The organism is Desulfobulbus alkaliphilus, assembly GCF_016918545.1.
GTDB classification, from domain to species: domain Bacteria; phylum Desulfobacterota; class Desulfobulbia; order Desulfobulbales; family Desulfobulbaceae; genus Desulfobulbus; species Desulfobulbus alkaliphilus.
The window spans coordinates 1-57671 of the sequence record NZ_JAFFQC010000013.1 but is presented as its reverse complement, the minus strand read 5'-3'; the positions used below and the strand labels follow the sequence as shown (position 1 = coordinate 57671).

50 protein-coding genes, 1 tRNA gene and 1 pseudogene (1 of these 52 running past the window's edge) are annotated in these 57671 nt (G+C 55.4%); 39 read left to right on the top strand and 13 right to left on the bottom strand.

The window, feature by feature from the left end:
* Window positions 1-1666, bottom strand: the 5' end (the start) of a protein-coding gene (gene hrpA / locus JWG43_RS08700) for an ATP-dependent RNA helicase HrpA (protein ID WP_205242525.1). The gene continues 2078 nt to the left of window position 1, outside the view; only the first 1666 of its 3744 coding nucleotides appear in the window; the start codon lies at window positions 1664-1666; its stop codon lies off the left edge, out of view.
* Between the two features lie 358 nt (window positions 1667-2024).
* Here hrpA and galU point away from each other — a divergent pair, with 358 nt between their 5' ends.
* Window positions 2025-2909, top strand: a complete 885-nt coding sequence (gene galU, locus JWG43_RS08695) for a UTP--glucose-1-phosphate uridylyltransferase GalU (RefSeq protein ID WP_205242524.1) — start codon at window positions 2025-2027, stop codon at window positions 2907-2909.
* A 276-nt stretch (window positions 2910-3185) separates the two neighbouring features.
* The gene (gene priA / locus JWG43_RS08690; RefSeq protein ID WP_205242523.1) at window positions 3186-5732 is read left to right on the top strand and encodes a replication restart helicase PriA; all 2547 of its coding nucleotides are present in this window, start codon (window positions 3186-3188) and stop codon (window positions 5730-5732) included.
* A 438-nt stretch (window positions 5733-6170) separates the two neighbouring features.
* Here priA and JWG43_RS08685 read toward each other — a convergent pair whose 3' ends face one another.
* The gene (locus tag JWG43_RS08685) at window positions 6171-6608 is read right to left on the bottom strand and encodes a hypothetical protein (protein WP_205242522.1); all 438 of its coding nucleotides are present in this window, start codon (window positions 6606-6608) and stop codon (window positions 6171-6173) included.
* A 313-nt stretch (window positions 6609-6921) separates the two neighbouring features.
* Here JWG43_RS08685 and JWG43_RS08680 point away from each other — a divergent pair, with 313 nt between their 5' ends.
* Complete coding sequence (locus tag JWG43_RS08680) at window positions 6922-8796, top strand: two-component system sensor histidine kinase NtrB (RefSeq protein WP_205242521.1); 1875 nt, start codon at window positions 6922-6924, stop codon at window positions 8794-8796.
* A gap of 170 nt (window positions 8797-8966) precedes the next feature.
* Here JWG43_RS08680 and JWG43_RS08675 read toward each other — a convergent pair whose 3' ends face one another.
* Window positions 8967-9152, bottom strand: a complete 186-nt coding sequence (locus JWG43_RS08675) for a hypothetical protein (protein WP_205242520.1) — start codon at window positions 9150-9152, stop codon at window positions 8967-8969.
* Between the two features lie 189 nt (window positions 9153-9341).
* Between JWG43_RS08675 and JWG43_RS08670 the strand changes: the two genes are divergently transcribed.
* From JWG43_RS08670 to JWG43_RS08635, 8 genes are all read left to right on the top strand, one after another.
* Window positions 9342-9896 carry a YqgE/AlgH family protein gene (locus JWG43_RS08670; RefSeq protein WP_205242519.1) on the top strand — a complete coding sequence of 185 codons (555 nt, stop codon included), beginning with the start codon at window positions 9342-9344 and terminating at the stop codon, window positions 9894-9896.
* Window positions 9897-10374: 478 nt separating this feature from the next.
* Complete coding sequence (locus JWG43_RS08665) at window positions 10375-10800, top strand: YkgJ family cysteine cluster protein (RefSeq protein ID WP_205242518.1); 426 nt, start codon at window positions 10375-10377, stop codon at window positions 10798-10800.
* Window positions 10797-11264 (top strand): 23S rRNA (pseudouridine(1915)-N(3))-methyltransferase RlmH, encoded by a 468-nt coding sequence (locus JWG43_RS08660; protein ID WP_205242517.1) that lies wholly within the window; start codon window positions 10797-10799, stop codon window positions 11262-11264. Before JWG43_RS08665 ends, JWG43_RS08660 begins: the two co-directional genes overlap by 4 nt.
* 416 nt (window positions 11265-11680) lie before the next feature.
* Entirely contained in the window at window positions 11681-12196 is a 516-nt protein-coding gene (gene tsaE / locus JWG43_RS08655; RefSeq protein WP_205242516.1) for a tRNA (adenosine(37)-N6)-threonylcarbamoyltransferase complex ATPase subunit type 1 TsaE, read from the top strand.
* A gap of 247 nt (window positions 12197-12443) precedes the next feature.
* Complete coding sequence (locus JWG43_RS08650; protein WP_205242515.1) at window positions 12444-14210, top strand: YcaO-like family protein; 1767 nt, start codon at window positions 12444-12446, stop codon at window positions 14208-14210.
* Window positions 14207-15268 carry a lipopolysaccharide heptosyltransferase II gene (gene waaF / locus JWG43_RS08645; protein WP_205242514.1) on the top strand — a complete coding sequence of 354 codons (1062 nt, stop codon included), beginning with the start codon at window positions 14207-14209 and terminating at the stop codon, window positions 15266-15268. Before JWG43_RS08650 ends, waaF begins: the two co-directional genes overlap by 4 nt.
* Window positions 15269-15898, top strand: a complete 630-nt coding sequence (gmhB, locus tag JWG43_RS08640; RefSeq protein WP_205242513.1) for a D-glycero-beta-D-manno-heptose 1,7-bisphosphate 7-phosphatase — start codon at window positions 15269-15271, stop codon at window positions 15896-15898. It begins immediately after the preceding gene.
* A 58-nt stretch (window positions 15899-15956) separates the two neighbouring features.
* Window positions 15957-16853 (top strand): glycerophosphodiester phosphodiesterase family protein, encoded by an 897-nt coding sequence (locus JWG43_RS08635; protein WP_205242512.1) that lies wholly within the window; start codon window positions 15957-15959, stop codon window positions 16851-16853.
* 131 nt (window positions 16854-16984) lie between these two features.
* Here the strand turns inward: JWG43_RS08635 and JWG43_RS08630 are convergent, their stop codons facing one another.
* Window positions 16985-18133, bottom strand: a complete 1149-nt coding sequence (locus JWG43_RS08630; protein WP_205242511.1) for a citrate/2-methylcitrate synthase — start codon at window positions 18131-18133, stop codon at window positions 16985-16987.
* A gap of 287 nt (window positions 18134-18420) precedes the next feature.
* Between JWG43_RS08630 and JWG43_RS08625 the strand changes: the two genes are divergently transcribed.
* On the top strand, window positions 18421-19500 hold the full coding sequence (locus tag JWG43_RS08625; protein WP_205242510.1) for an AI-2E family transporter: 1080 nt from the start codon (window positions 18421-18423) through the stop codon (window positions 19498-19500).
* A gap of 209 nt (window positions 19501-19709) precedes the next feature.
* On the opposite strand, the gene JWG43_RS08620 is transcribed toward JWG43_RS08625, so the two are convergent.
* Genes JWG43_RS08620 through JWG43_RS08610 form a run of 3 tightly spaced genes read right to left on the bottom strand, consistent with a single transcriptional unit; the run spans window position 19710 to window position 24248 of the window.
* Complete coding sequence (locus JWG43_RS08620) at window positions 19710-21086, bottom strand: efflux transporter outer membrane subunit (protein WP_205242509.1); 1377 nt, start codon at window positions 21084-21086, stop codon at window positions 19710-19712.
* Between the two features lie 4 nt (window positions 21087-21090).
* A complete protein-coding gene (locus tag JWG43_RS08615; RefSeq protein ID WP_205242508.1) occupies window positions 21091-23040 on the bottom strand; it encodes a MacB family efflux pump subunit in 1950 nt (649 codons plus the stop codon).
* A complete protein-coding gene (locus JWG43_RS08610; protein WP_205242507.1) occupies window positions 23040-24248 on the bottom strand; it encodes an efflux RND transporter periplasmic adaptor subunit in 1209 nt (402 codons plus the stop codon). Before JWG43_RS08610 ends, JWG43_RS08615 begins: the two co-directional genes overlap by 1 nt.
* Window positions 24249-24909: 661 nt before the next feature.
* Between JWG43_RS08610 and JWG43_RS08605 the strand changes: the two genes are divergently transcribed.
* The 4 genes from JWG43_RS08605 (at window position 24910) to JWG43_RS08590 (ending at window position 28892) form a co-directional block, all read left to right on the top strand.
* A complete protein-coding gene (locus JWG43_RS08605) occupies window positions 24910-26370 on the top strand; it encodes an ATP-binding protein (protein WP_205242506.1) in 1461 nt (486 codons plus the stop codon).
* A 4-nt stretch (window positions 26371-26374) separates the two neighbouring features.
* The gene (locus JWG43_RS08600; protein WP_205242505.1) at window positions 26375-27046 is read left to right on the top strand and encodes a response regulator; all 672 of its coding nucleotides are present in this window, start codon (window positions 26375-26377) and stop codon (window positions 27044-27046) included.
* Between the two features lie 137 nt (window positions 27047-27183).
* A complete protein-coding gene (locus tag JWG43_RS08595) occupies window positions 27184-27846 on the top strand; it encodes an alpha/beta hydrolase (RefSeq protein ID WP_205242504.1) in 663 nt (220 codons plus the stop codon).
* Window positions 27847-27953: 107 nt separating this feature from the next.
* The gene (locus JWG43_RS08590; protein WP_205242503.1) at window positions 27954-28892 is read left to right on the top strand and encodes an alpha/beta fold hydrolase; all 939 of its coding nucleotides are present in this window, start codon (window positions 27954-27956) and stop codon (window positions 28890-28892) included.
* 251 nt (window positions 28893-29143) lie between these two features.
* Here JWG43_RS08590 and JWG43_RS08585 read toward each other — a convergent pair whose 3' ends face one another.
* Window positions 29144-30328: a hypothetical protein gene (locus JWG43_RS08585; protein WP_205242502.1), complete on the bottom strand. Its 1185-nt coding sequence runs from the start codon at window positions 30326-30328 to the stop codon at window positions 29144-29146.
* Window positions 30329-30727: 399 nt separating this feature from the next.
* On the opposite strand from JWG43_RS08585, the gene ychF reads away from it, so the two are divergent.
* Both ychF and JWG43_RS08575 read left to right on the top strand, forming a co-directional pair.
* Window positions 30728-31798 carry a redox-regulated ATPase YchF gene (gene ychF / locus JWG43_RS08580; protein ID WP_205242501.1) on the top strand — a complete coding sequence of 357 codons (1071 nt, stop codon included), beginning with the start codon at window positions 30728-30730 and terminating at the stop codon, window positions 31796-31798.
* 386 nt (window positions 31799-32184) lie between these two features.
* Window positions 32185-32261, top strand: a tRNA-Pro gene (locus JWG43_RS08575).
* Between the two features lie 180 nt (window positions 32262-32441).
* Here the strand turns inward: JWG43_RS08575 and JWG43_RS08570 are convergent.
* The gene (locus tag JWG43_RS08570) at window positions 32442-32900 is read right to left on the bottom strand and encodes a hypothetical protein (protein ID WP_205242500.1); all 459 of its coding nucleotides are present in this window, start codon (window positions 32898-32900) and stop codon (window positions 32442-32444) included.
* A gap of 257 nt (window positions 32901-33157) precedes the next feature.
* Between JWG43_RS08570 and JWG43_RS08565 the strand changes: the two genes are divergently transcribed.
* From JWG43_RS08565 to JWG43_RS08515, 12 genes and pseudogenes are all read left to right on the top strand, one after another.
* Window positions 33158-35149, top strand: a complete 1992-nt coding sequence (locus tag JWG43_RS08565; RefSeq protein WP_205242499.1) for a DUF2075 domain-containing protein — start codon at window positions 33158-33160, stop codon at window positions 35147-35149.
* 1366 nt (window positions 35150-36515) lie between these two features.
* On the top strand, window positions 36516-37160 hold the full coding sequence (locus JWG43_RS08560; protein ID WP_205242498.1) for a Na+/H+ antiporter subunit E: 645 nt from the start codon (window positions 36516-36518) through the stop codon (window positions 37158-37160).
* A complete protein-coding gene (locus JWG43_RS08555; RefSeq protein WP_205242497.1) occupies window positions 37157-37444 on the top strand; it encodes an MrpF/PhaF family protein in 288 nt (95 codons plus the stop codon). Before JWG43_RS08560 ends, JWG43_RS08555 begins: the two co-directional genes overlap by 4 nt.
* A complete protein-coding gene (gene mnhG, locus JWG43_RS08550) occupies window positions 37431-37736 on the top strand; it encodes a monovalent cation/H(+) antiporter subunit G (RefSeq protein WP_205242496.1) in 306 nt (101 codons plus the stop codon). The genes JWG43_RS08555 and mnhG overlap by 14 nt, the downstream gene beginning before the upstream one ends.
* Window positions 37737-37739: 3 nt before the next feature.
* Window positions 37740-38678: a hydrogenase subunit MbhD domain-containing protein gene (locus JWG43_RS08545; protein ID WP_205242495.1), complete on the top strand. Its 939-nt coding sequence runs from the start codon at window positions 37740-37742 to the stop codon at window positions 38676-38678.
* 20 nt (window positions 38679-38698) lie between these two features.
* Window positions 38699-38995, top strand: a complete 297-nt coding sequence (locus tag JWG43_RS08540; RefSeq protein WP_205242494.1) for a sodium:proton antiporter — start codon at window positions 38699-38701, stop codon at window positions 38993-38995.
* Between the two features lie 14 nt (window positions 38996-39009).
* Window positions 39010-40473, top strand: coding sequence for a complex I subunit 5 family protein (locus JWG43_RS08535; protein WP_205242493.1), 1464 nt, complete (start codon window positions 39010-39012; stop codon window positions 40471-40473).
* Between the two features lie 5 nt (window positions 40474-40478).
* Window positions 40479-42194, top strand: a complete 1716-nt coding sequence (locus JWG43_RS08530; RefSeq protein WP_205242492.1) for a complex I subunit 5 family protein — start codon at window positions 40479-40481, stop codon at window positions 42192-42194.
* Window positions 42195-42237: 43 nt separating this feature from the next.
* Window positions 42238-42330 (top strand): annotated as a pseudogene (locus JWG43_RS20220) (type II toxin-antitoxin system HicA family toxin); the annotation flags it as partial.
* Window positions 42330-42635: a type II toxin-antitoxin system HicB family antitoxin gene (locus tag JWG43_RS08525; protein WP_371925167.1), complete on the top strand. Its 306-nt coding sequence runs from the start codon at window positions 42330-42332 to the stop codon at window positions 42633-42635. The pseudogene JWG43_RS20220 and the gene JWG43_RS08525, both read left to right, overlap by 1 nt.
* A gap of 98 nt (window positions 42636-42733) precedes the next feature.
* Complete coding sequence (locus tag JWG43_RS08520; protein ID WP_205242490.1) at window positions 42734-43003, top strand: hypothetical protein; 270 nt, start codon at window positions 42734-42736, stop codon at window positions 43001-43003.
* Window positions 43004-43117: 114 nt separating this feature from the next.
* Window positions 43118-44080, top strand: coding sequence for an aldo/keto reductase (locus tag JWG43_RS08515; RefSeq protein WP_205242489.1), 963 nt, complete (start codon window positions 43118-43120; stop codon window positions 44078-44080).
* 75 nt (window positions 44081-44155) lie between these two features.
* Here JWG43_RS08515 and JWG43_RS08510 read toward each other — a convergent pair whose 3' ends face one another.
* The gene (locus tag JWG43_RS08510) at window positions 44156-44428 is read right to left on the bottom strand and encodes a hypothetical protein (protein ID WP_205242488.1); all 273 of its coding nucleotides are present in this window, start codon (window positions 44426-44428) and stop codon (window positions 44156-44158) included.
* A 372-nt stretch (window positions 44429-44800) separates the two neighbouring features.
* Here JWG43_RS08510 and JWG43_RS08505 point away from each other — a divergent pair, with 372 nt between their 5' ends.
* Entirely contained in the window at window positions 44801-45829 is a 1029-nt protein-coding gene (locus JWG43_RS08505) for a tetratricopeptide repeat protein (protein ID WP_205242487.1), read from the top strand.
* Window positions 45830-46319: 490 nt separating this feature from the next.
* The gene (locus tag JWG43_RS08500; RefSeq protein ID WP_205242486.1) at window positions 46320-47522 is read left to right on the top strand and encodes a PQQ-dependent sugar dehydrogenase; all 1203 of its coding nucleotides are present in this window, start codon (window positions 46320-46322) and stop codon (window positions 47520-47522) included.
* A gap of 323 nt (window positions 47523-47845) precedes the next feature.
* On the opposite strand, the gene JWG43_RS08495 is transcribed toward JWG43_RS08500, so the two are convergent.
* Together JWG43_RS08495 and JWG43_RS08490 are read right to left on the bottom strand one after the other, a co-directional pair.
* Window positions 47846-49903, bottom strand: a complete 2058-nt coding sequence (locus JWG43_RS08495; protein WP_205242485.1) for a molybdopterin-containing oxidoreductase family protein — start codon at window positions 49901-49903, stop codon at window positions 47846-47848.
* Between the two features lie 9 nt (window positions 49904-49912).
* Window positions 49913-50851 carry a class I SAM-dependent methyltransferase gene (locus JWG43_RS08490; RefSeq protein ID WP_205242484.1) on the bottom strand — a complete coding sequence of 313 codons (939 nt, stop codon included), beginning with the start codon at window positions 50849-50851 and terminating at the stop codon, window positions 49913-49915.
* Between the two features lie 566 nt (window positions 50852-51417).
* On the opposite strand from JWG43_RS08490, the gene JWG43_RS08485 reads away from it, so the two are divergent.
* A complete protein-coding gene (locus JWG43_RS08485) occupies window positions 51418-51783 on the top strand; it encodes a CGGC domain-containing protein (RefSeq protein WP_205242483.1) in 366 nt (121 codons plus the stop codon).
* Between the two features lie 256 nt (window positions 51784-52039).
* Here JWG43_RS08485 and JWG43_RS08480 read toward each other — a convergent pair whose 3' ends face one another.
* Window positions 52040-52492 carry a DsrE family protein gene (locus JWG43_RS08480; protein WP_205242482.1) on the bottom strand — a complete coding sequence of 151 codons (453 nt, stop codon included), beginning with the start codon at window positions 52490-52492 and terminating at the stop codon, window positions 52040-52042.
* A 387-nt stretch (window positions 52493-52879) separates the two neighbouring features.
* Here JWG43_RS08480 and JWG43_RS08475 point away from each other — a divergent pair, with 387 nt between their 5' ends.
* The 6 genes from JWG43_RS08475 to JWG43_RS08450 form a co-directional block, all read left to right on the top strand.
* Window positions 52880-53326 (top strand): 4Fe-4S binding protein, encoded by a 447-nt coding sequence (locus JWG43_RS08475; RefSeq protein WP_205242481.1) that lies wholly within the window; start codon window positions 52880-52882, stop codon window positions 53324-53326.
* Window positions 53323-55062 (top strand): aldehyde ferredoxin oxidoreductase N-terminal domain-containing protein, encoded by a 1740-nt coding sequence (locus tag JWG43_RS08470; protein WP_205242480.1) that lies wholly within the window; start codon window positions 53323-53325, stop codon window positions 55060-55062. Before JWG43_RS08475 ends, JWG43_RS08470 begins: the two co-directional genes overlap by 4 nt.
* Window positions 55063-55402: 340 nt before the next feature.
* Window positions 55403-55774, top strand: coding sequence for a flavin reductase family protein (locus JWG43_RS08465; RefSeq protein ID WP_205242479.1), 372 nt, complete (start codon window positions 55403-55405; stop codon window positions 55772-55774).
* A 62-nt stretch (window positions 55775-55836) separates the two neighbouring features.
* Window positions 55837-55989, top strand: coding sequence for a hypothetical protein (locus JWG43_RS08460; protein WP_205242478.1), 153 nt, complete (start codon window positions 55837-55839; stop codon window positions 55987-55989).
* A 301-nt stretch (window positions 55990-56290) separates the two neighbouring features.
* Window positions 56291-57115: an outer membrane protein gene (locus tag JWG43_RS08455; RefSeq protein ID WP_205242477.1), complete on the top strand. Its 825-nt coding sequence runs from the start codon at window positions 56291-56293 to the stop codon at window positions 57113-57115.
* 119 nt (window positions 57116-57234) lie between these two features.
* On the top strand, window positions 57235-57671 hold a 437-nt coding region (locus JWG43_RS08450; protein WP_205242476.1), incomplete at its 3' end, for an IS110 family transposase.

Genomic DNA, 57671 nt, shown 5'->3' with positions numbered 1-57671 from the left:
CGCTGGCCAGAGCAGTGTGGATGGCGGCATAATCGGTCTGCTGTTCCTGTCCGGGAACGATCTTATTGGTTTTCAGCAGGCGACTGATCTGGTCGTGGACATCAATCCAGTCGCGCGTCCGCTGCCAGGAGAGAAAATGGGCTTTGCAGAATCGGGAAAGCCTTGATTTGGAGAGGTTTTCCCCCTCGGCGTGCAAGCTGTTCCAGATGTTGAGCAGGGTGGAAAAGTCGGATCGTTGATCGACGAACCAGCGATGGGTCTCATCAGCCTTGTTTTCCTTTCCGGGTGGTCGAATCCGTGGATCCTGGATAGAAAGGGCGGCGGCCAGGATGGTGACTTCCCGAACCGCATCCGTCAGCGTGCCTTCGATGATCATTCGGGAAAGACGGGGATCCAGGGGGAGTCGGGCCATGAGGCGGCCTCGGGCGGTAAGACGATGGTCGTCGTTCAGGGCACCCAGTTCCTTGAGGGTACGATAGCCGTCGCGGATGGCATTGGAGGAGGGAGGATCGATAAAGGGAAAGCGACCGGGGTCCCCAAGGTTGAGGTCGATCATCTGCAGGATGACCTCGGCCAGGTTGGCTCGTTGTATCTCCGGGGGGGTAAAGGATTCCCGGGAAAGAAAATCCTCTTCACTGTAGAGGCGGATGCATGTCCCCGGGCCGGTGCGTCCGCAGCGGCCCCGGCGCTGTTCGCAGCTGGCCCTGGCCACTCTGCTCACTCTGAGGCTGGTGGTGCCGGAGCGGGGATTGTATCGGGAGATCCGCGCCAGGCCAGTGTCAACCACATAGCGTATGCCCGGTACGGTAATCGAGGTCTCGGCAACATTGGTGGCAACAATGATCTTGCGTTTGTGGGCCGGGCGGAAGATTTTTCGTTGCTCTGCCGCTGGCAGGCGACCGAAGAGCGGCAGCAGCAGATGGCTCTGTTCATACGCCTGGCGCAGACCTTCGATGGTGTCGTTGATATCACGTTCGGTGGGCATAAAGACCAGAATGTCACCGCCGGCGGGCAACATGGCCAATTCCGCTACCGCGGCAATGGCCTGGTCAACATAGGTGGTGCCGTCATCCTCATCGCCTTCTTTCGCTTCGCGGTACTGGGTGGTGATCGGATAGGTCCGTCCTGACACCTGAATCACCGGTGCCTGGTCGAAATAGCGGCTGAATTTTTCAGCGTCGATGGTGGCCGAAGAAACAATCAGCTTGAGATCGGGCCGGGAGGGCAGCAGGTTTTTCAGGTATCCAAGGAGAAAGTCGATATTGAGGCTGCGCTCGTGGGCCTCGTCGACAATGATGGTGTCGTAGCCGCTGAGTGTGCGATCCCGGCGGGTTTCGGCAAGCAGTATGCCGTCGGTCATGAATTTGATCAGGGTCTGCTCCGAGGTGCGGTCATGAAAACGGATCTTATACCCAACCAGGTTTGGGGCCCTGAGTTCTTCACCAACCCGTTCCGCCACCGAGAGGGCTGCGATTCGGCGTGGCTGGGTGCAGCCGATGAGGCCGGAGCTGCCTCGGCCGGCTTCAAGGCACATTTTCGGCAGTTGGGTGGTCTTGCCGGAGCCGGTGTCACCGATGATGATCAGAACCTGATGCTCCCTGATGGCTGCGACAATGTCGTCCCGGCGGTCATTGACAGGGAGCGTCAGGGGATAGGAAAGATACATGAAATACGAGGGAATTTTTTGAGGATGCGACGGACTGCGGAGTATAGTAGATTATGCCTTTGTTGTTTGAGGTCTTTTTTTATCTCGGATCCGTGACGGCTGGGCGGCAGTTTGGGTTGTATTGTGCTGTAATCAGAGTATAATTGTAAAAAATTTTCCAAAACGCCTGCACCCGCCGCCTTTGGCGGCGTCTGTCCGCACGCCATCTTCATTGCCCGAACCCGGCCGATACCTGCACCTTAATCGAACGGTCACGAACAACAAAGCTGTCGCAGCGGCGAACGTTCACGAATTCAGGTTTTATACCTGAATTTTTCCTGGAGTACATCTGAAAATACAGCCGAGCAAAGAGGAGACCATGAAAGCAATCAAAAAGGCGGTGATCCCGGTAGCGGGACTGGGGACGAGATTCCTTCCCGCAACCAAGGCCATCCCCAAGGAAATGCTGACCATAGTTGACCGTCCCACGATTCAATATATCGTTGAGGAGGCAGTAGCCTCCGGAATCGAAGAAATTATCTTTATTACCAGTACCGGTAAGTCGGCCATTGAAAATCATTTTGATTACGATTTTCAATTGGACACCGTACTCAAAGACAAGAAGAAGGTGCAGCTGCGAGAGGAACTTGCCAACATTTCCAATCTGATCGACATCATTGCAGTGCGGCAGAAAGAACCCCTGGGATTGGGACATGCCATTCTGATGGCGCGCAATGTGGTCGGCGATGAACCCTTCATGGTGCTGTTGGGTGACGACCTGGTGAAAAGCCAGGTGCCGTGTTGCAAACAGATGATCGATATGTATAATCAACTGGGCGAGTCCATCGTGGCCATTCAGCGGGTGGATATGGATCAGACCCATCAGTACGGTATAGTCGAGGGCACGGAGACCGATCATCGTCGGACCTTCAAGGTCAATCGCATGGTCGAAAAGCCGGCACCAGGGACCTGTCAATCCAACATGGCTATCATCGGTCGGTATCTGCTGATGCCGGACATTTTCGAGCTTCTTGCCAAAACCACTCCGGGCCATGGTGGTGAAATCCAGCTCACCGATGCCCTGCTCGCCCTTGCCAACCGTCGGGACATGTACGCCTATGAATTCGAAGGGAAACGGTTTGATGCCGGTGATAAACTGGGGTATTTAAAAGCGATTGTCGACTTCGCCCTTGAACACCAGACTCTGGGCCCACCGTTTCGCGAGTACCTGGAGAGTGCCTGCAAAGATGTCATCGCACCCTGAACGACTGCTCGTGCCCGATAGATGGTTGAACCCTGAACCCGTGACGGCTGGACTCCTGTTTTGGATATATATTATTGTAATAAGGTTATAATTGCAGCGGAATCCTTGGCAACAACTTTCACCAGCCGCCCTTCGGGGTATCCGTCCGCACGCCATCTTCATTGCCCGTAACCGTCCGATAAAGTGTACTTTAATCGAACGGTCACGAACAACGAAGCTGACGCACGAACGAACGCTCACGGATTCAGGTGAACAATAGGTTCGGGTACGACCCTCATGCACTTGCACCCGCTGAACGCTGACGACCTGTATTACGAAGTCGCGGTCGATGCCCCCCTTGACACCACACTGACCTACGGGCAGCCGCAGGGGAGGGAGCGGGTTATTGCCGTCGGTTGCTGCGTTCTTGTTCCCCTTGGTGCCCGGAAGATAACCGGGTATGTGCTTGGCCGGGTCAAGCCGCCGGCATCCGGGTCCTCGGATTTCGTGATCAAACCCATTGCTGCTGTCCTCACTGAAGAGCCTTTTTTTCCGGCATCACTCCTTCCTTTTTACCGCTGGATTGCCCGTTATTATCATCATCCGATCGGCGAAGTGGTCAGAACAGCCCTGCCCCTGGCTCCTGGCCGCAAAAGCGGGCGAAGGGTTGTACTGACCGAACAGGGAAGGGTCGACTTGACTTCAGCATTCATCGCCGATGCCGGGAAGCATTTTACCCATTGGCTTGATCCCCTGGTGGACAATGGATGCCTGGAAGCCGTGATGACGGGTCGACTCTGGCGTCAGGCAGGGGACAGAAATTTTCTGCGTAAACTTGAACAACAGCAACTGATCACCATTGAGCCCGTTCTGCTGACAAAGGGAGGGCGGGTGAAAACCCGGACTGTGCTGCTGCCGGGGCCGGAGTTGCGACCCTTGCTCCAGGACCAGGGCTCAGAAAGCGACGCGACCCTGGTCACGGATCTGTGCCGGGCAGCGGAACCTCCTTTGAAGAAATCGGAAATACGGGCGCTTGGTCTTTTTGTCGAGCTTTTTCTGGCCAGCAGGGGACAAGCCGTTGCCCGGACAGCAATGACCCGAAAGTATCCCGGCTGTGGGCCGCCTCTCAAACAGCTCGTACAGCGGAATATCCTCGCAACGACAATGGAACGGGTCCACCGTGACCCGTTTGCGGTCACGCCGGAAATCCAACCCGTCCCGGAGCAGCTGACTGACGAGCAGGAACAGGTGCTCTCTCAATTCCTCCCGGCCATCACCGCCGCTTCCTTTGCCCCCTTTCTCCTTTTCGGGGTCACCGGCTGCGGAAAAACCGAGGTCTATCTGCGGGCGGTAGAGCATGCGCTCAATCAGGGACGAACCGCTCTGGTGCTGGTGCCGGAAATCGCCCTGGCTGCACAGCTTGAAGCACACTTTCATTCCCGTTTCGGCTCCCGGCTGGCCGTCCTCCACAGTGGTCTCAGTGATGGTGAACGTCTTGATCAATGGCAGGCGGTGCTGGAAGCAAAAGCTGCCGTTGTCCTCGGGGCACGCTCCGCTGTTTTTGCGCCCCTCGACAACCTCGGAGTGATCATTGTCGACGAGGAACATGAACCGGCCTATAAACAGGAAGACGGACTGCGGTATCATGGCCGCGATCTGGCGGTACTGCGGGGGCGAATGGCGGGATGCCCGGTCCTGCTCGGATCAGCGACTCCCTCGGTGGTCAGCTATCATCATTGTCTGCACAACAAATATTCGCTGCTGACCATGGCAAAACGGGTTGCAGAGCAACCCCTGCCGGTGGTGGAGATTATCGATCTGGCCAATACCAAACGTTCACGGCCTGATCTGGTTTTTTCCGATCAACTCATTGCCGCGATCCACGAGACCCTGGCCCAGAAGCGGCAGAGCCTTCTGTTCGTCAACCGGCGTGGTTTTTCATCCTTCATGCTCTGTCGCGAATGCGGGCATATTCTTCAGTGCAGGCATTGCCAGGTTTCTCTGACCCTGCACCGGAGCAGGAACAGGCTCCTGTGTCATTATTGCGGCTACAGCCTGCCTCTGCAGACCCTGTGTCCCAGCTGCGGGTCAATGAAAATAACAGGTCTCGGCATTGGCTCCGAACGGATCGAAGAGGAGGTCCGGCAATTGTTTCCCGAGGCCAGGACGGCCCGTCTCGACAGTGACACCTCGTCCAACCGTAAACAGTATCTGGCGCTGCTTGCCGCGGTCCGATCGCGGCAGATCGATATTCTCGTCGGCACGCAGATGATCGCCAAAGGCCTCCATTTTCCCCATATTACTCTGGTGGGGGTTGTCTGGGCAGATTCCGGCCTGGGCATGCCCGATTACAAAGCGGCGGAGCGTACTTTTTCCCTGCTGTCCCAGGTGACTGGCCGGGCAGGACGCGGGGACGATCCGGGAAGAGTGATCATTCAGACGCATCAACCCCATCATTACGCAATTCAGCAGTCCCGCGACCACAACTACGACGCATTCTATCAGCAAGAGATTGCGGTACGTTCACCTTTGGGATATCCGCCCTTTTCCCGGCTGATCAATATCCGCTTCAGTGGCGTTGACGAGGAGCAGGTGCAAAAAGCGGCCGCCAACGTTGCGGCTTTTCTTCGTGAAACCGGTGAAGGCGGGGCAGTGGAGATTTTGGGACCGTCACCGTCGCCATTGGTCAAACTCAGGGATCTGACCCGTTGGCAGTTGCTGCTGAAAAGTCGGTTTCCCGCCGCCATGCATGCCCTGTGCGCAGCGCTCCAGGCGGAAAAAAGCAGACTGTGTTCCTCGGCGGTGACCATGGGGGTTGATGTGGATCCGGAAAACATGATGTAAACCTGCACGCTGCGTTCTCAGGACGGTGACGTACAGATTTCTGTGGTGCGCTGGGAGTTGTTGAAGCAAAACCCTGGATCCGTGAGCGTTCGATTAAAGGAGACTTTATCGGAAGGTTATGGGCAATGAAGATGGCGTGCGGACGGACGCACCGAAGGGCGGCTGGTTGGTGAAGGTTATTATCAAGGATTCCACTGCAATACTCATATGATGACAGCAAGATACATCCAAAAAAGAGTCCAGCCGTCACGGATTCAGGAAAACGCCCTGGTGGCAAGGAGGGGGTGACCACCGGGGACGCCATGAGAAAACGCCCCGGCGGCAAGGAGAGAGTTACCACCGGGACGGCAGGAGGGAACGCCCCGGCGGCAAGGAGGGAGGGGCCGCCGGGGCGACAGGAGGGCATGGGTGTTCAGGTGTTGATGGGCACAGAGGAAATTATCTGTTCATGCGACCGCCTCGAGGGCCTTTGCCGTAGCAGGGCATAGTCCCTTTGGTCCCTTTGCCGCCCTGTCCCATCATCAGCATATGTAGCGGTAATCCGGTTTCCTGTGCTTTCAGGCGCAATGTTTCGCGCAGTTCAAACAGTTCGCCGGCGATTTGTGATGCCTGGGCGGTATCCGGGGTGCCTGCATTCATCAGGGCCCGCATAACAGCGTTCTTCTCTGCCAGTTGTTTTCTGGTTTCCATGGTTTCATCGAGAAATCTGTCCCTGGCTTTCTGGGCAACCGGATCCATCTGCATCAGGCAGGGATGTTGACCCCGTTGGCCCTGAAAACCAGGCTGGGCGATTGCCGACTGGGTAATGGCCAAGGCTAAGCCACTGGTGAGAATGGCAGCTAAAACTATTTTTTTTCTGCTGGTTGATTTTTCCATCGTATCTTTTCTCCTCTGGTTCGTATTATGGATGCCTGTTGTTGTCTTGAGTTTAGCTATTTTCGTGCCAGGAAATTTTTTTGTTCTAACATTATGATATTAATGATAATTTTTTGCTTGCCTTCTGGTATTTGATTTATACGGACCACAATACATATGCGGCATGTTTCTTTTCTACCCAGGCAACAAGCCTGCAAATGGGTAAAAAGTATCCATTTGTCCCGCCGGGTACATTTCCAATCTCCTGTTCTCAGGGCGGTGGCGAAATTGTCTCTAACTTCATCCTGGCGAGATTTTTGCAAATTGAGTCGTCATGATACTTAGATTACGGAATTTGACCCGGCCGGCGTATATCTCCACCTCCCCCTGGCTGCTGGCGGCGGCGGCGGGATTGCTGATTATGATTGTGGTCACCTTTGCCTTTCATAATTTCAGACTGGAACAGCGCTTGATGACCAGTGCTCTGCTGCAGAAGGCCGCCACGCTGATGCGGGTTTTGGATTCCGGATCCAGAGCCTCTTATATTAACGATTTACGTAAAGATTACTGGAATAACGACCCGTGGAATCTGCATGTGCAGCGGGTCATCGATCATCTTGCCGAGGATCCCGATTTACGCTTTCTTGCCCTGGTTGATGCCCAGGGGAAGGTTATCGCGCACAGTGATCACAGCCGGATCGGTACTTTGCTGCCGCTGCCGGAGGTGGAGGGGCTGGGTGACCGAACCGATCAGCAACCCCGAATGGTCTACGCTATTCAGGTCACTAAAGAGTACGGACGGGTGTTTGAGGCGGTACGCCCCTTTACCACGGCCTTTCCCACCCTGATTCCGACTCCCATGCGGCAGCAGCGGGAAGGGCAGCGGGGAATTTTTCTGCAAAACCAGGACGAACGACGTCCCATGGTCCGGTTTTTTCCCCGGGGCAATGAGGTTGGTGAAGGGCACCTGGTATTGGTTGGCCTGGACATGAAGGAGTACGATCGGACTCTCGGTCGCCTGCGGTTGCAGATCCTCATGCTTTCCCTGGCCATGCTCCTTGTCGGCCTGGGGGGATGGTTTTCTTTGTCTGCTGTCCAGGGGTACCGTATTTCCCAGAAGACCCTGGTTGAAATACAGGCCTTTACCTCACTGCTGATTGCCAAATTGCCGGTGGGAGTCGTCGCCACCGACGCCTCCGGCAGAATCACCACCTGGAACCAGGCCGTTGTCGAACTCACCGGTATGGCCCGGGACACGGTGGTGGGCAGAAAGCCGCAGGAGGTGTTGCCGGAGATACTGGCCGCCTTTTTCCTGGATGTCGGCACAGTCGTGACGGATCATGAAAATCACTTCAGGGAGCAGACCATCAAGGTCATTTTCGGTGGTCGCCGGTGTGAAATACTTTGCCACCCCTTATTGATTACGGACAGCGAGCAGCAGTATATGGGCAAGGTCCTGCTGCTTTCCGATGTGACGGCAATCAAATCCCTGGAACAGCGGATGCGGGAAAATGAGCGGTTGGCAGCGGTCGGTCGGATGGCGGGTGGGGTCGCCCACGAGGTGCGTAATCCCTTGAGTTCCATCAAGGGATTGGCCCTTCTGCTCAAAAACAGATTCCCCTCGGGCAGCAAGGAGCAGGATACGGCGGACCTGTTGATCCAGGAGACCGAACGGATGAATAGAACCATCACCGAAATGCTCAGTTTCACCCGGCCGACAGCCCTTCATCTCGAACAGGTCGACCTCCCAGTCTTGCTGCAGCGAAGCTTGCAGTTGATCAAAGCCGAAGCTGCTGACAGTCGTATTACAACGGTTATGGAGGTCGAGGATGGGATCGTACCTATTCGTGGTGATGTCGACCGGTTGCAGCAGGTCATGATGAACGTGCTGCTCAATGCCATGCAGGCCATGGAAGAGGGAGGGACATTGACCGTGGCTCTAGCCAATCTGGAGCAAGGTGAAGGCGTTGAACTGCGGATCACCGACACGGGCTCGGGTATTGCTCCTGAACTGTTGTCCCAGGTCTTTTATCCCTATTTCACCACCAAGCCGAGCGGCACCGGCATCGGCCTGGCCATTTCCCAGAAAATCATCCTTGATCACGGTGGCTCAATCGATATGGAGAGTGAACCTGGCAAGGGGACAACGGTGATTATCCGCCTGCCGACGCATGGGCCGGGTCAGGGTGCCGGTATCCTGGATCCGTGAGCGAACGTCCCGAAGGGCGGCTGGTGAAAGGTATTGTCAAGGGTTCCGCTGCGATTATATTATGATCACAGTAAGATGTATCCAAAACCAGCGTCCGGCCGTCACGGATTCAGGGGAATGAAAATGGACTCCGATACCTGAAACAAGGTGGTGACCAAAACAGACTACGGTTATTCGTTGCTGAAATGGGTGTCAAGAAATTCGCATTCCAGCGGTGTGAGATCGAAACGTAATTCTGCCTCCCGCAGGATATTGATCCTTTTTTTTCCCGGATGCTCGGCAAGAGTTTCCGCCATCCAGGTCAGGGCTTTTTTCAGATTTGCCGATGTGCTGATCAGGGGTGATTGTCCACTCATATCTGTTTCTGTTTTCCTTGCATAGCGGTTGCCAGTTGCTGTGAATATGTTTACACTGTACCCGAAAGGCTACAGTGAGACAACTCCCTTCCCTTTCTCTGAACAGCAGTGGACCGCTCTGCCTTCGATCGTACCAGGAGTTGATGAGGTCCTCTTTCGATTAAACGAGCGAACGGATAAACAGAGACTATGGAAAGCCTTGCTGGACAATTTCTTATTTCCACTCCCCAGATGCCCGACCCTCGATTTCAGGAGCAGGTGATCTATATCTGTGCCCATAATGAAGAAGGGGCCATGGGGCTGGTGATTAACAATCCCAACCCTGAAATTACCCTGCTAGATATCCTCCATGGATCCAATCTCACTATTCCCGAAGGACCACTGCCGCCGGTATACATGGGCGGACCCGTGGAGATGGACGCAGGTTTCATTCTCTACTCGGATACCAAACATGATCAGCGCTACGCCGTTGAAGTCAAGCCCGGTGTTTTTCTGAGTCGGGACTCAAGACTGCTTGAGGATATATCGTTGGGGCAGGGTCCCAAGGAATATCTGTTCATACTCGGCTACGCTGGTTGGGGAGCTGGGCAACTGGAAGGCGAATTGATCGATAACAGCTGGTTGACAGTCCCCGCGGACATAGAAGTGCTTTTCCATACACCGGATGCCCTGAAATGGAAACGGGCGGCACAGAAATTCGGCATTGATATTTCAATATTCGGTGACACTATCGGCTACGCCTGAGAGCTGTTCAGTGCCTGCGTATAACCTGGATCCGTCCGGTCAGCTTCAATGTTGGTGACCAATAGGATAAACCTGGATCCGTGAGCATGCCTCCGTGCGTCAGCTTTATTGTCTGTGACCGTTCGATTAATGGGCACTTTATCGGACGGGTACGGGCAATAAAGCTGACGTGCGGACGGACCCCCGAAAAACGGCAGGTGACGGTTTGTTAAAAAAAAACCGCCCCACATATGAGCCGGCTCCAGCAGAAGAGATCCAAAACAGGAGCCCAGCTGTCACGGATTCAAGGTTCCATCCAACGTCGTCCTGGTTCAAGGCCGACGTTTTTTCTTGTTTTTTAAACTGCTGGATCCGTAAGCGCTTCTTCGTGCCTCAATTTTGGCGTTTGTGATCGTTCGATGCAAGGACACTTGAACGGACGGACTCAGGACAATGTATTGCAGACAAATGTATGCCGTCACGGATTCAGGAAAGCGATATGAGCGGAAACAGGTATCAGTTGAGCGATATTTTTCAATGTGTCCGTTGCGGTTTCTGTTGCCATGGTGAGACCACGGTCTCTCTGGACGAAAAGGACCAGGCGCGGATGATTCGGGTCCTGGGTCTCAGTCCGGAGGAGACCCGTCGCCGGTACTGGCGGATCACTGGTTCAGTGGTACAGATGAAGATTCAGGACGGGCATTGCATCTTTTATGACGGCGAGGCCGGATGCACTGTCCATGCCGGCAGACCCTGGCGGTGCCGGCAGTGGCCGCTGCATCCGAGTATGCTCCACGATGCAGCCAACTATCAGGCCATTACCGCTTCTTGTCCGGGTTTCAACAAAGATATAGGCTATGACTTGTTTTGCCGTATTCTCCAGGCCTGCCTGGAGAGTACCGAAGGCGGTGACCAGGGAATATGAAATTTCTCATTCCTCTGCTCGGCAAGACCAGGGAAGGATATCTCGAAGCTGGAATCCGTGATTATGCCGGCCGCCTGGGGCGATTCGCCACGGTCGAACTGCCGATCCTCAAGGAACGGCATGGCCGTAAGGACCCGGAAGAGGTCATGAAACAGATTGAGGCGGATCTTCTTCTGCAACGAACCGACAGCGCCGGTGTACGCGTCGCTCTTGACCCTTCCGGAGCCCTGCCCAATTCAGAAGAACTTGCTGTGTTGCTCTCCGGCTGGGAGGAGAGGGGCGTGGGGACGGTCAGTTTCCTCATTGGTGGCCATCTGGGCCTGCACTCTTCCCTGCTGGCGCGGGCCGATACGATTCTGTCGCTGTCCAGGCTGACTTTTACCCATGAAATGACCAGGCTGATTCTGCTGGAACAACTTTATCGGGCCTGTACCATCAAAGCCGGTCATAAGTATCATAAGTGACAGTCACTTGGATCCGAGAGCGGACGGACCAACCAAAAGGGCGGCTGGTGAAGGGTATTGTCAAGGATTCCGCTGCATTTATAATTTGATGACAGCAAGATATATCCAAAACAAGCCTCCAGCCGTCACGGATTCAGGAGTCAGGTATGGCAGGTGACTCCAGACAATACAAGAGCGTAATAGACGACCCGGTTATGGTGTATATTTCCGAAAAAACGAGGGCGCAACTGAGAGTCAGAGGAAAGGAACCGTTTCTGGATGGGCGCTGCCTGTGGTCTGTTCGAGACCGCTTTATGACGATTGAAGCTTGCCTGAGGACTGATTCCACCGTACAATAGAACTGCGGTAATGCGGTGATTCGTTACTTTTTCTCCAATATTCGCAAAGACATGGAGCTGATGACGAAGAGCAATTCCATGATAGTTCCTCTCCAGATCAACCAGGGCCCTGGACAGGGTGAGGTCGCATCTCTGGTCTGTGCGGTGGAAGAGGATCTCACCCGGATCGCCACCGCCCTTGCCGGAGTTCTGGTGCCCGGCGATGTTCTTTTTCTGTATGGTGCATTGGGCGCCGGCAAAACAACCTTGGTCCGTTTTCTTGCTCATGCCCTCGGCGTTGGAGCGGAGCAGTATGTTTCCAGTCCCACTTTTGCCCTTCTCCATGAGTACCATGGCCGTCTGCCGGTGTATCACATGGATTGCTACCGGCTCAATGACGAAGTGGATGTTGAGGAAGCCGGTTTGCTGGACTTTCTCGAACTGGAGGGCGTGACCATCATCGAATGGCCGGAACGGCTCGGCTCCCTCGCCCCGATAAATCGCTTGGATATCCGGATCATGATCGATCCGCAGGGGAGAAGAGAGGTTACCCTTGCACCCTGTGGGCCTTTTTGGCGATCAAGAATGGCCCAGGTTATCCCCATGCTTCATTGAAGCCTGGATCGGTGAGCGCACCTCCGCACAACCCGAAGGGCGGCTGGTGGAGGTTATTATCAAGGATTCCACTGCAATTATAACTTGATTACACAGGATATATCCAAAACAAGCATCCAGGCGTCACGGATTGAGGTGAAGGTTTTTTCGGGCACTCAATGACCTTACCCGTTTTGGAGCTTTGTCCCTGTTCGGGGCGGGCTGAACAACTGTTTCGATCTTAACAGCATTTAAAACGATGGATGGAATGGAAAAAAAAATGATCACCCTGCAGGCCTGCCGCAAAAAATACACCTTTGATCAGGACAAAGCCTGCACCCCCAACGAAACCGTAGCCCGATTTCAACAGCGACTGCAGGCTTGCCGTCTCGATATTCTCAAGGACATTCGCCGTATCGATAACGGCCGTCTCGGTATCCCCGTCTATTTCAGCCTGTGTGGGGCTGATGCCCGGCGAATTATCGGCAATAAGAAGCAGATGGGCAAGGGGTCGACTCCGGATCAGGCCCGTGCCAGCGCTTGTATGGAGTTGGGCGAACGTTTCAGCTTCTTCAGTTTTCTCAACGACAAGGATAATTTTCTCGTCGGTGATTATGAGCGCATGGAAGCACAAGGGTATCCGGTGCTGCCCATTGAGACCTTACTACATTCAGTGCACGATGTTGATCTGTCTCCAGAATTGTTGCGTCGCCTGCTTGCCGATCTGCCACTGCGCTGGACCTGGGCCCAGCGTCTTGGCGACAATGCTCCGGTGCTGATCCCCTTTTCCTGGTTTTATGCCATCAATGAGTTCAATGGTCCGTCCGCGGGGAATACCTATGAAGAGGCGGTCCTGCAGGGAATATGCGAGATCGTCGAGCGTCATGTCTGTGCTCTGGTCACCCGGGATCGTCTTGCCACGGCAAAAATCGATCCGGCATCGATTACCGATCCAGTGGCCTGCGAACTGCTCGACAAGTTCAGAAACAATGGCATCGAGGTCCATCTCAGCGACTTCTCTCTGGATACGGGCATTCCCACTGTCGGTGCCCTGGCCTGGGACCCCGCCACCTTTCCGCACACAAGCGAGATCGTCTACACCGCCGGTACCACACCCGACGCCAACAAGGCACTGATCCGGGCCCTGACCGAGGTTGCCCAGCTGGCCGGTGATTTCAACACCGGTTCTAATTATGTGGCAAGCGGTCTGCCCAAGCCCCTCAGTCTGGACGAAGTCGATCATCTGCTCCGCAGCACTTCCACCGTCACCCTGGGGGAAATGGCTGATCTTGCCGATGAAGATATCTTTCAGGAGGTCAACAACTGTGTTGCCGCGCTGCAGCGCAATGGGATGGAGGTTTTGATCATCAACACCACCCATCCGCAACTGGAGATCCCGGCCCTGTACACCATTATCCCCGGTGCCCATTTCCGGGAACGGGCCATGGGCGGCAATGCGGCCCTGTTTGCCGCCAAGCTGGCCGCTGACCTGCTCGAGGGTGATCAGCTCGATCTCTGGCTGACGGCTATGCAGCGCCTTTTGCCATCGGCCTATTTTCTCCATTTTTACCGGGGCCGCCATCTTTACGATCAGGGAGCCGTCACTGAAGCTCTGGCCTGTTTCGAAGAGGCTCTGCGATGCAGCCCGCAACAGGAAGATCTGCCCTATCTGTATTCCTATCTGGGCTGCTGTCTGCGCGATCTCGGCCGATATGAAGAGGCTATTGCCGCACTGCGTCAGGGGCTGGCCCTGGATGAAGAGCGACCCGACATCTTCAATACCCTGGGTGTCTGCTGCTACAAAACCGGACGACACGCAGAAGCGGTGGATCATTTCCGTCGCGCTGTTCTCTTGAACCCGGTCTCAGCCATTGATTACGCCAATCTGGCCCTTAATCTGGAATGTCTTGGCGAGACGGAAGAGGCTATGGTCAACTATGAGATCGCCTTGTCTCAGGATCCGGCCATCACCTTTGCCGTCGAACGGCTTGCCGGTTTATTGAGCGTCGAAACAACGAACAGTCCTTCATCATGAGTCCCTTCCCCCAGAATCCTCAGAAAATTCTGGTTCGATCCACCAACTGGATCGGCGATGCGGTGATGACCACCCCGGCGGTACGAACGATTCGTGAAAATTTTCCGGAGAGTGAGATCACCATGCTGGTCCATCCCTGGGTGAGTGATATCTTTCGCTACAGCCCCCGGGTCGACCGGTTGTTTCTCTATGAAAAAAAAGGGATGCACAGTGGACCCAAGGGGATGTTGCGGCTTGCCAACGCACTTCGGGAGGAGCAGTTCGATTGTGCGTTGCTGTTGCAGAACGCCTTTGAAGCTGCCCTGATCGCCAAAGTCGCGGGTATTCCGGTGCGCGGCGGTTACACCACCGATGCCCGGGGCCTTCTGCTTACCCATGGAGTCCGCCGGGAACAAGAGCTGATCGGCAGGCATCAGGTCCATTATTATCAGCGTATGCTGCTGGGGCTGGGATTGAAGCCGGCACCTACTGCCCTGGAACTGTTCATTCCCGGCTACCAGATCGAGGCCGCCCGTGCGATGCTTGAGGAACGCATCGGCCAGGTTGCGCGCTCAGTGCCACTGATCGGTTTCAATCCCGGAGCCGCCTTTGGACCAGCCAAGCGCTGGCCGGCTGAGAAATTTGCCCAACTGGCTGAGCTGATCGGACGTCACTCCGAAGCGAGAATACTTATCTTCGGCAGTGCGGCCGACAGTGGTACAGCTGCGGCAATCATGGATCGCGCCGGTAAGATGGCTGACCGTCTGGTTGACTTCACCGGGGCCACCAGCCTGATCGAAGCCATGGCTTTGATTGGTGAATGCGATGTCTTTGTCAGCAATGATTCCGGTCTGATGCACGTGGCCGCTGCCCTGCACACCCCGCTGGTCGCTGTTTTCGGATCCACTGATCATATCGCCACCGGTCCGTTCTCCGAGAATGCCATCGTTGTCCGCAAACCACTGTCCTGCAGTCCCTGCAAAAAAACAAAATGCCCGGAGAAACATTTCCGGTGCATGCAGATGATCACCGCGGCGGAAGTGTATGCGGCCGTGATCCAGGCCTTGCAGGAGAAATAAATGGCGTTCCAGGAGAGCAGTCCGGTGTGCAGCAATGCCAAACCTGGTCGTGCGGCGGTTTTCCTTGATCGGGATGGGACCATCAACGAGCAGATGGGCTATATCAACCATATTTCCCGCTTTCATCTTCTGCCCGGGGTCGGCCGGGCCATTCGTGCTCTCAACGAGTGCGGGTTGCCGGTGGTTGTGGTCACCAATCAATCCGGCCTGGCCCGCGGCTATTTTCCGGCCTCCCTGCTCGATGAAGTGCATCGGGAAATGCATCGTCTCCTTGCCCTCGAAGGGGCCCGTGTCGACGGTATCTATATCTGCCCTCATCACCCCGAGGCCAAGGAGGAGCGATATCGGCAGCACTGCAACTGCCGAAAACCCAAAACCGGCCTGATCGAACAGGCCGCAACGGAGCTGGGTCTGGATCCAGCCTCTTCCTATATAGTGGGCGACCGATGGTCTGATTTGCGCTGTGGTGCCGCTGTCGGTGCCGCTACTGTTCTTGTCCTCACCGGGTATGGTCAGGGTGATGCCGCTTATATCGGCCCCAAGCAGGCGGTCCAGCCTGATTATGTGGCCTCTGACCTGGAAGAGGCGGCCCGTTGGATCATTGCTCGCACCGCTGCGGTGCAGGAGTGAGACAATTGCCGCCGAGGGCACCCGGAAGAGGCGCGGTTTCGTCTTCTGGCAGCTGTTTGTGACTACCGCAATCCTTGCTGGTTCCCCCCGGAACCACCGCTTTTTTGATCGTTTTGGAGCGCAGCCGCTGATCATTGCCCATCGGGGGTATCGGAGCTGGTATCCGGAAAATACCTTCAGCGCCTTTACCGCCTGCCTGGGTCGTTGTCGCATGATTGAGCTGGATGTGCGCCTTTGCCGGGACGGTACGGTCATGGTCTTTCATGACCGTAACCTCACCCGCACCAGCAATGCTGCCATGATGGCATGGGACCTGGGCCTGGTCAGCCTGAATATTGATGACTGGCGGTCTGACCAAATACGCCGTCTCGATGCGGGTTCCTGGTTTGTCGAGACTGATCCTTTCCGCACCCTGGCGCGCTGTCCGGTTCATCGAAACCGTCTTGTCACCCTTCTGCCGCAGCGTATCCCCACCTTGCAAGAGGTGCTGTCCTGGGCTGCGGTCCACTGTATGCCTTTGAATGTTGAAATCAAGGATATGAAAGCGTCCAGTTTGGGCCCTCAGATTGTCAAAGAGGTGATCCGTCTGGTCCGTACATCCGGGATGAGGGGGATGGTGGTCCTGTCTTCGTTTAATCACGACTACCTGCGTGCCTGCCGGCAACATGCACCGGAAATAGCCACCGCCGCCCTGCAGCAGCGTTACCACCCCGAGGATCTCGTCCCCTACCTGCGCTCACTGGGTGTTTGTGCCTATCATCCTGAAAAGAGCATCACTGACCAGGCGTTGGTGAGCATCCTGCGGGCAGAGGGTCTGGCGGTCAACGTTTTCACCGTCAACGATCCGACCCGCCAGAGCAGGTTGCTGGACTGGGGGGTAACCGGCGTGTTCACCGATTTTCTCGAACAGAAGGAGAGGTCGAGCCGGGGCACTGAGCCCCGGGGAGGCCGTTAGTGCCCATCCGCAAACCGGTTCTTTTATCCTGACTCTTCTTGTTGTCCCGCTGAATGGACCCTTTGGTCGATAAACCGGCACCCAGCTGTCACGGATCAAGGGTTTCTTGATGGGTGCCAGTGAGGGATTGGTCAAGAGCGGGAGCCGATGTCAATATACGGCTGCAGGGATGGGCCTGTATACTGGGCATTGGGTCGGATCAAGCGGTTGTTTTTCCACTGCTCGAGGATATGAGCCGTCCAGCCGACCGTTCGGCTGACGGCGAATATGGGGGTGAACAGTTCCTCCGGTATACCCATGGCCTGATAGAGGGGTGCGGAATAAAAATCGACATTGGGAAACACCCTGGAATGGGTCAGCATAACCTGCTCCACAGCCTGAGCGATTTCAAAGTAGCGTAACTCACCGGTGAGAGCCGTGATTTGCTCGACCTCTTTGCGCAGGACAGTGGCACGGGGGTCTTCGCAGCGATAGACCCGATGACCGAACCCGGGGATTTTTTCTTTTCTCCGTAAACGGGGCAGGATCCAGTCGGCAGCTTTTTCCGGGGTGCCGATTTCTTCAAGCATCTTCATGACCTCGGCGTTGGCCCCGCCGTGCAGCGGTCCCTTCAGGGCGGCGATGGCACTGGTCACGGCTGAATAGATGTCGGTCATGGTGGCTGCTGTCACCCGAGCGGCAAAGGTCGAGGCATTGAGTTCATGATCGGCATGGAGGATAAGGGCGGTATCCATGGCCCTGACCATGATCGGATCCGGCTCCTTGCCCTGCAGGGTATAAAGGAAATTGAAGGCAATGCCGTAGTTGGATTTCGGTTCGAGTGGTTCCATGCCTTCCCGGAGCCGCTGATGGGAGGCAATAATCAGGGGGATACGTTCGGTGAGACGCTGCGCCTTGCGCAGACAGGCGTCAAGCAGGGTGTTGCCGCTGTCGGGATCCCAGTGGCCCAAGGATGAAACCGCTGTGCGCAGCACTTCCATGGGGGTGGCTGCATTGGGAAACATGCGCAGAATCATCACTGTTTCCACCGGCAGCTTCATGCAGCCGGTAAAACCGTCGAGAAAGGCCTGAAACTCGACGAATCCCGGGAGTCGACCGTACCAGAGAAGGTAGGCAACTTCCTCAAAGGTCGAATGTTCGGTGAGATCGACGATGTCGTACCCGCGATAAAGCAGGCGGCAGTTCTCACCGTCCACCAGGCAGATGGAGGAGTTGCAGGCGGTGATATCCGCTAATCCTGCTTCGGGATGGAGGGACGGAGTTTTGGCGGATCCAGTCATGGTTTTTTCTCCTTGCAGGCAGATTGCGGAGTGGTTTTGCTACACCAGGTATAAATTTTAAATATTAAACATTTACCGGTTGGATGTAAAGATGCGCGCACGTTCACCAGGGCGAGCAAATTGCTGCCTGACCTCAGCATTGCCACCGGTTATCATCCTCCTCAATCCGTGATTGAAAAGGTTGCTGATGGGCGAGCGTCTCTGGTAGTACTCTGGCAACACAAGTGTTCCATTTTTTGCTTCGCTATGCCGATTTTCCCGCTCAGGAACATCTATAGGAAAACAGTATGATTCGATATGTACGGAATTGGTTTGATCGACACTTTTCCAATCCCCAGGTTGTGATTCTGGCGTTGGTCCTGTCCTTCGGGCTGCTCTTTGTCATACTCGCCAGCCGTCTGCTGGCACCATTGATTGCCAGTATCATCATCGCCTACCTGCTTGAAGGGGGGATCCGTGCTCTGGTGCGATACCGGTTGCCCCGACCAGTGGCGGTCATTCTTGTTTTCAGTTGTTTTCTGTCCATGTTCGTGGCCATGATCCTGCTGCTTCTCCCCCTGCTGGCAGGTCAGCTCACTCAGTTTGCCCGGGAACTGCCAGCGATCGTCACCAAGACCCAGGCAGTCATGCTGCAGTTGCCGGAACTCTATCCGCAGGTTTTTTCCGAGGATCAGGTCAATGAATTATTGAACACCATTCGCCAGAATCTGACCAGCCTTGGTCAGCAGTTGCTGCTTTTTTCGCTGGCTTCGGCCATGCAGCTGATGACGATTGTGGTGTATCTCTTTCTTGTCCCGTTGCTGGTCTTTTTCATGCTGTGGGATAAAGATCGGATCGTGGCCTGGTTTCTGCTGTTTCTGCCGCCCAATCGCAGCCTGGTGAACTCAGTCTGGGTAGATGTCAATGCCGGCATCGGTAATTATGTCCGCGGCAAGTTCATCGAGATCCTCATCGTCTGGGTAGCGAGTTTTATCGTTTTCACCGCGCTTCAGCTCCCTTACGCCATGCTCCTGTCCCTGGCAACCGGGCTTTCCGTGATCGTGCCCTACGTGGGGGCGGCCGTGGTTACGGTCCCGGTGGCGGCGGTGGCCTATTTCGGTTTTGGCTTCACCGCCGAGTTCGGCTACATCATCCTTGCCTACGGCATTATTCAGTTCATCGACGGCAATCTGCTGGCTCCGCTGCTTTTTTCCGAGGTTGTTGATCTGCATCCGGTGGCTGTGATCACCGCTATTCTGTTTTTTGGTGGTATATGGGGGTTATGGGGCGTCTTTTTCGCTATTCCGCTTGCCACCTTGATCGCTGCGGTTCTCAAGGCCTGGCCGGTTATCGAGGAGGAGAGAAAGTTTGATATCGGTGGCCCTTGAAAACGAGGATGGACAACGAAGGGTCACCGCCGTCCTCAGTACAATCTCAGTTCAATCGTGGGCATGGCCCGCTCCTACAAGGGCCAATGCAATTGCGGGCATGGCCCGCTCCTGCAAAGGCCAGATGAACTGTGTTTGCGCAGTAGGAGCGGGCCATGCCCGCGAAAAAAATCTTCAAAAAAATCTGTCCAAATTTTTCGTCCTTTTCCCTATTGATTCCCTCCCAACGCCTTACACAGGGTGATGTAATTCAGCAACAGGTTGAGATGATTTTCCGCCAGGGCCGTTTCAGCCTGCCGCCGGTTTTCCTGGGCATCCAGCCAGGCCTTGATGGCAACATTGCCGGCCTGATAACGGACACGGTATATTTCCTCCACCTGCAGAGCGGTTGCCAGAACCAGTTCCAGTTGTTCGCCCTGCAGCAGATAGTGCTGACGAGCCGAAAGACTGTCTTCCACTTCGCTCAGAGCGGTGTAGAGCGTCTGGCGAAAGTTGACCACAGCCACCTGGTACTCGGTTTCTGAAATCTTGATATTGCGCTGCATGTCCCTCCATTGAATAAATGGCAATGTGAGGTCGGCTGCGAGAACCCCGATTGGGTTGCGCACCAGACGGGAGAGCGCATCGCTGCTGACCCCCAGGTTGCCGCTCAGGCTGATGGCGGGGTACCAGGAGGCCCGGGTGGCCTCGCTGGTGGCCAGGGCTGCCTGGAGACGGGCCTCGGCAGCCCGCAGATCCGGACGCCTGGCCAGCAGAGAGGCGGGCAGGCCCGCTGCCACTTTCGGTACGGCGACATGGGAGAGGTTTTCGGGTTCGGATATGGCAAGGGTCCGGGGCGGTCCGTCAAAGAGAATTGCCAGGGCATTGCGTGCCTCCATCCGCTGTTGCAGCAGGGTTGTCCGCGCTGCCTTCTGGTTGGCAAGCGTACGCTGGGCTTCGAGAACATCAAGCCTGGTGGCGGCACCCGCTTTTGTGCGCACTTCAGCCAGGGTCAGGGTCTGGACCGCATAGGCAATGCTTGCATCGGCTGTGGCAAGCCGCTGATTGAAATAGGCAATCTGCCAGTACAGGGTGGCAGTAGTTGCGGTCAAAACAAGGGCCGCGCTGGCCCGGTCCTCCTCTGTGGCCAGCATTTCCCAGTGGGCCGCATTCGCGGTCTCAGCCAGTTTTTTCCACAGATCGAGTTCATAGCTCACGGTCGCTGAAGAAGAAAAATTGCGAATTTCTTCCTTGTCGCTGCTGCTCAGATTGCGGCTCAGGCTTGCGCCGGCGCGCACCGCGGTCGAGGGCAGCAGATCGCTTTCCGCCTGATCTGCACGCAGTTGCGCCCGCTGGACAAGCAGGGCCGCGGCAGCCAGGTCATTGTTGCGAATCAAAGCTTCATCCACCAGCTGATTGAGGGTTGGATCTGCGAAGGCTCGCCACCAGTGTTCGTCATCGGGCAAGACTTCAGTGTCGCTTGCCTGTTCCCAGCTGGTGGGCAAGGTCAGTTTCGGGGTCTGGTACGATCCTGAGTGGCTTGCACAGCCGCTGAAGAGCAAGGCCAGCAGCAGTGGCCAGAGTATGGGGAGTTGTCTCTGTTGCATGGTATTATTCGCGTGCAAGGGCGATCACCGGATCGAGGCGGGCGGCATTACGGGCGGGGAGAAAACCGAAAAGGACCCCGATCCCGGTGGCGCAGATAAAGGCGCTGACAATGGCGGTGGTGGAATAGATCATGGTGAAGGTGCTGCCGGAAAAGGAAAGAGCCAGGCCGGCGCCCAGGGCCAGGCCGACTCCCAGCAGACCACCACACAGGCAGACGAGCACTGCCTCGATAAGAAACTGCTGCATAATGTCGCTGTGGCGCGCGCCCACCGCCATGCGCACCCCGATCTCCTGGGTCCGTTCGGTCACCGATACCAGCATGATATTCATCACCCCTATACCCCCCACCAAAAGAGAGATGAAAGCAATGGAGGAGATCAGCAGGGTCATGGTGGCGGTTGTTTTTTCGATGGTCTGGCGGATGGCGTCTATGTTGGACACAAAGAAATCCCGGGTGCCGTGGCGCAGGGTCAGGAGGTTGACGATACTCTGCTCGGCAACCGCGGTGGGCACGGTATCCGCAACCCGCACCGTGATAGTCCGCAGGTGCTGTTGCCCGGTGATCCGGTTCATGGCCGTGGTATAGGGAATCCATAGATTGAGGGTGTCGCCGTCACCGAAACGGGTTTCACTTCTTTTCGTGACTCCGATTACCCGGAAAGGGACTCGCCCCAGTATGATCACTTCGCCCAGGATCTCGTTGGACCCGCCGAACAGAGAACGGTGGGTATTGTCATCGATGACCACTTCCTGCACACTGTTGCGGACGCTGGCCCGGTCGAACAATCGTCCCATGGCCAGCTCCATACCCCGTACCCGGAAGAAATGCTCGCCCACGCCATTGACCTGTGCACTGACGCTGATATTGCCGTACCGCAGAGTCTGGGCTATCCGCACCTCTGGTGTAACACTGTCCACATAGGGTTGCTGAGCCAGGGCGTAGGCATCGTCGGGGATCAGGGTACGCACCGCTCCGGAGCGCAGGTCACCGAAATCACGTCCCGGGTAGATATTGATGGTATTGGTCCCCATGGCACTGATATCTTGGAGAATGCGCTGCCTGGTCCCTTCGCCCAAGGCCACCACGGAGACCACCGAGGCAATGCCGATAATGATGCCGAGCATAGTCAGCAGGGTGCGCAGGCGATGTGAGGTCATGGCGAGCAGGGCCATCCGGAACGCCTCAACGAATCGGTCCCACCTGGCCCGCCAGGGATGGGAAGGCCGGGTGGAGTCAGGCTTGATCATGGCTGCCTCACCGGGTTGCTGAGTGCTCCGATCGGCGGAGATAACACCGTCAGTGAGTTCGATAATCCGGTTGGCATGGCTGGCGACCTGGTGATCATGGGTGACGATGATCACGGTATGACCGTTCCGGTTGAGTTCACGCAGGATGGTCATCACCTCGTTACCGCTGGCAGTATCCAGGGCGCCAGTGGGTTCATCGGCGAGGATGACGGCGCCGCCGTTCATCAGGGCTCGGGCGATGGAAACCCGCTGCTGCTGGCCGCCGGAAAGCTGGCCCGGGGTATGATCCAGGCGGTCGGCCATGCCCAGGCGGGCGAGAAGCTCAGCAGCCCGCTGACGTCGGGCCTGGCTGCTCTGTCCGGCATAGATAGCCGGAATCTCAACATTTCCCAGGGCGCTGATGCTGTTGAGCAGATGATAGCGCTGGAAGATAAAACCGAAATGAACCCGGCGCAGGTAGGCGAGTTGGTCCGGTTCCAATTGGCCGGTTTCCTCGCCACCCACCCGATAACTGCCGCGGCTGGGCCGATCCAGGCAGCCGATGATATTCATCAGGGTTGACTTGCCGGAACCGGAGGTGCCGACAATGGCCACCATCTCGCCGGCGGTTATGGTCAGGTTGATGTCCTTGAGAACGGTGAGAACCTCGTCACCGGCGGGATACTCGCGACAAACGCCCCGGAGTTCGATGAGCGGCGCATCCATCACAGTATTCTCACTCCCCCGCGTCTTCCCCGGGGCATGGATGTGTCAGCCTGGGCAGAGACCTGTTCGCCTATGGCGACACGATCTCCTTGCACCAGTCCTTCCAGAACCTCGGCTCGGACATTATTGTTAAGGCCGATGCGCACCGGTCGTTGCTCATGCCTGTTTGGTGCTGTTTCCACCCAGACCAGATAGCGTCCTTGCTCGTCCCTGTCGCCGAGGGCTGCGGCCGGCACGGTGAGAACATCGTGGGCCTCGGCCAGGACAATGAACACCTGGGCGGTCATGGCAATGCGCAATGTGCCCTGATCATTGGGGACATCAAGGATACCCATGTAATAGATGGCCGCTCCCGCGGCAGCGGAAGAGCCGCTCAACCCTTCGCTGGATATGGATTCCGGTGCCGGTTCAATGAAACGAAGCTGGCCGGGATAGCGGCTTTCCGGTTCACCGAGAATGGAATAGTAGACCTTCTGGCCGGGCTGAACCCGGATGACATCGGCCTCGGAAATTTCCACCTTGATGGTCATCTGGTCCAGACGGGCAACCTTGATGATTGTTGGGGCCAACTGGTTGGCATTGACGGTTTGTCCTTCTTTGGTGACGATGGCCACCACCACACCGTCGATGGGTGAGGTGATCATGGTATAGCCAAGATCCAGGCGCGCCGTATCTACGGCGATTCTTGCCTGTTCAATCTGAGCGTCCAGGGCAATGAGTTCAGCGCGGATCACGTTCAGGTTGGCTTCGGCATTGTCGAAATCATCCTGAGAGGCGGCATCGCCTCGCAGCATCTCGGCCTGGCGCTGCAAGGTCAGTTCAGCCAGGTGGAGCGAGGCTTCCTTGGCCTGCTTCTGTGCCAGGGTGGCTGCCAGGGCCGCGGTTCTGGTCTGCAGGGTGTTCTGTTGCGGCAGCGAGTCGATTTCCGCCACCACCTGTCCAGCTTCGACTGTGTCCCCCAGTTCGACCTGCAGCGATTTCAGTTGCCCCGAGACCTGGGCGCCGACACTGACCAGGTTGCTTGATTCCACCGTGCCGCTGGCCAGAACCGTGATTTCGATGTCACCCCGGGTCACTGGAGCGGTCATGTAGGCTGGTTGTTTCTCCTCACGGAAGAAGAAATAGAAGGTCGCGGCCGCGGCGGTGATCATGAGTGCGGCCAGGACCGCCCAAAAGCGAAGCTGAAGTTTTTTTCGTGCTGATTTCATGGTGTCTGTAAGACCGTTGTATCCTCCAGGAGGAAGTAAGCCAGGTATATCCCGCGGTGACCCGGAAAGACCGGTTCCTGCGCGGGTAGTGAGAGTATATTTGTACAACGATATGGCATATTATCAAAAAACCCAGTGGGTAAAGGGGACGACAACACGCTTTACCCGGCCGGAAAGGATCATCATCCTGGTGTCTGTTGATCCGGAAGATGAGTGAAATCAGTTACCTGAACCCGTGGCGGCTGGACGATTGTTTTGGTCATATCTTGCTGTAATCATCATATAATTGCAGTGGAATCCTTAACAATACCTTCAACCAGCCGCCCTTCGGGTATCCAGGAGTCAATCAGTCCGAATGGAATCAGCAGACAACGCCTGCCCGGGTTGTCAGGGCAATGACCGATTTCTGCTGCATTTTTTGGGGACAGCCATCATCCTGTTTTGACAGTGGACTGATATCTGTTTTCTCCATGAGCCACTTTAGCCAACAAAGGTGCAGGAAATGTGGAGGAAATGAGGAAAAACGAACCAGCAACGAAAAGAGGGTGAGGCCGGCGGGGAGATTGTGCTAGGAGATAGGCAACGAGACCACACCGGCTGCGACTGTCCTGGAGGTCTATCCGGTGAGGGGGGCAAGGAAAACGGCAAGGAAGTTGCGCAAATGGACAGAAAGATCAAAATCGGCATCCGCTACCGCCTCTTTATGGCCTTCCTCATTGCCACCATCTGCGTGGTGGTCAGCATGTTCGTGGTGACTCGGATGAGCTTCGAACGGGGAGTGTTCCGGTACGTCAACCATGTCGAAAGGGAACGACTGGAAACCCTGGCTCGCATTCTGGAGCAGGAGTATCATGAACAGGGACAATGGGATGCGCTTAAGGAATCCTCGGAACAGTGGATCGAACTGGTGGCGTCCACCAGGCCTCAGCGGGTCCGCCGCCAAGAGTACCGGCAATTTCATGATGCGGCGCTCAACAGCAGTAAACTTGCCAATCAGGAGGAGCGATTGCCGCCGCCGGTGCCCAGAGGTGCCCAGGCTTTTGATCTGCGGGTCGTACTTCTTGATGTCCAGAAAGAGGTGATGCAGGGGCCCAGGCCACCCTGGTCCCAGTCACCGATGTTTATCACCCTTGCCTTGGATAAGGAACCTATCGGGTACCTTGGCTTGATTCCTCCTCGTATTCTTGTGGATGAGCGAATACGCCAGTTTTCCGGCGAGCAGCATCGCCATCTGGTCCTTATTGCCTTGAGCATTGCAGCTGGCGCGGCTCTGTTGGCCCTGCCGCTGGCCGGCAGAATGGTCCGGCGTATCACAACCCTGGCCACCGCCACCACCCAACTGGCCGCAGGTCGATATGACATCCGGGTGCCGGCGGAATCGTCCGACGAACTTGGTCAATTGGCTCGGGATTTCAATAGTCTGGCCACAACCCTGGAACAGAATGAGGCGCTGCGTCGGCGCTGGGTCGCTGATATTTCCCATGAATTGCGGACTCCCTTGGCCATCCTCCGGGGTGAGGTGGAAGCCGTGCAGGATGGCGTACGCCGGTTGACACCCCAGACCATGGATGTTCTCCACAGTGAGATACTTCACCTCAGTCGTCTGGTCGATGACCTCTACGAACTGTCTCTGGCTGATATCGGTGCCCTGACCTATCATAAAGAATCTCTGGATTTCGGTGCCCTGGTCAAGCAGGCTGTTCTCGCCTACCGAGAAGAGTGGAATGAACAGGGGCTGTCTCTGACTATGGATATTCCGGATCGGCCTCTGGTCCTGTTCGCGGATGCGGAGCGGTTGCATCAGCTGCTGGGTAATCTGCTCCAGAATACCTTGCGCTACACCGATTCCGGCGGTCGTCTGGAGGTGGTTGTGCGTGAGGAGACAAAGAACATCCTGCTGTGCATAGCCGATTCCTCCCCCGGGGTCCCCGAACAATTTCTTCATCGCTTATTTGATCGTTTATATCGGGTCGAGGAGTCGAGAAGCCGGAGCCATGGCGGAGCCGGTCTTGGCCTGGCCTTGTGCAAATCGATTGTCGAGGCCCACGGCGGAACCATCGAGGCGGCACCGTCTCCGTTGGGTGGCCTGCGGATAACCGTAACCCTGCCCAAAAAAGGATGAGGCCATGCAGTGTATATTGATTGTCGAGGATGAAAAGCGGCTGGCGGCAATTCTGGCTGATTATCTCCAGGCTGCCGGTTTCTCCGTTCGTCTGCTTGCCGATGGCAGCAGCGTCGTATCCCGGGTGCGACAGGAACAACCAGACCTGATTCTCCTGGATCTGATGCTTCCCGGTCGGGATGGTATGGATATCTGTCGTGAGATTCGTTCGTTTTCGGCGGTGCCGATCATCATGGTCACCGCCCGTATCGAAGAGATTGACCGGCTGCTGGGTCTGGAATTGGGTGCCGATGACTATATCTGCAAACCCTTCAGCCCCCGTGAAGTGGTGGCCAGGGTCAAGGCTGTCCTCCGGCGCGCCAACGGCACGGTTGCACCGAGCCATGGACTGGTGCTGGACGAATCGACCATGCGCGCCGGCCTTGACGGCTGCAGCCTTGATCTGACCGCCGTGGAGTTCAAACTCCTGGCTATGCTGCAGGCCCGGCCCGGACACATATACAGCCGGGATCAGCTCATGGGACGTATTTACCCGGATCAGCGGATCGTCAATGATCGGACCATCGACAGCCACATCAAAAAATTGCGACGTAAGATGCAACAGGCTGCGCCCGGCCGCGATCTGATCCGTTCAGTGTACGGAGTCGGGTATACATTCGATCCCGATCAAGGGTAGGTGATCGGCCTCCTTGTGGAAAACCACGGCCCAGTGCCATGATCCATGGGAATTTATCGAGGATTGTGCTATATTTGCGGTTTGTTATCGAAACACGATTCCTCCCCTCAACAAAAAGTATCCTAACGGAGGCTTCCATGTCTTTATTGCCGGCCATCGAGCAGGAAACCCGCAGCAACCCCGATGCCAGTGTCATCTGGCTGCACGGCCTGGGGGCCGACGGCTACGATTTCGCTCCCATTGTCCCGGAACTGGCGCTTCCCGAGGATCTGGGCATCCGCTTTATCTTCCCCCATGCCCCGTCTCGACCGGTGACCGTCAATGGCGGTTTTGTCATGCCCGCCTGGTTTGACATCTATGAGATGGCTATCGACCGCAGGGTTGATGTCGACCAGCTGATGGTTTCCGCCGAGGCCATCAACAACTTTGTCGACCGTGAGCTGGAGCGCGGTATCGATAGCCGCCGGATCATCCTGGCGGGTTTTTCCCAGGGCGGTGCGGTGGCCTACCAGGTGAGCCTCAGTCATCCCCGGCCGCTGGGTGGCCTGATCGCCATGTCCACCTATTTTGCCACCAGCGATTCCATTACCCTCAGTGAGAGCAATCAGGACCTGCCCATCGAGATTCAACACGGCCTGCATGACCCGATTGTCCCCCAGGTCCTTGGCATCCGTGCCGCTGAATTTCTCAGAGACCGGGGGTATGCCGTTGCCTTTCGGACCTATCCCATGGATCATTCGGTCTGCCCGCGGCAGATCGGCGATCTTTCCGCGGCCCTGCAACGCTTTCTTGACTGGTAGAGCAAAACTGCCCGCACGCACTTGCCAAGAATCCAGCCGTTACGGATCCAGGAGAGGGAAAAAGGGCTGTTTCCGGCTGGGCACTGCATAAGAACAAAGGAGGTATCATGATCGAAAAGAAACGAAACGGGTTGGCGCCCACAGCGGCGTCATCGAATGTACGGTCCTGTTGGTTTGGTGTATTGCTGGCCCTGGCACTGCTGCTGGTCACGACTTCAGTCCAGGCCCAGACTCCCTGGCCTCAAATGGCCTATTCCAAGGACGGTACCCCGATTGCCTTTACAAGCTACGGGACAGGAGGCACAACCCTGGTGTTTGTCCACGGTTGGAGTTGTGATGCCCGGTACTGGCAATCCCAGGTGCCCGCTTTCTCCGCTCGATACCATGTGGTGACCCTTGATCTTGCCGGTCACGGTCATTCGGGCATGAACCGCACCCGGTATACCATGCAGGCCTTTGGCGAAGATGTGCAAGCCGTGGTCGAGACCCTTGATGCCCGTCGTGTCATTCTGATCGGCCATTCCATGGGCGGCTCGGTTATTGCCGAGGCAGCCCGGCTCATGCCGGAGCGGGTCATCGGGCTTATCGGTGTCGACACCCTGGAAAATATCGAACACCCTCTCACCAAAGAGGAACTTGAACAGATGATCGCGCCCCTGGAGCAGGATTTCCCCGGCGAAACCAGGGAGTTTGTCGAGGCGATGCTGTCGCCAACCGCCAATCCGGCGATTCGTGAGTGGATTCTTGCCGACATGGCAGCGGCGCCGCCCGCTGTTGCTCTGAGCGCCATGCGGGAGATGATGACCCAGTACGTTACCGGTGAGGCGGCCAGGATTTTTCAGGAAATTCGCGTGCCGGTAATGGTTGTCAACGGTGATTACTGGCCTGTTGATTATGAAGCCAACCGGCGGCACATGTTCTGGTTTGATGCCATTATCATTGATGGAGCGGACCATTTTCTCATGCTGACCCGACCGCACGAATTCAATCTGGCCTTGACCAGAGCGGTGCAGACCATTCAGAGGCAGGTGCTGCGGATGAACTGAAACCGACACGGTCAACCGTGACAGCGGCTGGCCGTGCGCATGGGAAAGGCAGAGCAAAACCTGAATCCGTGACGGCTGGTGAAATTTAGTACCAAGGATTCCGCTCCAATTAAAACATGATTACAGTAAGATATATATAAAACAAGAGTCCAGCCGTCACGGATTCAGGCAAAAGAGACTTGGGCCGGTCCACCCTTTCTGGTGGGACCGGCCGTTTTTTTATCGATGATCAGCAGGCCGCAGCCGATGTATCACGGTTCAGGCAGGGTGATCATCACCGGTTTTGCGGGGGCGGTTTCGGTCGCGCACAGGGAGAGCAAGGTGTCGTTCGGGATGACGATGCACTGCAGCTGCAATGACCATCGACGCAGTACCTCAAGCAGCTCAACCTGCTCTTCCCTGGGCAAATTCAGGGCCTGAAAATCGAGGAGAACAATCGGTGGGCAGCCAATCAGCGCCCCATGGAGTGCGGTAAGGCCTGCCAGCAGAGCATTGAGCCGGGGAACAGGGGGCAGGCGGGAGATGGGTTGAGGGGTGCCATCCTGCCGGTTTTTCAGCAGCACCTGGTCACCCTGGACCGTGAATCTGAGGTTCAGGTCGGGCTGCAGGGTGTGCAGATCCTGGTTGAGCAGGTGGAGACGCTCTGCGAAAGCAGCCTGGTCGGCATGGCTGGAGCGTAACTGATCGACGAGCCGGGAAAGGAGTTCGCCGCCGGCTGCAGTCTCCGCATCAGCAGACAGAGTTGTTGCCGAAAGCGCCAGAAAAAGCGGCAAACGGGCTGCCACTGCTTTTTTAGCCTGGAGGAAGTGACGGGCTCGATCAATGGACTGGCAGCAGCGGTTCATTTCGACCTGACAGGATGCCGGCAGATACGTATCCAGACGCTCCAGTTGCTCCCGCAGTTGCGTTGCCACCTCACCCTTGATGCGATCAGTGGCCTGCAGATCCTCCATGGTGGTCTGCAAAGGCGCCACCGCGTCGGCAGCCTCGGGGCCAACATGGGACAGCAAGGCACGGATCAACGGTTCGACTTCCTGCCAGCGGCTTGATGCGGACAACTCGACAAAGTTCATCCATCGGCTGTAATCCCGCCGCCTGCCAAGCTCAATCCGGTCTGTTTCATACAAAGCCGGATCAAGGGCCGCCAATTCCTGCACCATCTGGGGGGACGCGGCATAGATCGCCAGGGCCGCGGTTTTTTTGGCGGGAATAATCCTTCTCTTGTGGTGAGAACCCAAGGCATACTCGGAAAAATCAGCAAAAGGGTCTTGATGGTGCAGGTCGAAGGGGGGATTGATGGCCTGCAGGGCCCGCAGCAGCACTTCAGCCTGCTCGCTTTGCCGGGTGTGGACAATGCTGAGGTTCGGGCCGACCTCCAGCCAGGAGGAATCGGCGACCGCGGGATGGCCGATGACACGAAAGGAAAGCAGGAGCATGGTGATCCGAGGGTTGATGCCAGGGCAGAGAACAGCGCCGGCAGGCTATGGGGCAGTGGTTGACCTGGTGCCTTGATCATACTCACCAGGCTTTACATAATAATGAGTACTTCAATTACAAGCTCATCTCAAGGATTTCCCGCGTTCTGCCGGCCCGGTTGAAAAAGAGCCCACCTGCAGCGGATACAGGCTGAAGGCGTCCTGACCTGAGCACATGAAGGGTTCAAAAAAATAATCACCGCTGGGTACAGGAAGAGCAGAACATCTTGTATCGGTATGGTATAAGAGGCCCGGACTTGGCGGCATTATGGCCAACCAGTCAGGCATCATGGGACATTACCACCCGCATCAAAGATACCGGATCTGTCCGCGGATCCATCACCATCTGGAGAGGAATTTATGAAAATCGGCATCATCGGCTTACCGCAGACAGGTAAGAAAACCCTTTTCCAGGTATTGACCGGCAGCAAGCTGCAGGAACTGACCGGCCCGCCCAAGCCGGTACCTGGCGTGGCAACCATTGTTGACAAGCGTTTTGATCGTCTCGTAACCATGTACCAGCCGAAAAAGGAGACCCGGGCCCGGATCGATCTGGTCCTGCTGCCCAAAATGGAGCAGGAATCGATTGCCAAGGGAGATATCTTCCGTGACATCAGTGATGTGGATGCGCTGTGCCATGTGGTGCGTGCCTTTGAAGACGAGGCCATCTATCATGCCGCCGGATCGGTCAACCCGCTGCGCGATGTGGCCATGGTCAACTCCGAATTGCTGCTTCATGACCAGGTTTTTCTGGAAAAACGGATTGAACGTCTGCAGACAGCGTTGAAAAAGATCAAGGACGAACGCCAGGGTCGTGAACTGGAACTCATGCAGCGGATGCAGACCCATCTTGAACAGGAACAACCACTGCGCCTGATGGACCTGAGCGAGGAAGATGACCTGTTGATCCGCAGTTATCCCTTGATCACCCGCAAGCAGTTGATCCTGGTCTTCAACGTGTCCGAAGACGGGCTCAGCGACACCTCGCTGCTCGACCAGGTCCGGGACCTGTGCGCGGCACAGAGGATGGAGGCGATGACGGTCTCCGCCAAGGTTGAGGCGGAAATAGCCCTGCTGGACAGCGAGGAAGAACGGCAGGAGTTCCTGCGTGACCTCGGTATCGAGGAAGCGGCCCTGGAAGTCCTGACCAGACTCTGCCTCAAGGCGCTCGGCCGGATTTCTTTCTTTACCGTGGGCAAGGATGAGGTCCACCAATGGCTTGTCCGTCTCCACTCATCGGCCCCGGTGGCTGCCGGTGCCATTCATTCCGACCTGCAAAAGGGTTTTATCCGGGCGGAAGTGATGAAGTATGATGAACTGATGGCTTATGGCAGCGAGGCGGAATTGAAAAAGGCCGGCAAGTTCTATGTCCAGGGCAAGGACTATATCGTGGTCGACGGCGATATCCTCAATATCAGATTCAATATTTGAACAGAGCAACAGGGCGGGCAGGGTGGTGTGGCCCGGCTGTGACCACCACCTGCAAACGATAACCGCTCAATGCAAAAGAAATAACCCGCATCAAGCAAAAGAACTCAATCATTACCCCCCGTGCCCCCTGTAGGAGCCCACCATGTGGGCGATAATGCTATGGAGAAAAAAGCTTATCGACAACCAATCCCACCGATTGTCGCTGCGCAAATATCCATATTTCCCCGTTGTCCACAGCTACGTAACATGCACCGAGGCCGGAGATCAGCAAACAAGCACCGCCTCCAGGACCAGCAAGACCCGCGGCCGAAAAACTGATCGAAAAGGTATGGACACCGGACCAAAACCATGCTAAATGAGTAGCCGCATTTGACGATGTCATGGTTCGGGAAGTGGCTCAGTCTGGTAGAGCACAGCGTTCGGGACGCTGGGGTCGGAGGTTCAAATCCTCTCTTCCCGACCACTTACAATATATAAAGCTGGTACCTGTCGGTACCAGAAGTTATCCAAAAAAAGCCCAGGCTATTCCTGGGCTTTTTTTTTTGCAAAAATCCAACTTTCACGGGCAGTTGTGACCGTGTAACAATGGGGTGCCTGTCATCGCGACCGGTAAATATGCCTGGAGAACACTAGTTAAATATACCTAATTCTGAAGATATTTGAGGATGAACTGGTTGCACTTGCTGGGTGGAACGGGTAGATTTTGCTTATGGATAAATTTGTCTTCCTGCTCATCTTTCTGTTGCCTGTACCCGTTCAACTCGGTCATGCCGAGAGCAATAATCCGGGCAGGAAGGATTGCCGGGAGAAAGCGAGTTGATATGACTGGCCTGCTCTGCTTGAGAAAAATCCCAAAAATAATGCCTTCCATTCCCTGTCTGCCTTGTGATTCGGTTTTTACCCCATAGTCGAGGCGTCTGGCAATATGACCAAGAGTCGAGCCACCGGTCTCTTTGAAAATATGCGGAAATCTCTGATCGAATAATAAAAAGAGCGTAATAAGGGATCGAAGAAACTTAGAAAACATGGGGAGTGAGGTGAAGGTAAAAAACAGAAATGATGGTATCAGGTTTCCGGTTACCATGATGACTATGTTGTTCATGGCGGCTGCGCCGCCATGAATCGCGGTGCTGACTGCGTCGAGCACCTGGCCCCGGCGCTACGCGCCAGAACCAGATACTCGACCGGACACCGCACACCGATCATTCAAACTTCGTTTGCCTGATCGGCGCACGGCGCCGGTCAGCACCGCGATTAGGTTGTTGATAGTAATAGAGAAAACGATCTCATGCATAGCGACGACAAAATGGTTGTGACAGAGTTGGTTCTAAGGCGGTTTGCAGAGGGCGAGAGGATCTGATGAACCGCTACTTCTACAAATCCACGATCTCCCACTTCGCCGCTGCTGACCAATCGGCCATCCTCGGCCAAATGGCAACCGTAAACTCATTTGACCTCACCCCCCAACAACGCGATGCCTGGGTTGACCAGATTCAATGCCTGAAACTCGGTCTGGCCGGCCACGATGGAGACATCTATTTCGAATACTCCATCCCGCGCATGGGCCGCCGTGTGGATACAATCGTGCTAATCGGGCCGGTGATATTTGTCATTGAATTCAAAGTGGGCGAGAAGGTCTTTAACGCGCAAGACCTGGATCAGGTTATAGACTATGGCCTAGATCTTTCCAACTTCCACGAAGGGAGCCACGATAAATTCATCATTCCTGTATTGGTCGCCACGGAAGCACAAGACACGCATACATCTAAAGAGGCAGTTCTTGCCAGAGGCAGGCTATTTAAGCCATTCAAAGCCAACGAGAAGACATTTTCCGAGGCCATCGCTCTGGGCCTGGCAGCAGCGAAAGGGCCGGCGTTGAATTGCTTGGAGTGGGAGCAGAGCCGGTACAAACCGACTCCAACAATAATTGAAGCGACTTTGGCGCTCTATCGCGGCCATTCGGTAGTGGAGATCACAAAGAACGACGCTGGCGACAATCTGACCACGACCTCTGCATCTGTTTCTGAGATCATCCGAACCACCAGAGATAATGGCGAAAAGGCGGTCTGCTTTGTGACCGGCGTGCCCGGCGCTGGCAAGACTCTTGTCGGGCTGGATATTGCAACAAAACATATCAATGCCGAAGACGAGCTTTATAGCGTGTACCTTTCAGGCAATGGCCCCTTGGTCGCGGTATTGCAGGAAGCCTTGGCCCGGGACAAGGTGCTGCGCACTCGAGAGATGGGTGCGAAGATCAGAAAGGGTGAGGCCCTCAGCGAAGTGAAAGCTTTCGTTCAAATAATTCACCATTTCCGCGACGAGGGTTTGCATGATCCCATCAACCCACCCATTGAGCACGTTGCAATATTTGATGAAGCCCAAAGGGCTTGGACTCGGGATATGACCATCGATTTCATGAAGCGAAAGAAGAATCAGCCGAGCTTTCGTATGTCCGAACCTGAGTTCTTGATCTCTTGTATGAACCGTCACCAAGATTGGGCCGTAGTAGTCTGCTTGGTCGGCGGTGGTCAGGAGATCAACACGGGCGAGGCTGGAATTGGTGAATGGATCGAATCGGTGAACCGATCTTTCCCGGATTGGAAGATCTACGTCTCTGACCAACTCGCAGAAGCGGAATTCGGAGCAGAGAAAACCGAGAAATCGTTGGCTCAGCACAGCGCGGTGATTCGTTTGCCCGAATTGCATTTGAAGACCTCGATACGATCATTCCGCAGTGAAAAAGTGTCCTCGCTTGTGAAGCATCTACTCGATGTGGAAGGCGAACTTGCCCGCAATATGGTGCGCGAAGTTTCAGAGCATTATCCTTTAGTGCTCACACGCGACATCCATAAGGCAAAAGCCTGGCTGAGAGCACAGGCGCATGGTTCTGAAAGGTACGGCATAGTCGCGTCATCCAAAGGAGCCCGACTTAGGCCACTGGCGCTTGATGTGAAAGCCAAAGCCAGCCCAGTGCATTGGTTTCTTAATGGCCGCGATGATGTGCGCTCGTCTTTCTTCATGGAAGACGTCGCCACTGAATTTGACGTGCAGGGGCTTGAACTCGACTGGGTCTGCGTGGCCTGGGATGCTGACTACAGATACGCGGGCAATAACTGGGAAACATACGAGTTTCGCGCGGTTCCAAATCAGCAGGCCATGCGGTGGAACAGAATCCGGGCGGTTGAGAGAAAGTCATATCTCAAGAACGCCTATCGCGTCCTCTTAACTCGAGCCCGGCAAGGCATGGTGGTGCTGGTACCGGAAGGGTCGGAGAGTGATGTGACGCGAAAGCCGGAGTATTATGACAAGACTTATGAGTATCTGGCCGGGTTGGGGATGTTGAAAATATAGTTGTGAAATCAAAAACGGGCAGTCGTTTGGATACCAAGAACAGCCTAACGAATAAGGTTAGATTGTGCGAGCGTAGCGAGCCACAATCTGAACCGTTTGTTGGACAAGCCCGGTGGTCATCTATAGAAAAGAGATTTTGGGTACCGAGCAGAAATCAGGGGTCACAAAATCAGGGGTCAGGTCTTGAATCTTGAATCATCTGGAAAATGGAATAATTCAAGATTCAAGATCTGACCCCAGCTTGTGCTTCGGCCCTCCGTAGCTGTTGGATAGTGTATTGACTCCCGGGCTATTTGTGGGGAGTTGACAGTCCAGTCTGAACTGTTCTGGAAACGCCTCAGCGATTCGTCCGTCCTGAACGGGAGAAAGATCGCCGTCGACCAGGGCCCTGCCTGGAAGCCGAACGATGCGCTCGTGTTGGCAAGGTAACGTACTGTCTTGCCGTCAACGCGCAGCGCTCCCTGGAGATCGGACGTAGGGAATCGTTGGTCCGACGTAGCACCAGGCACTGACGACCTGGCGTTACTTGTACAGTGGCAGCAGCAAAGGGACAAGCATGACGGAGACCACCATCACTATTAAGCTGAACGGTACTCTGATCTTTATGAAATCACCGAATTTGTAGTTGCCCGGGACCACGACCAGCGTGTTCACGGGCGATGAGATTGGAGTCATGAATGCAGTCGACGCAGCCAGTAGTAGCAGGGGGTCAAGTCTGCTTTTGACTCCTTTCGTGAAGCCCGCTGGCTTTAGCGACAAGCGATGGGCCGCCTCTGTAAGATCCATAGCATCTTCCGTGGCACAAATTCGCATGGTCGCTTCGTCAAGGTGAGGTCGTAAAAGCTCGTCTTTTTGCTGGAGTATGACAAAATTGTCCATGCTGCCACTGTGCAGTTTAAAAGGATTGTCAACGCAGATCAAAAGTGCACAAGGTATTGTTGCTGGATTCCTGACAGCGTTTCATAATTGAACATTCACCTGCTTGATGACCGTAGCCTTGAGAACTTGTTCGACCCTCAGCTCCAGGGCACCAGTCGCACAGAGAGCTTTACCTGAATCTTGATGGATCAGTACGTATATGCTATTGTTCTCCTTTATGATCACATTGATCTCTCCCAGCTCTTTTATCCTGGGGTGGACAGGGAGCCGTTCACTGAGTGGATTTTTTTGTGGGTTCTGCGCAGGGGACAAAATTTCTTCACTGACTTGTCATGTACTATCAATTGGTTGCCATAGTATACAAACCAGAGACCAATAAATAGTCCACCCTCATTTCCCTCATTTTTTAAAAATTAAAATAGTTACCTGGCGCTGATCTGGCACTGGCTAAGCTTTAATCATTGAATTCCGCGCTATGTGTGGGGAGTTGACAGATGCTGTACAGGATGTCGGCGACAGCACGGAAACCGCCCCGAAACTGGAAGTTTTCATTGCCACATTGGCACGAGAGAGGGGGAGGGTGACCGCAATGGTAGACAAGACATCTTTCAAGAGCAGGGTCGGTCGATTCTGGCGGCAGCAGGGGAATGGCGCCGGTCTGCCCGTCCGTCTGACATTGGCGGCGCTGATCTGGTGGATTCTCATGGACGGCGCCTGGTCCGACATGTTGCCCGGCGTGCCGGTGATATTACTCGTGGCGCTGATTCCCCCCTACCTGGGACACGCCTCGCCCTGGCGGTGGAGTTTCCCAGCGTTGCTGCGCCTTGTCCCTGTGTTCCTTTGGTTCTCAGTATGGAGCGGGGTACAGATTGCCTTTCTTGCTTTGAGCCGCTTGCGGCTTGTGACTCCGGAGGTGGTTGAGTTTTCCTGGCGATTGCCTCCGGGGCCGGCGCGACTCTTTCTGGCAGGCATTATCAACCTTGTCCCGGGAACCCTGAGTCTGCAGATCCGGGAAGAGGCCCTGAATATTCATTTTCTCTACGATGCCCGAGGCAACATGTCCTCTGTTCTGGTGCTGGAAGAAATGGTAGCGGCCCTTTTCCGGGTACCGCTGAGCGAGGTATCGCAATGACCACCTTGTACCTTGTTCTGGTCGGTGTTTTGATGGGGAATATCGCCATAGGATTGATCCGCATCCTGCGTGGTCCGACTGTTGCGGATCGCATGCTGGCTGCGGAATTCTTCGGTACGGTCACCGTGGCCATTATTCTCCTGTTGGCCATCGCTATGGATAAATCCGTCTACTATGACGTAGCCCTGGTTTTTGCCCTGCTGTCGGCCCTGGCGGTAGTGGCCTTTGTCACCCGCGGCTGGCCTGATAGGAAATCCGGAGAACAAGAAGATGAGCGCGGCTGATATTGCCGGCGCCGCCCTGGTCGTGGTCGGAGTTCTGTTTTTTCTTTCCGGAACGCTCGGTCTGCTGCGATTTCCCGACATCTACACGCGGATTCACGCTCTGACCAAGGCCGACAACCTTGGTCTCGGTTTGATCTGCCTCGGATCGGCGGTGCAGTCGGGAAGTCTCTTGACGGCCTTGAAACTCCTGCTTGTCTGGATTCTGGTCCTTCTGGCCGCCGCCGCCGGGGCCAGCCTGATCGCTCAAACTGCCCATGAACGAGGTATTCGTCCATGGGAGCGGCAGGAATGACCTATGGTGCTCTTCGACCTGATCCTCGGTCTGTTGCTTGTGGTCTTGGTCCAAAAGTGCCTGAGCGTGACGGATTTGTTCGGCGCGGTGATCAGTTTCATGGCGTTTGGGTTGCTCATGGCTGTGGCCTGGGTCCGGTTGGAGGCGCCGGACATTGCCCTGGCAGAAGCAGCCATCGGGTCCGGACTGACCGGGGCCCTGCTGTTTTCAACATTGGGCCGACTGCCGCACTCTGAAGCCCGACAGCCCATTGCTTCAAGAACCGTTGGAAGCGGGCCGGGCTACTGGCTGGCCGCCGGGTTCTGGTGGGTATCTATCATGCTGTTGTCGGTCGCTTTTTTCTTATCGCTTCTTGAACTGCAAGCGCCAGGACTGGGGGGGTATCTCCAGGAAAGACTTTCCGAATCCGGCGTCCTCAATCCGGTCACTGCCGTACTGCTCAATTTTCGCTCCCTGGACACCGTCATGGAAATCGCCGTGCTCCTGTTGGCGGTGGCGGTGGTGTGGTCATTGGGAACCGTGGGATGGCCTGCGAAGCAGAAGCTTTCCTTGCCCTTATTGGTGGGATTGGTTCGTCTGTTGACACCGGTGTTTTTGCTGGTGGCGTTTTCTTTGCTCTGGAGGGGAAATCATGCCCCTGGGGGTGCCTTTCCCAGCGGAGCGGTTTTGGCGGCAGCGAGCATTCTGCTCCTTCTGGCCGGGAAGACAATTCGTATATACCCGCTGACCATGTTCTGGTTGCGATGGGTCCTGGCTGCGGGGCTTCTGGTCTTTGTTCTTGCCGGAATGAGCCTGATGTTCGCCGGATACGGTTTTCTCGTCTATCCTGAGCAATGGGCCGGAACAATGATCCTGATCATCGAGGTAAGCGCTGGAGTTTCCATTGGAGCCATGTTGATGGCGCTCTACATTGGCGGCGAACCAGACTTTCACGCAGGGTGAACCCCAGTGCTGAGAACTCAATGACAGCCTATTATTTGATTCTGGCCGGTGTGATCCTGGCCATGGCCTTTCATGGCCTCATGACCAGAGCCAATCTGCTGCGCAAGCTCATGGCGTTGAATATCTTTACCAGCGCTGTTTTTCTGTTTCTCGTCGCGCTGGCCCGGATGGCCGAACCCCTTGACCCAATACCCCATGCCATGGTGCTGACCGGCATCGTGGTGACCGTGAGCACGACGGCAGTGGGCCTGGTGCTTCTGTTAAAGTTGTATCGCCGCACTGGCTCCCTTACCCTGCAGAGTGCTGATGATGACTAAATCCGGGGTACGGCATGGCTGACTGGATCCCGGTTGTCATCATTTTTGGACCATTGCTGGCGGCCGTGCTGGTATTTACGCAGACTGTGCGGGGCGTTACTGCTACTTTGGTGACAGGAGGAATCCTGTTGATCGGGTTGGTCGCCCTGGGAGGCGAGGTTTCCGGACAGGGACCATGGCTGACCTGGCAACCCGGTGGATGGCCCGTGCCCCTGGGGTTGCGCTGGCAGGCCGACTTTTTCAGCGTGGCCATGCTGGCCATGACATTCCTCGTGGCAGTCAGCGGAGGCCTGTTTGCTATCGGCTTCCTGCCCGCCGCCATGCCGTCGGCCGCACGGCACTTCTGGACACTTTGGCTTTTTACCTGGGCCGCTATGAACAGCCTGCTTCTGGCGGCAGATCTTTTCAACATCTATGTCGGGCTGGAGCTCATGGCCCTGGCCGCCGTGGGGTTGATTTCCCTGACCCGGGAAACCGAGGCCCTGCAGGCGGCTATGCGCTATTTTCTGGTGACGCTGTTTGGCTCCATGCTCTATCTCCTGGGAGTAGCGCTGCTGTATGGACAGTATGGAATGCTGGACCAGGCGGCTCTGGCCGCAGTCATCGAGCACGGTCTGGCAAACGGGGTCGCTGCGGTGCTGATGACCCTCGGGCTGCTGGTCAAGACCGCGTTGTTTCCCGTGCACTTCTGGCTGCCTTCGGCGCATGGCAAGGCACCGGTGCCGGTCAGCGCCCTGTTGTCCGCCGTGGTCGTGGCGGTTTGTTTTTTTGTTATGTACCGGTTGTGGAGCGGCCTTTTTTTTGTTTTCCTCGCGGAACGACCGGCTATGGTTCTGGGCGCCATCGGCCTGGCATCGATTCTCTGGGGTGGGATGCAGGCGTTGCGTCAGCAGCGCCTGAAAATGATCGTGGCCTATTCTACCATTGCCCAGTTCGGGTATGTGATGCTGGTCTTTCCGGTGTTCGTAGCCGATGGGGCTGCGTTTCTAGCCTGGCATGGGACGGCCATGATGGTGCTGGCGCACGGTTTGGCCAAGGCGTCCCTGTTCTTTGCGGCCGGCTGCCTTTCCATTGCCCATGGTCATGATCGAATCCGCGAGCTGACGGGAGGCGGCGGCCGCTTGGGCTGGGTCTGGCTGGCCTTTGCCCTGGCGGCGGCCAGTATTGTCGGATTGCCACCCAGCGGCGGTTTTGTCGGGAAGTGGTGGTTGCTCCAGGCGGCTGTGCTCGGAGAAGCCTGGTTTTGGGTCGTGGTGATGGTCCTCGCTGCGCTGCTGACCGGGAGCTACATGTATCGCGGACTGGAGGCGGCCTGGCGTCCGGCACCCCCCGTGGAGGCTGTGCGGCCGGTGCCGGCAATCATGGTGGCAGTGACTCTGTTTTGCGCGGTGGGGTCGGTGGCCATGGGCTTCCTGGCGGTTCCGTTGGAGGGCTTTTTGGGTCGGACATTTCAACCGTTGCCAATTGCAGGCGGTTGACGACCATGCCCGGTGATTTCTTTTTCGGCAACAGTGCCGCCTTTCTTTTGCTGCTCGCTCCGGCCGCACCCCTGGTCTTCCTGTTGGCTCTGGCCTGGCCAGCTTCGCGAGAAAAGCTGGGCAGGATCGCCCCTTGGTCCGCCCTGCCTGCCCTGCTGCTGGGACTTTTGTTGCCGGGAGACGTGCAACTTGGGTTGCCCGGAACATGGTGGCAGGCCGGCCTGATCCTGGACGATCTGGGCCGTTTCTTTCTGGTCGTCAATGCTCTGCTCTGGCTTCTGTCCGGTGTTTTCGCCACAACCTGGTTCCGCGGAGATCGAAGGATTCATCTGTTCATGGCCTTTTACCTGGCAGCCATGGCCGGCCATTTCGGTTTGACCTTGGCCCTGGATATTCCTACCTTCTACCTCTGTTTTGCCTTGATGGGCTTTTCCGCGTACGGGCTGGTCGTCCATGAGGGAACGCGGTTCTCCCGTCGGGCCGGCCGCCTTTATCTCTTCATGTTGATGATCGGCGAACTTGGCCTTTTCGGGGGTGTGGCCCTGGCGTCAACCCAATCGTCTTCAATGGTCCTTCCTGGCCTGGGCGGCTCCTGGGTACCCGGTTTTACCGCAGTGATGCTTTTTGCCGTGGGCTTCGGTATCAAGGCGGGCATGTTGGGAGGGCATGGATGGTTGCCCCTGGCCCACCCGGCAGCCCCTGTGCCGGCCAGTGCCGTGCTCAGTGCCGTGATGATCAAGGCAGGGGTGTTCGGATGGCTGCGGTTGACACCGCTTGAGAGTGGATGGACGGCAGCCTGGTCCGGACCATTGTTTTCAGGACTGATGCTCTTGGGTGGAATTGCCGCGATATATGGCACGGTGGTTGGGCTGTGGCAGAAAGGCCCGAAAACGATTCTCGCCTATTCCAGCGTCAGCCAGATGGGGTGGCTGACCCTGCTGCTGGGTGCGTACTTGGCTTGTCCGGATATGGGTGGCCTGGGCCTGAGTGCTCTGTTGCTGTTTGTTCTCCACCACGCTTTGGCCAAGGGGACCCTGTTCCTTGGCGTTGGCATGCTGCAGCGTAATATGGGCGTATCCCGGCGCCTGGTCTGGTGGCTGTTGCTGCTGCCCGCGGCTGCCCTGGCAGGCGTGCCGGCAACCAGCGGCTTTCTGGCAAAGTTTGCCCTGGAGACGATGGTCGGACTTCAGGAGAGTGTGACGTTGCTGACGCCAATGCTGTTTCTGGCCACCCTTGGCACCACGCTGCTGATGGGACGATTTCTTTGGAAAGCAGCCTGCCACGGTTTGGATGCAAAAAAGGTCGAGGCTTCTTTCGATCTCGGCCTGTGGGTGCCGTGGTTGTTGCTGCTGGGGCTGAGTGCGTCACTTCCATGGTTCTGGCTTCTGTACGCAGTCCCCGATGAAGCCGCTGCATGGATTGGCGCGGTTTGGTCCGTTGACGTTCTGCTCAAGACCCTTTTGCCACTGCTATTGGGTGGTTTCTTGGTGGTCATTGTTATCCTTTGGCCCTGGCGTCGGGTTTTGTTGTTCGGAACGGCGCTATTCGTCGGCCAGCGAATCTGGCGTCGTAACCAGCAACGATACCTTCGTCGCTGGTGGCGACAACAGCAGGCCGCTGCTTTGCATTTCGAGCGCCGGTTGCAGCAATGGCCCATGGCTGGCCGGGCCTTGATCCTGCTGGCTGTTCTTCTGGGAACGAGTCTGTTGTTGGCACATTGAAAAACACGAAGTGATCATTTTTTTGTATGAGCAGGAGGTGCCATTATTCCACCGACCTCATCCCGAACGGGTAACAGATAAAGGCGCCGTCAGTTCCATGAGACGGTTCTTAACGGAAGCCGAGGTGATATCATGATGGAATACAAAGGATATGTTGGACAGGTTGAATTTGATGATGACGCTGATATTTTTCATGGTGAAGTCATCAATCTCCGGGATGTCGTAACGTTCCAGGGATCATCCGTCCAGGAATTGCGTAAAGCCTTCGAGGAGTCCGTGGACGATTATCTGGAGTTTTGTGCAGAGCGCGGAGAGTCACCTGAAAAACCTTATTCCGGAAAATTCATGGTGAGACTTGACCCGCAACTCCACAAGATGCTGGCGATACGCGCAAAAAAGGAGCGCAAGAGCTTAAATGCATGGATCCATGCCACAAAATGAATTTCATTCAACCAAAAGTTTAAGAAAACTGTCTGCAGGTACCACGTTTTACTGGGTTTCAGAGCAAAGCGGGGACTGCTGATAATAGGGGACACACAATGCTACCAGAAGAGCATGACGACAGATACATCAAAGAATACAAGAAAATGATCAAGGAATACGCCAGAATGGCTGCTGATAATCCAGATATGATCGAAGAAATGAGAGCTTCCTTAAAGGCCAGCGCGTCTCTTATAATAAGTAACAAACCAGAGGCGGTATCGAAGTTTCGAGAGATTGTAAATGAGTTGGATGCATTTCTGCACGCATGTCAAACCGGTGAAGTGGATCCCCGTGCATTATCGGAGAGCCTGGACGATGAGACCTAGCCAGAAATCGTCACCGAACGAAAAGGTTAGATTGCACGGAGTCATTTGGGGGCCAGTTCAACCCCAGGGCAGCTCACTGGACCTGGATCTTTCCGTCTCACAGGAGGGGCTTGAATGAAGCGAAGAACGTTTATAGTACTCGCCGCGTGTTCTTTTGCCGGGTTGAAACTCACCGGATTCAAGATGGTTGCCGCCAGAGAAAAAGCGATTTCGGACTCTGAAGTCGGTGGCAGCCCGATGCCCACAAGGACACTGGGATTAACCGGCCGGAAGGTGTCCATTTTTGGCTTGGGAGGCGAATCCACTCTGGAGCGAGTCGAAAGGCAGGACGATGCCGTCGCGATAATCGATCGAGCGATTGATCTCGGGGTGAATTACATCGACACCTCTCCCACGTATGGTGGAGGCGGCAGCGAAATCAACATCGGCAAGGTCATGGCCCGAAGGCGAAGGGAAGTGTTTTTGACATCCAAGACCCATGACCGCAGTTACGACGGTACCATGCGCCTCATCGAAGGCAGCCTCGAACGCCTTCAGACCGACTATCTCGACCTCTACCAGGTACACAACCTCCGAGTGGGTCACGAACTTGATCGGGTTCTTGGCAGAAACGGCGCCATTCTTGCGATGGAAAAGCTCAAATCACAAGGTGTAATCAAACATATAGGCATAACCGGCCACAAAGACCCCGACCTGTTGGTCCGGGGAATCGAGAGCTACGACTTCGATACGATCCTTTTGACTCTGAATGCAGGGGATATCCATTACGCCCCTTTTAAGACCGGGTTGTTGCAGAAAGCGGTGGCGAAACGGATGGGCATCATCGCGATGAAGGTTACCGCGGTAAACCGGATTGTCCGCCCAGCCGGAATACTGAGCATGGAGGAAGCACTGGGATACACCCTTAGTCATCCAGTGGCGACCGCGATCGTGGGCATCTCAAAGCTCGATCAGATAGATGAGAATGTCCGGATCGCGAGGAATTTCAAACTTTATTCCGAACAAGAACTGGCCGCAATCGAGGAAAAGACGAAACCGCACCAAAGACAGGCTAATTTTTTTAAGCATGACTGGTAGTTTTCATTCTGTACCGCGAGGGCTCAGTGCGGGAAAGAATGAAAATGCGGAGAATCAAAAGAAATCGGACCCAGCTTATTTCTTGACCAGATATTCAAGAACGGCCGCTCTCTCATCGGTATTGAGCAGACCCGATCTCTTCCCCATCATGCGGTTCACCGTAATCTCCCATGCAGCCTGATCTTTTACAGCCATAGCCCTTTCAATCCTTCCAAAGCTGTGACACTGGGTGCAACGTTGCTTTACAATCTGCTCACCGTCGAGAGCTTCCGGAACCATTGCCGAGGTGCCGCCCAACACCAATAACCCGACGAAGGCCAAGCTGATCATGAAGGTTATTACTTTCATTCTCAATCTCCCTTGGTTGGAAATTTATGACATCGACATTCTGGTGATATGGATGTCAAGAACTTGCTTTATGCCGGGAAGACTATTTGAAGAAAAGTATTGTGTCAAGGTTAACATAGGGCAGGGGGGCAGGTCCGCCATTGGCTCTTGCCGTGAAGCTACCTCTCTCATGCTGGCACATTTGGAGATAGGGAAACAAGCAGAAACAAAGAAACAAGGGTCAGGCCTAGAAGATAACAAGATGGTCTGGTGAAAGGCCTCCAGCGGGGGCCGGCCTTTCAAAATTTATAAGCTTTACAAACCTATTGAAGTATAAAATGAGGATGATAGAGCACGATTCAAAAATGCAAGCGCCAGCATCGGAAACGGCGGATGTCATCAGCAGTATCATGGGAGCAGGGGGTTTGGGTAGCGATCAGCGTAGATCAAGAACATGATTCGACCTCAGAGGGAAAAGATGTCATGAAAAAAAATAAGTGCCTCATTTGTTTGAAAGTAAAAGGAAAGAGGAGATGCAAAATCACTCAGGATGCTTTGATATGCTCTCAGTGTTGTGCTGCGATAAGGAAATCGGATTGTGGAAGTTGTTCTCATTACATCCAGTCTGAGAGGTATGCTGTTGAAAAATCAAAAAAATCTGGATTTAAACACTTCATGGCCATGATTGATCCGGAAGTGGATGATGCGGTGGATAAAGCACTCGAATACGCTGAAAAAGGCAATGTCCGGAAAGGAGAAGAGTTGATGGTCAGATTATTAAAAGAACATCCAAACCTTCACATTGTTCATTACGGCATGGGCACTGTCTTGGCCATGAAAGGTAACTACAAAGAGTCGATTGTATATTTTGACAACTGCCTTGAAATATTTCCCTATTTTACCGAGGCATGGTTCAACAAAGGAGTTGCTCATAAAAATTTACTTGATATTAATGGAGCTTTAACCTCTTTTCAAAAAGTCGTTGAGCTTGGTGATGAAGACGAAGATTTTGTCAAGTCCACACGAGAATTATTGAATGATATGGATGCCGATATTTACCGAGATACGGGCCTGTCTTTGGAATTGTATATTCAATCCATGGAAGAATTTGACCGCTCGTTTACGTGCATGCGAAATCGAAAATATGAAGAAGCCATAATCGGTTTTAATAACGTATTGAAACTTAATAACAATCACACGCAATCCTACGGAAATATTGGACTGTGCCATGCTTTTTTGGGAAATAGACAAGAAGCCCTATCTGCTTTCGATAGGGCACTGGAGATTGACCCAACATATCAACCGGCGATCGATAATAGGAAAATATTTCTTTCATTGAAAGAGGGGGAGGCAATGAAGGATATGAATGTTGCGGTTGTAGAATATTACAAAGATGTGATTAACAAAGAACCAATGGAGTGATATTGATTTTGCAAGTCATCTTGTGTGAACAACTACAAGTCTGTCAACTTTTCGGAAGTTTCTGGATGACGATCAGGGGAAATTTAAAAATAATTTAGAATAGTTGCATGTAGAATTCCACAGGGTACGGCTCACTGTGGCCAAGGAATTGATCGAAAAATGAGGCGGAGAGATCTGGTGTGAAAGTCAATTGGGACAAGGATCATGCTTTGCGTTTTGTTTGCCTGTTCACCAGCAATCACTCTCGGGCTCCAATCCTGACACAGGGAATTGACAAAAAACCAAAGGCAGGCTTGATCCCTGTACTTAAGATTGACGCAATATCAGCAGGCAATGCCTGGCACCAGGCCTTCTCCATGGTGCAGGAGGCCCGTGTCCCCGGTCGCTGGTGATCATTGCTCCCGTGTCCACGAACAAAACCAGGCACGGTTCAGGGTGATACGATATACATCATACAATCCCCCCCCAAAAAAAAGGAGGTGTTGAAGCCATGAAATCACATTTTGCTCTACCCATCCGTTTCTTGAGGATTGTCCGCGGCTGGGTCCTGTCCGTCCTGGCGCTGTGTTTGTTCGCTTTGCCGGCATGCGGGCAGGCTGATCCGGCCTATCAGGTCACCACGGTTGCCGAGGGGCTGAACACGCCCTGGGCCATGGCCATCCTGCCCGGCGACGGTCGCATCCTGGTCACCGAACGTGGTGGTACGCTGCGGATCATCGATCCCGCCAGCGGAGCAATTAACGAACTGACCGGCGTTCCGGCGGTCGCGGCGCGCGGCCAGGGAGGGCTCCTGGACATTGCCCTGCATCCTTCCTTTCCTGAGCAGGGCTGGGTCTACCTGACCTGGGCGGGCGAGGATGATCAGGGCCGCACCGCCACCCATCTGGGGCGCGCAATGCTCGATCTGGATGAGCTTACCCTCTTGAACCTTGAAGTGCTCTATGTCGCCAGTCCCTTTTTCGACAGGGCAGCGCATTACGGCTCGCGGATCGTGTTTCACGACGACTTCGTCTTCGTCGGTTTCGGCGACCGTAACTTCAAGAACTTCGGACCAGACCACATTGCCCAGGATCTCTCGAACGCCAACGGCGCGACCATCCGCCTGACACTGGACGGCTCGGTGCCGGACGACAATCCCTTTGTCGGCCTGCCGGACGCAGACCCGGCTATCTGGTCTTATGGGCACCGCAATATCCAGGCGATGGCGGTCCACCCGGAAACCGGCGCGGTCTGGCTGGCCGAACACGGCGAGGCGGGTGGCGACGAGATCAACGTCGTAACCCGGGGCGGCAACTATGGCTGGCCGTTGGCCGGTTACGGTGTGGATTACCGCACAGGCCGAGCCTTTGCCATCCCCCATGATGAGACCGACGCATTCATCGCGCCGGTTTTCCACTGGGGTCCTGGCCGCGCGGACCACTTCCCACCCTCGGGCATGGCCTTCTACACCGGCGAGGCCTTTGCGGAGTGGCGGGGCCATCTGCTGGTCGGCAATCTCTTCCACCGCTACCTGGGGTTGTTTGCTGTTGACGGAGAATCCGTCTCACCCCCGGTCCGACTCCTCGAAGGCAAGGGCTGGCGGATCCGGGACGTGGCCGTGGGCCCGGATGACGGCTATATTTACGTGATAGCCGACGACAGCGCCTCACCCTTGCTGCGGCTTGAACCGTCCACCACCGGCGCTCACCAGTGACCGACCTGGTCTGGCAGGCATTCCCCTGGAACCATACCATTCTCACGTTGTGACGATGGTTCATCCGGTCCCGGGGGACAGCTGGTGAAGGCGAAGCGTCAACAATGCCAACGCTTTTATAGCCTGTTACAGTAAAAGAGATCCAAAACAAGATCCAGCCGTAACGGATTCAGGTGCGAGCAAGATCCCTGGAGCCGGGAAATGCATGAGGCGAGTCCGGCAACCACCCATTGATGGTTGCCGGCCATCAACAACAACGGGCTCCCCATGGGGAACCCGTTGTTGTTGATCGTGCAAGGAGAGGCCTGAGAAAAAACCGGTTTTCAGAGCTTGCGCAGACGGCACATGAAACTGCGACTGGTGGAGGTGCCGGAGACCGGACCGCGGACATCGTCCTCGGTGAGGGCGTTGAGGTTGGCGCGGGGGTCATAGTCGCCCCAGCCCCAAGCTAACCGAACCATGCCGGGCCGCACCGTTGTCGACAACCGAGCCGTCATCTCGACCTGTCCCTTGGGGGTTTCTATGGCAACTCTATCCCCCTCAGTCACTCTCTGTTGTTCGGCATCGTCGGGGTGGATATCCACCACGCAGACCGTCCCTCCCTTGAGCAGGGCAGGGATGGTGCGGAACTGGGAGTTTGTGAAGCGGATGTCGCGGCTGCCGCTGATACCCAAAAGAGGGTAGTCGGCGCGCCGGTCGGTGAAACTGATCGGATCCGGTCCCAAGCCCTGTTCGAACGGAACCCCGGCAAATCCCGCCTCGGCCAGCCGGGGTGAGTAAAACTCCACCTTGCCCGACGGTGTCTTGAGGGGCTGGTCGCGGTATTTTTCGTAACGCATGGTCTCAAGGCGCAACCCTGTTTTACCGTGGCTGCGTAGATCGGCCACCGTCACCCCGGCGGGCTCCAACTGGTCATCAATGGCTTCCTCGGCAGTCTGCCAGGGAAAGTCGTCACCATAGCCAAGCCTTCTGCCCAACTCGAAGACGATCCGCCAATCTGGCCAGGAATCGCCCAGTGGTTCGATGACCGCATTCTGGAGAATGATCGGATTGTTCCGGATCGAGGCCCGGTTGAGCTGAGTCTTCTCGAAGCAACTGGCTGCCGGCAGAATGACTTCGGCCAGCTTGGCGGTCTCGGTCATGAACATGTCGATGACCACCAGGGTCTCCAGCTTGGCGAAGGCGGCCCGGGTGCGGTTGGAGTCGGCCATGGTCACCAGCGGGTTGCCCGACTGGACCACCACCATCTTGAGCGGATAGGGTCGCTGGTCGAGGATGGCGTCGACCACGCAGCCCTGGACCTGGTTGCCCCAGGTTTCTGAGAAGGTGTTGAACAGCGAATAGGCAGCGGTAATGGGCTTCAGTCCTTCCGGCAGTCTTTCTTTAAGTTGGATGTTGCGTGCCGGAACAGGCTGGGGCAGCACGTCGCCGCCCGGCTTGTCGAGGTTGCCGGTGAGGGCGCGCAGCATGGCGACAGCCCGGGTGGTGTCGAAAACCTCGCGGTGCATGTCGAGGCCGTTGCCGTCGATGATCGCCGCCGGTTTGATGGTGGCGTAAATCCGGGTGACCTCCCGGATCACGTCGGCATCGAGCCACACCTGCCCGGCGACCGTTTCGACCGGATAACGGGCCGCCACCGCGCGCAGTTCCTCGAAGCCGACAGTGTAGCGGTCGATGAATGCACTGTCATACCATCGCTCCCTGATGATCTCGTTGATCATGGCCATGGCCAGCAATCCGTCGTGGCCCGGCTTGATCGGCAGCCAGATGTCGGCCTTGGCGGCCAGGGCGGTGCGCACCGGATCGATGACGATCAGCGTCGCTCCGTGGGCCTTGGCCCAATGGATTCCCTCGGCCGCCCCCAAAGCGGTGTTGCCGTCGTTCTTTCCCCAGACGATGATGCATTTGGCGTTCTTGGCCTCGGGAAAGGCCATGGAGCCGTAGACATAACTGTGGGCAAAATCGCGGGCCACGAAACAGATCGAGCCGTTGCCGATGGTGTTGGGGCTGCCGAAGGCATGCATCAACCGGTTGGGATAATCCCAGGGCGCGCCCCAATCGGCGGCCATGCCCCGCAGCCAAGCCACTGATTGGGCGCCGGATGTTTGCCGGTGGTGGCGCATCCGTTCCGCCACTCGTTCCAGGGCCTCGTCCCAGCCAGCCTCGCGAAAGCCGGAACCATCCTCCCTGCGGATCAGCGGCGTGGTCAGGCGATCGGGCGAATAGACGATGTCCGGGGCGGCCGCCAGCTTGGCGCAGGCCAGCCGTTTGTAGGGGTCGAGGAAGGATTTTCGTCGGGCGCCGATCAGCCTTCCTTCCTCCACCTCGGCCTCGATGGGGCAGCACGACGAACACAGACGGCAGACAGTATCGATCAACATTGCTTACCTCTATCGGCTGGCGTGCACATAACAGCTGCGGATCAATTCATAATGATTGCTGTGGGTGCGGATGGTCCACCAGACGCTGCCGGTTTCGCCTACCCGCCAGGTTGGGGCCAGCTCGCTTGCTCCATCGGCCAGCAGGGCCTTCACATTGGCCAGCCCCTTGCCTCCAAACCGGCCCTCCGTCGTTCCTCCCAGCCACTCTTCGACTGGGGCAGCCTCGGTGGACCAGGAGAAAGGGTCGGAGAGGATGAATTGGGCCTCGACATCGCGGGTCACCCGATTCATTTCCCGCAGATGTCCAAGCGGCGAAGGCACCTTATCGACCAGGTTGAGCGAGGAAAACAGTCCGATGGACTTACGTCGCAAGGGCAAGGCCAGGGCATTGGCAACGATGAACTCCGCCCGGTCGCTCCGCCATTCCTCCGGTAAACGGATGGTGACCTCTCGTCGCAGCATCCCCTCGTCCTTGAGTGAGACCTCCAGGGAACGTTCCAGAAGTAATCGCCGTGCCGCCTGGATGAAGGCCTGCGAGGTGTCGATACCAAGGGCGAAATCGCAGCGGCTACTCATTTCGAAGGTGAACCGTCCCACCGCGCCGCCGGCGTCGAGGGCCACCCCGCCCTGTGACCGCATCAGGCCGGCCCAGGTGGCATAGGCCTGCGAACCCTGCGGATCGTCAAGCAGGTCGCTGAAATGGCTCCACAGGTAGGACGACACCACTTCATCGGTCTCGTACTTGTCGGCGGCCCGTTGACTGTCGGTGGCGTGGGGGTCAAGCAGAGCGATGCCATCGACGATCGGGAACAGGGCGGCGCAGTGCGAACATCTAAGTACGCCGGTTTCGATATCGCCTTCAGTCTCGTGGGTGATGTCGGCGGCCAGGCCGTACTCGTCGGGCAGGCAATGTGGGCAGATGAGCAGTTCGAGTAGTTGCTTTTTCATGTGAGGAATAATCGATACAGAGGATGGAAAAACTTCTTGTGGGCGAAGAAAACAGCTGTTTATAGATAGAAACAAGCTGTTAACTGTTGAGAAAGAATAGATTTTAAAACTACCTGCCCATCCAGGACGAGTCAACCCTTAAATGAGACTTCGGGGCATTGCTTCAAAGAAGCACCCAGCATGGTCCTGGGAGGTCGCCTGTTTGCAAACCGAACCGGATGGGCGAGGATGAGCCGTCCACCATTGGCGCTCAACAGTGACAAACCTGGTCTGCACGCATCCCCCTGAGGCCATGCCGTTCTCACGTTGTGGCGACGGTTCATCGGATCCCGGGGGTTCCAGGGCGGGACAAAGGACTTGTCATGAATTCGCGAGCACCGCTTAACAGATTATCCGTCACCGCGCTACCGATGGATTGATTATGCAGGCTTAAAACCAGGCTCGCTTCAATGGGTCCTGCTTTTGGGCAGGTTGTTTTTGGGGGTGACAGATATAATAGCCCTTGTTGGTCGGATCGGGTCAGTGGTAAGCTATGTGAAATTTTATCAATAGAAGGGAGGTTCGTCGTGGAAAAGATTCTGATTGTTGGCTGCAAGAACACCATGGACGATGTCTGCATTGGTTGTTCTCGCTGCCTGGTGGCTTTTAACCGTCGTCAGGGAGTCTTTGAGATCTATGAAGGCGTCGATGCCGAGATTATCGGCATGGTCGGTTGCGGTGGCTGCCCGGCTTCGGCCATTGTCACTCGGCTGATGCAGGTGAAACTCTGGAATGACCCGATGAAGGAAAAACCGACGGTCATTCACATAGCCCCCTGCATTGCCGAGCAGTGTCCGCACAAGGAGGATATAATGCAGAAAATCAAGGCGAAGGCCGGTATCAAGGTGATTGAGGGTACGCACCCGTACGTTCCCGCCGATGTCTTCGCTTGATCGTGCTTCAGTCTGACGGCGGCGGAGTTTAGTGCTCTGTTGTTCCCCGCTTTGCCGGGACATGCAGGGTCAGGTCTTGAATTAACAGAGTATTGATAATTCAAGACCTGACCCTTTTTCTTGCTTTTTCTTGCTTTTTCGTACTCGAGTGTATCCGACGAAGGGGAAACCACTATTTTGCCCCAAGTATTCGGCCCCCGGTTGTTATCGCAAAGCAGAGCTGAACACGCTGGATCCGGAGACCGGGTGAAGAGGGTCAGCGGGTGAAGAGTTTGACATTCGGCTGCATCATATACTCGGCAACCTCGGCGGGGTTTGCCACGCCGATTCCATCGGTCAGATCTTCTGCGGAATATCCCGTGTTGGGCAGAAAAATTGCGCAGACTTCCACAATTGCCCCGTTTTGCATCAGATTTTCCAGCAGTTGTTTGGGAGTAACGTCCCGGGGGCGCAGTTTTGGAGGGTTGTACTCCCTGAGGGCAAGCTGGGCGCCATCCCCACACAGCAGTACCCGGACCTCCGCGCCCTGGGCGGCGGCCTGGTTGGCCAGGACAAGCGTCATACCACGAGCCTGGGAGTCCACATCCACCAGGGTGACAAACAGCTTCTTTTCCTGCACAGCTTCCCCGCCGTGTCCGGCGGCTGCAGCCGGATTCCCGCCGGCAGCAAACAGCGCCATTGCCGCAATGAAGATCATAAGCTTTTTCATATCCACGCTCCTGGTTGTTTTGTTCTGCAGGCCTGGGCTGCCTTTGAAACCGAAAAAACCTTTCCGGTACAGGGCCAGCCCGAAATTCCGGTTAATTGACTGCAAATAGATAGAAAGGTTACCCGCGGACATACGTCGTGTCAAGCCGCCGTGGGCATCTTTTTTGAATTCCGTTGTTACCGTATGTGTTGCGGAACCCTTTGCCGGCGTTTTTCCCATTTCAAGCGAAAGTCATTTATGTTATTGCTGAAACCGTACAAGGCGCCAGTAATTGAACAGCTTCAGCACACCTTTTGCTGTGGCAGTGTCATCCTTCAACTTGAACCTACTTTTTTGCAGTTCCAATCGAGATTGTTTCCAGGAGTTCATGAATCAGCAGGAAAACCTATGAAAATTCTGACCGCGCCCCGCATGGACCGATGCATTGGTTGCCACTCCTGTTCCCTGGCCTGTGCCCGGCTGCTCCATCATCGCCTGTCCTGGGATACCGCGGGGATCCGAATCCAATCATCCGGTGGTTTGACCACCGGATTCACCGCCGTGTATTGTCTCGCCTGCATCTCTCCCCCGTGCGCCGAGGCCTGTCCCACCGGGGCCCTGCAGCCGCGCCGTGATGGCGGGATAGTACTCAGGAAAAAGCTGTGCAATCGATGCGGTTCCTGTGCACCCGCCTGCCCGGTTGATGCCATTTATATCGATCAGGAAGGAGAACCGTTTCTCTGCCTCCACTGCGGCCTGTGCATCCCCTTCTGTCCGCATGACTGCCTGGAGATGGCGGAGGCAAGCAATCTTCGGCCCCGATCCTCCAGTAAACCCTTGGAGCCTGCATCATGAACGCCGATCATTTCACTGTCCTGCTCTATGATCTGACGACCGGAAAAGGGGAGCGGATCCACTTGGAGGGTCGCGACCGGGTGGCCGGCGGCAGCGGACTGGCGGCCCTGTTGTTCAACCGGTACGGGCAACCGGGAGCCGCCTGGGATGCCCCCGAACAGCCGCTCATTTTTGCCATAGGCCCGCTCACAGGCTACTTCCCGTTAATGAGCAAGACCATCTGCGCCTTCACATCGCCCTACCACGATCAATACACCGAGAGTCACGGTGGCGGTCGCAGTGCCATGGCCCTCCGTCTGACCGGCCTCGATGCCCTGGTGGTCATTGGCTGCTCCCCAGGTCCCTGTTTTCTGGAAGTGAACAGCACGCATGCTCACACCAGGGATTGCGGCTTCCTCTGGGGTCAGGATGTCTTCGAGGCCGGCAAGGTGCTGCGGCGCATAAGCAAGGGGTCCGGGCACCGTTCCATTCTCCGCATAGGTCCGGCGGGTGAGAATGGCGCTGCCATTGCGGGCATCAATGTCGATACCTATCGCCATTTTGGACGAATGGGCGGCGGGGCGGTCATGGGCGCCAAAAATCTCAAGGCCATCATCCTCCAGGGCGATGCCGTCTTGCCGTTGCCTCAGGGCAACCGGTATGCCAAATTGTTTGCCGAGGTGCACAACCAGGTGACGGCCACCGGGATGATGAAGAAGTACCACGACCTCGGCACCCCGGCGAATCTAGAGGCGCTCAATGACTTGCAATCCCTGCCATGGCGCAACCTGCAGGCAACGGCCGACGAGGCGGTTGAGCACATCTCCGGCCAGCAGTTTGCCGAACAGGCCCTCTTGCGCAACTCGGCCTGCTCGGGATGCCCGGTTGGCTGCATCCATGTCGGCTTTGTTCGCGAAAAATTCATGGACAGTCATCGATACCTCTATCGGCAGGTGAGCTATGATTACGAAACCATCTTTTCTCTGGGGACGATGCTGGGCGTGACGGACATGTCCGGGGTGCTCAGCCTGCTCGATCTGTTCGAAAAAGCCGGCATGGACGCGATGTCGGCCGGGGTGGCCCTTGCCTGGGCGACTGAAGCCACGGCAAAGGAACTGATCTCCGTTGAAGAGACGCTGGTGCCGTTGACCTTCGGTGATTGTGCAAGCTACCGGCAGGCGGCCCACTCCTTTGGCAACGGTGCCAACGAGTTCTACCGGCTTCTTGGTCAGGGAACCCTCAAGGCAGCCGCAGTCTATGGCGGTGAAGATTTTGCCTGTGTGCTCGGCCAGGAAATGGCGGGTTATGCCACTGGCGAGGTCTTTTTCGCGGCCCAGGCGCTTGGGTTTCGTCATTCCCATCTGGACAGTGGTGGTTATTCGTACGACCAGCTGCACGCAGACAAGGATATCGATGCTGCGGTGGCGTTTCTTGTGCGGGATGAAGCCTCACGCGCCTTCATGACCTCGATGGTTGCCTGTCTGTTTGCCCGCAGTGTCTACACTGAAACGCTCATGGCAGAGTGCCTGCATACCCTCGGTTATGAAAATCTGGCCGCCACCATTCCCGAGAGTGGCGCAAATATCCAGAAAATCCGCTGGCAAACCCGCTTTGCCGGTGGATTCCAACCTGCATCGATACCCATCCCCAAACGGTTTTTTCAGGTCATCACCTGGAAAGGGCCCATTGATCCCCGCTATCTTCAATCCCTGCAAGCTGCATATGGTCAGGCGATTTGTGCGCTTGCCGGCAGGTGAGCGGATGCCGCGAAGTACACAAGGTCTCCAAAGCGTCCCCAGTGGCATGGGCTGTCAGAAGGGGTTCCCGAAAAAGAAGAAGAACGCGTCGTTGCCGCCTTCCGCCTGCCCGTAGCCGAGGTAGATCGGTCCCGCCGGGGTGTCGGCTCCCAGAAACAGGCTGCCGGCTGCAAATCCATCGTTGAACAGGTCGCTACGGTCCTCCCAGACACCGCCATATTCAAGAGATGCACCGGCAAATCATGAAAAGGTGAGCATATCAAGCACTTATTTCTCCAACTCTCTGTCTTTCAACACCTTTCAGCAGCAGCAAACATTCCTAATCAAAGGGGAACATGCTATGGGAAAAATCAAAATTGATAACGGCGCTGCCTTTTTGTACCCCATGCCCATGGTATTGGTAGGTGCAGTGGTTGATGGCAAAGCAAATTTTTTGGCTGTAGCCTGGGTTTCGAGAGTCAATTTTAAACCACCCTTGTTCGCCATAACACTGGGACCGCATCATACCAATAAAGGTATTGATGAGAATAGAGAATTCAGCATTAATATCCCAGATGCTTCATTGGTCGAAAAAACGGATTATTGTGGACTGGTCTCAGGCAGCAAGATAGACAAATCTCAACTTTTCAACGTTTTTTTGGTGAGTTGGAGAAAGCCCCACTCATTGAAGAATGTCCGGTATGTATTTCTCTCTCTCTGTTTGATACGGTAAAACTGCCTTTTAATACCCTCTACATAGGAGAGCCGATAGAAGTCTTTTCAGAAGAGAAGTATATGTCGGACAAGATGCTGGATATAAAAAAAATGAATCCCTTCACCTTGACAATGCCGGACAACAAGTATTGGACAGTCGGAGACAATCTCGGCAAGGCCTGGAATATCGGGAAAAGTCTGAAGAGAAATAGTCAGGAAGATAATAACGAATAAGATTGGACGGCATGAGACCAGGTTTTGGACAGGGACTCTCCATGCAACAAACTCTGCCAGATCTGTTTCTGTGGCTTTATTCACCAAAAAAGCCAAAAACAGACTTGACCCCTTTGGCATGAAATGGAGCGGCATTTATGTTTCATGAGATGATGGGTGTTGCTGGGTGTTTAGAATCGCCTGTACGATCCCGGCAAAAAACAAAGAATGTTTATTAAAGGCTATTGAAAACTATTGCGAGGGTCTTGTTTTCGTGTTAGCACCAAATTGTTATTTATAACTTGCTGTTTGGTGAGCATTCATGGCCACTTTTCAACTTTTAACCTATAAGGAGGGAACGATGATGCGAAATTGTCTAATCATTGCTGGGGCTCTGGTGGTTTTTACCGCCTCCACAAGCTATGCACAACACGACTGGTATGTTGGCGGCTCTCTGAGTTATCTGAAGCAGAGCGATAGTGATAACACTGGCACCACCGGCAATTTTACGACTGGAAATGGTTCGCCAGTTATACCTTTTGGGACTCCCATTTCTGCGGGAACCCCATACGGTTGGGAAACCGAATTTGAAAGTGGATGGGCTATATCCGGCGAAGTCGGGCTGTTGTATGCCAGTGGACTGAGGTCGGGAATAGAGCTGACCTACTCAACTGCGGATGTTGATAAGCATAAAGGCGTAAATGTCGCCGGTACCGTCATAGACGGTGTTGATGCAGCTGTTCTTACCGGTTCACGCAATCAGCTCGGAGCAACTGTTGGTCAGGTCGTCGCTGATGGGCAGGGGTCAATATCTTCGACAGGGGTTTTTCTGAACCTCTACTATGATTTTGTTGATTTGGGATCCTTTTATCCCTACCTTGGCGCTGGTATTGGGCTTATGTCGGTTGATGTCGAGTACAAACCTTCAGGGGTGAAAATCATAGACCAGAGCGAGACCAAAATAGGTTTTCAACTGAAAGCCGGGTTAACGTGGCGTACCACAGAAAATATCGATCTCTATGGTGAGTATGTATTTCGTATGACCGATGATGTTGAGGTCGATAATGCCTTATTTCCGGGGACACTTGATATCGAAAACAAACAACATCTGGTAAGCGTGGGAATAAGGTACCGCTTTACCTACTAACCCCCATGACAAGAAGTCACAACGAAGCATGAAACTTAAGTGTTGAAAACGAAGGCGAGCCATGGCTATACATCCTTTTGAAAAAAACCCGTTAAATTCAATCAAAAAGGAGAATAGCCATGACTCACCAACAAGATACCGCAGCGATCAGAATTATTCACCCGGTATGTTGCGGATTGGATGTTCACAAAGAGAAAATATCGGCCTGTCTGATGACAATTGACGAGCAGGGTCATGAAGAATCGGAGATCAGGGAATTCGGCACGTTTACCGATGAACTCGTCAAGCTCAGAGGATGGTTGCAGGAAAGAGACTGCCCGATTGTGGCGATGGAGAGTACAGGCATCTACTGGCGACCGGTTCATAATGTACTTGAGCATCATGTGGAGGTAATTTTGGTCAATGCCCGTCACATTAAAAATGTTCCGGGACGAAAGACCGACATCGCCGACAGCAGATGGCTGGCCAGCCTTTTGAAGCATGGATTGCTGCGCGGCAGCTTCATCCCTTCAAAGGATATTCGGCAGTGGCGTGAGTTGACCCGCCAACGCCGTAA

Excerpts from the sequence above, each read along its gene's own strand:
- galU (WP_205242524.1), top strand. The coding sequence starts at position 2,025 with ATGAAAGCAATCAAAAAGGCGGTGATCCCGGTAGCGGGACTGGGGACG.
- priA (WP_205242523.1), top strand. The coding sequence starts at position 3,186 with ATGCACTTGCACCCGCTGAACGCTGACGACCTGTATTACGAAGTCGCG.
- JWG43_RS08685 (WP_205242522.1), bottom strand. The coding sequence starts at position 6,608 with ATGGAAAAATCAACCAGCAGAAAAAAAATAGTTTTAGCTGCCATTCTC.
- JWG43_RS08680 (WP_205242521.1), top strand. The coding sequence starts at position 6,922 with ATGATACTTAGATTACGGAATTTGACCCGGCCGGCGTATATCTCCACC.
- JWG43_RS08675 (WP_205242520.1), bottom strand. The coding sequence starts at position 9,152 with ATGAGTGGACAATCACCCCTGATCAGCACATCGGCAAATCTGAAAAAA.
- JWG43_RS08670 (WP_205242519.1), top strand. The coding sequence starts at position 9,342 with ATGGAAAGCCTTGCTGGACAATTTCTTATTTCCACTCCCCAGATGCCC.
- JWG43_RS08665 (WP_205242518.1), top strand. The coding sequence starts at position 10,375 with ATGAGCGGAAACAGGTATCAGTTGAGCGATATTTTTCAATGTGTCCGT.
- JWG43_RS08660 (WP_205242517.1), top strand. The coding sequence starts at position 10,797 with ATGAAATTTCTCATTCCTCTGCTCGGCAAGACCAGGGAAGGATATCTC.
- tsaE (WP_205242516.1), top strand. The coding sequence starts at position 11,681 with ATGATAGTTCCTCTCCAGATCAACCAGGGCCCTGGACAGGGTGAGGTC.
- JWG43_RS08650 (WP_205242515.1), top strand. The coding sequence starts at position 12,444 with ATGGAAAAAAAAATGATCACCCTGCAGGCCTGCCGCAAAAAATACACC.
- waaF (WP_205242514.1), top strand. The coding sequence starts at position 14,207 with ATGAGTCCCTTCCCCCAGAATCCTCAGAAAATTCTGGTTCGATCCACC.
- gmhB (WP_205242513.1), top strand. The coding sequence starts at position 15,269 with ATGGCGTTCCAGGAGAGCAGTCCGGTGTGCAGCAATGCCAAACCTGGT.
- JWG43_RS08630 (WP_205242511.1), bottom strand. The coding sequence starts at position 18,133 with ATGACTGGATCCGCCAAAACTCCGTCCCTCCATCCCGAAGCAGGATTA.
- JWG43_RS08625 (WP_205242510.1), top strand. The coding sequence starts at position 18,421 with ATGATTCGATATGTACGGAATTGGTTTGATCGACACTTTTCCAATCCC.
- JWG43_RS08620 (WP_205242509.1), bottom strand. The coding sequence starts at position 21,086 with ATGCAACAGAGACAACTCCCCATACTCTGGCCACTGCTGCTGGCCTTG.
- JWG43_RS08615 (WP_205242508.1), bottom strand. The coding sequence starts at position 23,040 with ATGGATGCGCCGCTCATCGAACTCCGGGGCGTTTGTCGCGAGTATCCC.
- JWG43_RS08610 (WP_205242507.1), bottom strand. The coding sequence starts at position 24,248 with ATGAAATCAGCACGAAAAAAACTTCAGCTTCGCTTTTGGGCGGTCCTG.
- JWG43_RS08605 (WP_205242506.1), top strand. The coding sequence starts at position 24,910 with ATGGACAGAAAGATCAAAATCGGCATCCGCTACCGCCTCTTTATGGCC.
- JWG43_RS08600 (WP_205242505.1), top strand. The coding sequence starts at position 26,375 with ATGCAGTGTATATTGATTGTCGAGGATGAAAAGCGGCTGGCGGCAATT.
- JWG43_RS08595 (WP_205242504.1), top strand. The coding sequence starts at position 27,184 with ATGTCTTTATTGCCGGCCATCGAGCAGGAAACCCGCAGCAACCCCGAT.
- JWG43_RS08590 (WP_205242503.1), top strand. The coding sequence starts at position 27,954 with ATGATCGAAAAGAAACGAAACGGGTTGGCGCCCACAGCGGCGTCATCG.
- JWG43_RS08585 (WP_205242502.1), bottom strand. The coding sequence starts at position 30,328 with ATGCTCCTGCTTTCCTTTCGTGTCATCGGCCATCCCGCGGTCGCCGAT.
- ychF (WP_205242501.1), top strand. The coding sequence starts at position 30,728 with ATGAAAATCGGCATCATCGGCTTACCGCAGACAGGTAAGAAAACCCTT.
- JWG43_RS08570 (WP_205242500.1), bottom strand. The coding sequence starts at position 32,900 with ATGAACAACATAGTCATCATGGTAACCGGAAACCTGATACCATCATTT.
- JWG43_RS08565 (WP_205242499.1), top strand. The coding sequence starts at position 33,158 with ATGAACCGCTACTTCTACAAATCCACGATCTCCCACTTCGCCGCTGCT.
- JWG43_RS08555 (WP_205242497.1), top strand. The coding sequence starts at position 37,157 with ATGACCACCTTGTACCTTGTTCTGGTCGGTGTTTTGATGGGGAATATC.
- mnhG (WP_205242496.1), top strand. The coding sequence starts at position 37,431 with ATGAGCGCGGCTGATATTGCCGGCGCCGCCCTGGTCGTGGTCGGAGTT.
- JWG43_RS08545 (WP_205242495.1), top strand. The coding sequence starts at position 37,740 with ATGGTGCTCTTCGACCTGATCCTCGGTCTGTTGCTTGTGGTCTTGGTC.
- JWG43_RS08540 (WP_205242494.1), top strand. The coding sequence starts at position 38,699 with ATGACAGCCTATTATTTGATTCTGGCCGGTGTGATCCTGGCCATGGCC.
- JWG43_RS08535 (WP_205242493.1), top strand. The coding sequence starts at position 39,010 with ATGGCTGACTGGATCCCGGTTGTCATCATTTTTGGACCATTGCTGGCG.
- JWG43_RS08530 (WP_205242492.1), top strand. The coding sequence starts at position 40,479 with ATGCCCGGTGATTTCTTTTTCGGCAACAGTGCCGCCTTTCTTTTGCTG.
- JWG43_RS08525 (WP_371925167.1), top strand. The coding sequence starts at position 42,330 with ATGGAATACAAAGGATATGTTGGACAGGTTGAATTTGATGATGACGCT.
- JWG43_RS08520 (WP_205242490.1), top strand. The coding sequence starts at position 42,734 with ATGCTACCAGAAGAGCATGACGACAGATACATCAAAGAATACAAGAAA.
- JWG43_RS08515 (WP_205242489.1), top strand. The coding sequence starts at position 43,118 with ATGAAGCGAAGAACGTTTATAGTACTCGCCGCGTGTTCTTTTGCCGGG.
- JWG43_RS08510 (WP_205242488.1), bottom strand. The coding sequence starts at position 44,428 with ATGAAAGTAATAACCTTCATGATCAGCTTGGCCTTCGTCGGGTTATTG.
- JWG43_RS08505 (WP_205242487.1), top strand. The coding sequence starts at position 44,801 with ATGTCATCAGCAGTATCATGGGAGCAGGGGGTTTGGGTAGCGATCAGC.
- JWG43_RS08500 (WP_205242486.1), top strand. The coding sequence starts at position 46,320 with ATGAAATCACATTTTGCTCTACCCATCCGTTTCTTGAGGATTGTCCGC.
- JWG43_RS08495 (WP_205242485.1), bottom strand. The coding sequence starts at position 49,903 with ATGTTGATCGATACTGTCTGCCGTCTGTGTTCGTCGTGCTGCCCCATC.
- JWG43_RS08490 (WP_205242484.1), bottom strand. The coding sequence starts at position 50,851 with ATGAAAAAGCAACTACTCGAACTGCTCATCTGCCCACATTGCCTGCCC.
- JWG43_RS08480 (WP_205242482.1), bottom strand. The coding sequence starts at position 52,492 with ATGAAAAAGCTTATGATCTTCATTGCGGCAATGGCGCTGTTTGCTGCC.
- JWG43_RS08475 (WP_205242481.1), top strand. The coding sequence starts at position 52,880 with ATGAAAATTCTGACCGCGCCCCGCATGGACCGATGCATTGGTTGCCAC.
- JWG43_RS08470 (WP_205242480.1), top strand. The coding sequence starts at position 53,323 with ATGAACGCCGATCATTTCACTGTCCTGCTCTATGATCTGACGACCGGA.
- JWG43_RS08465 (WP_205242479.1), top strand. The coding sequence starts at position 55,403 with ATGGGAAAAATCAAAATTGATAACGGCGCTGCCTTTTTGTACCCCATG.
- JWG43_RS08460 (WP_205242478.1), top strand. The coding sequence starts at position 55,837 with ATGTCGGACAAGATGCTGGATATAAAAAAAATGAATCCCTTCACCTTG.
- JWG43_RS08455 (WP_205242477.1), top strand. The coding sequence starts at position 56,291 with ATGGCCACTTTTCAACTTTTAACCTATAAGGAGGGAACGATGATGCGA.